This window comes from Sphingobacterium sp. Ag1, assembly GCF_000988325.1.
Classification (GTDB): domain Bacteria; phylum Bacteroidota; class Bacteroidia; order Sphingobacteriales; family Sphingobacteriaceae; genus Sphingobacterium.
Window position 1 is genome coordinate 57672 of record NZ_LBGU01000042.1, and the last position, 57671, is coordinate 115342.

Sequence of the window (57671 nt, forward strand, 5' to 3'; positions counted from 1 at the left end):
CACGAAGTGCAAGATTGTAGGCTTCTGCTCCATTTGTCGGTGGACCACTGTAATTTTGCAGATTGGCCACGGTGCGAACCATGGCGAATGTTGATTTGGTTAAGTTGATACCAATATTGCTCCGCAGGTTCATAACCTTAAAATTAACGTTATTGTTAAAGTTGTTCAACGCATCCATTTTAAGTAGACCATTGTCATTGGTAAAATTTCCACTCACGTTATACGTTGCAATTTGTCCACCGCCCGATACACTTAAATTGTAGTTTTGGGTTGTTGTAGTCTTCTTAGTAAGCGCATTGAGCCAATCGACTGCCGGGTAGGTGATCGGATCGTCTCCAGCAGCGGTGCGTTCAATTTTATATTGCCCATAGGGTTCTACCCCCAAAGGGTCTCGTGTTGTAACAGCCTCATTGTACATTTTCATCCAAGTGACGGGATCCGCAAATTTCAGCGTTTGGGTAGGTGTTGATATGCGTTGTTCGGCTCTAAAACTGATCGTTGCAGGTCCGTCACGTCCTATCTTTGTTGTCACTAAGACAACTCCGTTTGCTCCGCGAGAGCCATATACGGCTGATGCGGTGGCATCACGTAAGATCGAAAAGTTTTCGATGTCATCAACGGGGATACGTGCCAAATCATCTGCTGTCACCTCCATATTATCGACAAGAATCAATGGTTTATTATTTGTTCCAAAAGTACCTACACCTCTGATGAAAAAATCGGCATTGTCGCCTCCTGGCTCTCCACTGCGTTGAAATGAAACTACACCAGCAACTTTGCCTTGTAATGCTGCTGTAAGATTGCTTACTGGGGCACGTAATTCTTTGGGGCTAAGTGATGAAACGGAACCAATAAGGTCGCTCTTCTTGGAGCGTTGACCAAATGCTGTAACAACGACTTCGTCAATAGAACTTGATGCAGATTCTTTTAATACGATATCAAATTTTGATTTTCCGTTAATAGCAACTTCCTGTGGATCGTATCCAACCATTGTGAAAGTCAGGGTCGCGTTAGCGGGTACTTTTAGTACAAAAGCTCCATTGATATCTGTCGCTGTACCAAGGCCTGATTTTCCCTTGATACTGACGCTTACACCGGTAAGTTTTCTGCCCAAGGTGTCACTGACAGAGCCTGTTACTTGAGTTTCTTGCTGCAGGTCTAAACTCTTATTGATTATTGGCTTGCTAATAATCTTGTTAAAGGCATCTCGCCGTGGTTCATTTTTCTTCTTAATGACAATTGTTTTGTCAAAGAAATCATAAGTAAAATCTGCATTCTCCAGTACAATGTTTAAAACCTGCGAAAATGGCTGGTTTTTTACATCGATAGAGATGTCCTTACTGGCAGAGATTTCATTCTTCTTATAAAAGAAAGTATATCCACTTTGTTTCTCAAGATCCTTTAAAATAACTTGAAGACTTGCATTATGCTTTTTAAGCGTAATTTGCTGTGCATAGGTATGAGCATCCACTTGGGATAGTCCTAGGCCGATCAATAAAGTGATTAAGTTGATCCTCATAAGAGATCTAGGTAATGGTCGCGCAAAAAAAGGTTTTTGTTTTTCACTTTTAGGGCTTTTATTAGGCGTCGTGTTAACGCCAAACAACCCTTCATGAAAATCCCTCTCCCTCTTCATGAACGGAGTTATTGAAAATTTCATTAAATTCGTTTGGTTTTAATGTGTTAATAATTGAGATGTTATACGATGCTTTAATACCAATTACTACTACGGATTCTGCGCCAACAGGGTCCGTTTTTTATTGGTATTGGCAATAAGGATTTATGGTGGCAGTTTTGTACTTGTCATAATTTTAGTAATTGGTTATGTAATGATTAATTTAATTCGGTTATTGTCACCCACCAAAGCTTTTGTATTGAGATCCGCATAGTTGAGCAGCTGCACCAATTTATTTAAGCTTAGATTGCGGGGGATTGTACCTGTGTATTCTTCCTTGCTTTTACTTCGTTTGTAGATAATGTCAATATTATACCAGCGGGCAATTTGTTGCATGACCTCTTCGGTATTATTACCATTGAAATAAAACTGACCTTTTTTCCAACTCAATACTTCTTCAAGATTTATGTGGCGGGAATTTAGTGTGCCATGTTGCAAAGTAGCCTGCTCATTTGGTTTTAGGTAAATAGCGGATTGTGGTATATCCTGTGCTGATACTACCACAGACCCTTCCTCTAGGGTTGTTTGGGTTCTATCTGTTTCGGGATATGCATTGACATTGAAGCGGGTTCCCAAAACCTCAATTTTCTGACCACGTGTTTTAACAATAAATTTGCTTCTATTGATTGTTTTCTGTACGTGAAAATAGGCTTCACCCTGTAATTCAACTTCCCTGTCTCCATTGTCAAAGGAGGTTGGATAAGAGATTTTCGAATCAGCGTTTAGTGTCACCAATGTGCCATCTGATAAGGTTAGGTCATAAGTGGCACCTTTTGGCGTATACATGCTATTTTGCTGTATGCTTATTTTTCCTGTTTTAACATCATGATAGCTGATTTGTCCATTGCCATCCTTTTTTATAATAACATCGCCTGTTTGTATACTTTGATTGAGCGAAAGATGTTCGAGATCTATTCGTTTGCCATTTCCCAAGATAATGACCGCTCTTTCTTTACCGGGTGGGATTGATGCCAATTGTGCTGTGGTAGCTAAGATCTCGGGCTTTGGCCAAAACTGTATGACCGAAAAACCAATCAGCAGGATGCTGGCGGCGATAGCTATATACCGGGTTGTGCGGAGCCGTATAATTTTTCTTGCTGGATTTTGTATATCCTTGATAAGGCTCTTTTTTGCATTATTTTGAATAGCTGCGAATTCGGTCTCAGCAATGCCATTTTCGGACTGTTTTTCAAACCAGTCAAGTAGTTCTTTTCTCTCTTGAACAGTATCCTTCCTGTTCAAGAAGACGGAAATCAGCTTGTATATTTCGTTCATTTGATTCATAACAGGTTCCATTGGAATGGTCAGTTACTATACAAGTGTGTAAAATAAGGTGGAACCTCCAGTCGAAAATGAAAAAAAGTGTTTTTTTAAAATGGGTAAAAATATAGATGTAAATACTTGTCAAAAAGGTGCAGGCGTTGACTAGAAGAATAGTGTAAAATGAAATAAATGGCTTGTTGCTGCTCGAAGATGCTTGATTGCTTTATTAATGTGTTTTTCGACAGTAGACTCGCTGATATTAAGCTGCTGCGCAATAGCTTTGTTGCTCATGTAGAAGTCACGACTCAATTTAAATACTTGTCGGCATTTTTCAGGAAGGTTTTCGACTTCTTTGGCGACAATATCAATAATATAACGGTAATAGAGTTTGTCTTCTATTGCAACGGTTTCGTCTTCCAGTTCGAGCTCGTCAAAATAGAGCGATGATACCTTTAATTTTAAATTCTTGCGATAATGAGCAAGGATGAGGTATCTACAGGAGCTAAATAGGTAGGCTGGGAGAGATTCTATTTGTTCAATCATTTCCCGATTTTTCCATACAGACATAAAAAGGTCGTGCAGTATATCTTCAGCGGCTTCACTGCTAGCAATTTTTTTTGCGATAAAAGCGATTAAATCGGGCGTAAATAGATCATATAATACAACAAATGCTCGTTGGTCCCCTTGGCGTATAAGAGGGAGAAGCTGGTGATATTGATATGATTTTTGACTTTTCATGGGTGTACTCGGGCAGTAAACTTAGTGAAAAACATATGATTTCTTGTGACAGGAAAGATAATCTCTATTTTTAACGTGCTGACTACAGTTCTATATTTTCAAGGAATTTATTAGTTTTTTTAGGGAATAAACGCAGCTCGCTACTCCCCAAAATCGTTGCTTTATTTTTTATGACCGGTTACACTTGTCAATGGGAAAATACCACTTTCAACGTGCGCTTTTTCAATCAATAGACGTAATTCTTCTACTTTCTTTGGGTTTTCCTGAGCAATATTGTGTTGTTCTGTTGGATCTTGTTTGAGATTATATAGTTCGGCTGTAGGCTGACTACTTGTAACTTTTTGTAAGATAAGTTTCCAATCTCCCTGGCGCAAGGCTTGACGTCCTCCATCTTCATGAAATTCCCAATACAGATATTGGTGCTGTTTCTGTTGCTTGTTTTTACCTAGCAGCGTTGGCAAAAATGAAATACCGTCTGTATAATGCGGTTTATTTGCTCCGGTAAGTTCGACCATCGTAGGCATAATATCCCAAAAAGCGCCCAGATAGTTTGAAGTTTTTCCTTCGGCAACTTTACCATGCCAATACACAATGAAAGAAGTCTTGATACCACCCTCATAGAGGTCGCGTTTGTTGCCGCGTAACCCCCCAGAGCTATTGAAAAAATTGGGATCTGCTCCGCCTTCTTTGTGCGATCCGTTGTCGCTCGTAAAAATGATAATAGTGTTATCTAATAGTTTGTTTTCGCGTAATCGATCAACAATTTGGCCAACATAAGCATCCATACGGCTTACCATACTCGCATACATGGCATGCGGCTTTTCTACCGATGCATAACCTGGAACAGTGGCTTGCGGTCCATAGTCATTTCCTTTATATGGTTTTTCCTCAAACCTGTTTGCATATAATTGATAATATTTGTCATCCGGACCTGATAATTCGGCGTGAGGAAGAACTGTCGGTACATAAAGGAAAAAAGGTTTCTCTTTATTTTGATCAATAAATTCCAAGGTCTTTTCTTGGATTAATGCTGGTGCATACTGTCCTTGGACTATTAAACCGTTGCTATGGAGTTCTATCCTTTCGTTATTATGCCAGAGGTGAGTTGGGTAGTAGCGATGGGACTGTCGTTGACAGTTATAGCCATAGAATTCATCGAATCCTTTTTGATCAGGAGCACCTGTTGTATTGACCATTCCAAGTCCCCATTTTCCAAACGCACCGGTTGTATATCCTGCCTGTTGTAGAAGCATAGCAAAAGTTTGTACAGAGTCGGCTAGCGGTTGTTGTCCTTCGGGCTCAATTTCTTTATTCCCGCGTACATAGGTGTGGCCAGTATGCTGTCCTGTCATTAAAGATGATCGTGACGGAGCGCACACAGATGTACCGGCGTAGAAGTTGTCAAATTTCATTCCTTTGGCGGCCAATGAATCGATATGCTTCGTTTCAATTTTTTGCTGACCGTATACACCAAGGTCTCCATAACCAAGATCATCTGCCATAATAAGTACAATATTCGGTCTTTGGTCCTTCTTTTGAGCTATAGCAAGAGAGGCTAGGGTCAAAAGAAGAAATAATATAAAAGATGTTTTCATTTGCATTCGGTTATTTCTTCAAATTAATTTTTTTCTTAGCTAAGACTGTCTATTAGTTTATACTGTCCATCAGTTTATATAGCAGTGCCACTTAATCCATATAAAACAGTAAGATGGACCTATTTAGTTTATTTTGATAATGGTTCGTATACTTTTTAATACGTCTCTTTTAGAAAAGCATTATTCTAAAAAGAATGAGCGTTAAATTTACTCAAAATATCTTCTTGATCGCATGGGCTCGCATCCATGGAGGGCTAATAGCATTAATGAAAGAGCCTTAATTTGATAATCTGTTACTTTTTGCTGTCTACGCATACGATTGTGTAATAATTTATTGTGTGCTATCAATTGTAATCTCCGATATGTTCATATTTATTTTCTAATTTCACCCTAATTTTATGAAAATGCTCTTATGGCCAAATCAATTAAAGAAATAGCACAGGAACTCAATGTGTCTAAATCAACTGTTTCATTAGTCATTAATCACAAAGCCGAGCGAGCACGCATTAGCAAGGAATTGGAAAACCGCGTACTTGCATACGTTGAAAAAGTTGGCTATAAGCCCAATGCTCTCGCGAAGAGTTTAGCTACGGGGCGATCAAATACCATTGGTCTAATTGTAGAGAATATTGGGGATTCTTTTTTTGGTCCATTTGCATTGTATGTAGAGGAATTGTTCCGAAAGAAAAATTATCACGTCCTCTACAGTAGTACGCTTGGAGATTCGCAAAATGCACGCGATATTATCGATTCGATGTTGGAAAAGAAAGTAGAGGGTATTATCTTAGCCCCGACGATAGATTTAGAGGACTATCAGCGCAAAATATTGGAGCATAAGGTACCGTTGGTCGTTTTTGATAGAAATTCTCCAGCAGTTGAAACCCATTATGTGCATATTGACAATGAAGAGAGTGGGAAGACTGCATGTGACCATTTAAAATCTATTGGTTGTAGAAACTTTGGATTGGTAACCATCGATTCGGGTCAACCACAAATGCTGGCACGCAAACGCGCTTATTTGGAATTTTGTGAGGCTTATGGCATGGAGCCTCGCATACTGCAATTACCCTATCAGCATCTGAAACAGAAAGGCACACGTATGTTGAAAAATTGGGCAACTAAGCAGCCTGGATTAGATGGTCTTTTTTTTACCACAAATTATCTTTGTATTCTCGGATTAAAGGCCCTGCGGTCGGCGGATGAAAATAACTATGATTTTCCGATGTTTTCCTTTGATGACCATGAGTTGTTTGATCTTTTAAATCCTAAGATCTCCTGTATACAACAACCATTGGAACCTCTGGCCAAAACTTGTGTGAAAGTTTTGTTAAAGGAAATAGATCAAGGGATATCCACACCAAAAGAATATATCATCTCAACAAAATTGATCCGGCGCTAAAATGGGGCAACAATGGATATATAAAAAGTGAATTGTAAAAATCATAAGACGCGTTTGTCCAATTACAGGTCTTTATTTTGATTTAATATTCTTTTTTATATCTTTACTAATACGTTTTAGTAGAAATATTTTTATATATCCTAAATAATGAAAAAATCTATAAGTGTTTTTCTGGGTTCGTTATTGTCTTTTGGTTTGTTTTGCGCAAAACCGGTTTTGGCTCAGAAATTTAGAGGGCAGCAGTTAGAAGCTGTCGATCTTGTTAATCCATTAATGGGTACAGAATCCAAATTTGAGTTGTCCAATGGTAATACCTATCCCTCAATAGCGCGACCTTGGGGGATGAATATGTGGACACCTCAAACGGGGAAAAATGGCGACGGATGGCAGTATCAATATACTGCGGATAAGATTCGTGGTTTAAAACAGACTCACCAGCCATCACCCTGGATGAATGATTACGGTGTTTTTTCAATCATGCCTGTGACTGGAAAGCCCGTATTTGATCAAGAGGAGCGTGCGAGCTGGTTTTCGCACAAAGCGGAGATTGTAAAACCTTATTATTATTCGGTTTATCTAGCGGACCACGATGTGACTGCTGAGATGACTCCAACAGACCGCGCAGCAATGTTTAGGATCTCGTTTAATAAAACAGAAGATGCGTATATTGTTTTGGATGCTTATGAAAAGGGATCGGAAGTTCAGATTATTCCAGAAAAAAATATGATCATTGGCTATTCTTCGAAATATGCACGGGGCCCACTGCCTGCTAATTTCAAGAATTATTTTGTTTTGGTTTTTGATCAACCTTTTGCAAGTGTCGCTACTTGGGAAGGCAAAGAGAAGAAGGATGGGCAACTTCAGATCAAAGGTGATCACACTGGTGCAATCGTAGGGTTTAAGGTAAAAGACAAATCGAAACCAGTACAGGTGAAGGTAGCGTCTTCCTTTATCAGTGCCGAACAAGCCTTATTGAACTTAAATGAGTTGGGAAATAAATCTTTCGATCAAGTGAAAGAAGACGGACGTCAGATCTGGAATTCTACCTTAGGGAAAATTAAAGTAGAAGGTGATGACATCGACCAGTTGCGTACATTTTATTCGACTATGTATCGTACCTTATTTTTCCCGAACAAGTTATATGAAATTGATGCGCAAGGAAAGGTTGTACATTACAGTCCATATAATGGAAAAACACTTCCTGGCTATTTATTTGGAGGAACAGGTTTTTGGGATACTTTTAGAGCGTTGTATCCATTCTTAAACTTTATGTATCCTTCCATTAATAAGGAAATGCAGGAAGGTCTTCTCAATGCTTATTTGGAAGGAGGCTTTCTGCCTGAATGGAGTAGTCCTGGATATGCCGATATTATGGTGGGTAACAATTCTGCTTCGGTGGTTTCGGATGCTTATATGAAGGGATTACGCGGTTATGATATCAATAAGTTATACGAAGCTTTACAACACGGCGCTAATAACGAAGGACCAATGAGTGCTGTTGGAAGAAAAGGTGTTGAATACTACAATAGTTTGGGGTACGTGCCATATGATGTTAAAATCAATGAAAATGCAGCACGTACTTTAGAATATGCCTATGACGATTTCACGATCTACCAATTGGCAAAAGCGTTGAACCGTCCGAAGGCTGAAATTGATTTGTATGCTAAGCGTGCGCAGAACTATAAGAATTTATTTGATCCATCGACCAATCTTATGCGTGGAAAGAATAAAGATGGAAAATTCCAGGCTCCTTTTAATCCATTAAAATGGGGTGACGCATTCACCGAAGGAAATAGCTGGCATTATTCGTGGAGCGTATTTCACGATGTTCAGGGGCTGATCGACCTAATGGGAGGAGAAAAGACATTTGTGAGCATGTTGGATTCGGTGTTTGTCCAGTCTCCAGATTTCGACGATAGCTATTATGGCGGTATTATCCATGAAATACGCGAAATGCAAGTTGCGAATATGGGGCAATATGCACATGGTAATCAGCCAATTCAGCATATGCCATATTTGTACAATTACGCTGGCCAACCTTGGAAAACACAATATTGGGTGCGTCAAGTGATGGATCGCATGTATAAGCCTACACCTGATGGCTATTGTGGTGACGAAGATAATGGTCAAACTTCTGCATGGTATGTTTTTTCAGCACTGGGATTCTATCCTGTTTGTCCGGCAACGGATGAATATGTGCTCGGAGCGCCATTATTTAAAAAAGCGACCTTAACATTTGAAAATGGTAAGACGTTGACCATTGATGCTCCAAAGAATTCTACTGAAAATGTATATGTAAATACATTGCAAATGAACGGTAAGGACTATGGTAAGAACTGGTTAAGTCACAGAGCATTGCATGAAGGTGGGACACTTAATTTTGACATGGCGGCAAAGCCTAATTATACGAGGGGAGCGTCCAAAAATTCAGCGCCTTATTCAATGACAACAGATTTGCTAACAAATATCAAGTTGAAATCGAACAAAAAGAAATAATCATTAGGTTATGATAAACTTAAAAAACTTAAAAATCGTTGTTACTGTATTTGGCTTGGTATATTCTTGTTCCCTTTTTGCGCAGGACAACTGGAAACATACCGAAAATGACCGCAAGGTTGCTGTGGATATTGATAGTATCAGTAAAGGTGGTTATACCCTAATTTGGATTAATAAAGACAAAGATTTTAGTGCTTCTTTAAAAGAAAGGCTGGTAGCGGCATATTTTACCAACTATCCTAAACTAGCCAAGAAATATAATAAAAAGACTATAAAAAAGGTCTCTTTTGTTATAGATCCGGACTATAAAGGTGTGGCAGCGACAGCGGGTGGGATTGTCCGTTATAGTCCAGCCTGGTTTGCCAAAAATCCAGGGGATATTGACGTGGTTACCCATGAAGTCATGCATATTGTTCAAGCATACCCCGATGGGGCGGGCCCGTGGTGGATTACGGAAGGGATAGCCGATTTTGTCCGATTTGATGATGGCATAGACAATGCGGGGGCAAACTGGAAGCTGCCAGAATATAACGAAAAGCAGAAATACACCGATTCTTATCGTATTACAGCGCGCTTTTTGTACTGGATCAATCTACATGTAAAGAAGGATTTTGTCAAAAAATTGGATGCAGCGATGCGTAGCAAAAGCTATAGTGATGCTTTTTGGAAAGTGGAGACGGGTAAAACTATTGATGAGCTATGGGCCGATTATAGCCAAAATCCCACACTATAATTCATAAGCGATGAATATCAGAAGTTTAGTCTTTTTGGGATTAATTAGTGTCCCATATCTATTAAAGGCACAAGAAACTAAATTAGTTCAGTATGTCAAACCACTCATCGGAACGGCGAAAATGGGACATACTTTTCCGGGGGCGACAGTTCCATTCGGTGCTGTACAATTAAGTCCTGATACGGATACATTATCTTATGCTGTCAATGGACGGTACAACGGTGATGTTTATAAATATTGTGCTGGTTATCAGTATGATGATCCGACGATTGTCGGGTTTAGTCATACACATTTTAGTGGCACAGGTCACTCCGATCTTGGTGATATACAGATCATGCCGACACAAGGAAAAGTTCAATTAAACCCGGGAACAGCTGATCGACCACAAGATGGTTATCGATCGTCCTATTCGCATGCCAATGAACGAGCTGAGGCCAACTATTACAGTGTTTTACTGGATAAACATCAGATTAAGGCTGAATTAACGACTACAACACGTGTAGGGCTCCACCGTTATACATTCAAAGAGTCTGACGCTTCACATCTTATCGTAGATCTAACTGCTGGGATTTATAATTATGATGGCAAGAATGTTTGGACCGTTGTCAAGGTATTGAACGATTCAACACTGGTAGGCTACCGTCAAACAAACGGTTGGTCGAGAACGCGCACCGTATACTTTGCAATAAAGACCTCAAAAGCTTTTAAGAATTATGGCGCCAAGTATGAAGATGGAAAATCTGTCTATAATGGTTTCTGGCGTAAGTTTGATCAACAAAACAATTTCCCTGATCTTGCAGCGCACAATATTAAGCTACACTTGGATTTTGATACAAAAGCACAAGAATCCATCCTTCTGAAAGTAGCTTTAAGTCCAGTAAGCATGAAGAATGCATTGGCCAATATGGAGGCTGAGGCTCCGGACTGGAATTTTGATGGCTACGTTAAGAAAGGCCAAGAAGCCTGGGAAAAGGAGCTGCATAAGATAGAAGCTGAAATGTTGAACAAGGAAGACCTGGTTAATTTTTATACAGCCATGTACCATGCAAGCTTAATGCCGACAGTCTATATGGATACGAATGGTGAATATAAAGGCTTGGATCAGGAGGTGCACCGTGCCAAAGGTTTTACGAATTATACCTCATTTTCGCTGTGGGATACTTATCGGGCTTTTCATCCGCTGTTGAATTTAATTAACCCTTCCCGTAATGCTGATATTGTGGCATCCATGATGGCTCATTATGACCAGAGTGTATTGAAGATGTTGCCAATTTGGTCGCATTATGCGAATGATAATTGGTGCATGAGCGGCTATCATTCGGTGTCTGTTATTGTTGACGCAATACTTAAGGGCGTTTACAAAGGTGATGCGGAAACCGCTCTAGCGGCTTGCGTACAAACGGCAAATACACGTCAGTATGAGGGAATCGGCGCTTACATTGATAAGGGGTATGTTCCTGCAGATGTATCGGGAACATCAGTTTCTAATACATTGGAATATGCGTATGACGATTGGTGCATAGCGCAATTGGCGAAAAAATTGGGAAAAGAGGATATTTACACGACTTTTTCCAAAAGAGCTGAAAGCTGGAAATCACTCTATGATTCCTCCATTGGATTTATGCGTCCGAAGAATTCGGTGGGTAAATTTCAGGAGAAATTTGATGTTTTGGATACACATGGACAAGGATTTATTGAAGGGAATTCGTGGAATTACAGCCTGTATGTACCGCATCAACCTACTGAAATGATGGCATTAATGGGAGGCAAAAAACGTTTAGAGTCTTATTTGGATTCCCTGTTTACCATGGAATTACCGGATAAATATTTTGAACATACGGAGGATATTACCCGCGATGGCATTATCGGAAATTACGTGCATGGAAATGAGCCTTCACATCATGTGGCATACTTGTACAATATAACCAATAGTCCCTGGAAAACCCAGGCCCGCGTCAGACAGATCATACGGAATCAGTATCACAATGGCCATGCGGGTTTAGGGGGAAATGATGACTGTGGACAAATGTCGGCATGGTATTTATTTACTGCATTGGGTTTTTATCCAGTGGCACCTGGGGAAGATAGTTATTGGATTGGTAGTCCTTTGGTAAAATCGGCAAAGGTTAATCTTGAAAATGGACGCAGTCTTTCCATAGTTGCTCGTAACCAGTCTGAAAAGAATGTTTACGTTAAATCCGTTTCTTTAAATGGGCGGAAATTGGATAATTTTCTATTACCCTATAGTAGCATTATAAATGGTGGTGAATTAATCTTCGAGATGAGCAATAAACCAAACAAATAGGAGTAAAGAAAGATTACAATAAAGAAGACCCCTCGTTTACGAGGGGTTTTTATGTTCTCTTACAGTCTGAATGGTCGGTACTATCGAGCTGGTATTCATCTAATTGTTGAGTTTTCTGTTCGTTTTTTGGTTTGTTCGCGTCATGGCGTTACAATTAGAAAAAAAATTAATTGAATACGCCATTTTAGCAAAATCATATTTTTTTTACGTAAAAAACCAGTTTTTAGCTTATAAATTGCTTAATGCTACTAACTAAACCAGTTTAGCAAATTAGAAAAATAACACAAAAAATTTTTTTTTCTCGTTTTTCTATATATCTTCAATATAACCAAGAGAGATACGTGCTGACCAATTAGTAAACCGATCCGTTTTAACATTTCTGATGTTGTGTTATGCTAAAACGTTTTTATATTGTAGACTTAAAACCTTAAATTATGATATTAATTCTATTTGATACTGCATAATATCAATTTTAGATGGGAATCGACCAATTTTCCTATCTCGAAAAATCAGTAAAAATTCACCTCCCTTTTGAGGTGATTTTAACCAGTTATAGTGGAAAAGTAAAAATAACCTAATTATATATCATTCCTATGTACATGATAAAAAAAAGGTATTTGGATAGGCTTATTCTTTTAGGGTGGTCCTGTGCCTGTTATTCTTTTGCTTTTGGTCAAGATAAGGTGTTATCCGCGTCCGATAGTCTTAAGCTTCAGATTGGAACTTCGAAATTGGATTCTATATTCCAGATTAAAACGAGCCAAGTAAATCCAGTAGAGATAAAGAAACAAGCTTTATTACCTTATTCTTCCTTGCAGCAATACCTAAAAGGAAATAACACGGGGCTTTATGTAACGGAGTCGTCTGGCGAACCCGGAACCAAGCAGCCTATGTATATTCGAGGTATTTCGAGGGCACTGTTTTCTGATATGGACGTATTTCAGAACCAGCCACTGGTTGTTGTGGACGGAATTCCCTTGGTTGGAGAGCATCCCTTTGCTTATGCCGTTCAAACCTACAATCTAGAGCGCATTGGGCCTGCAACCAATTTATTAGCGAATATTAATATCGATATGGTTAAGTCTATTGAAGTATTAAAGGATGTTGCCGCGATTGCGATGTATGGTCCTAATGCTGCAAATGGAGCTATAGTTGTTCGTACGAAAGCGTATAAATCGGATAAGAGCAACCGGATATCGGTCAACATGTATACGGGTTTGGCCGAGCGCCCCCATGTCACAACAATCAATGGTGAATACGAAAACAAGTTCAGAAAGCAATTTTATGATTTATATACCTCCAACGGCAAATATAATGATGGAGATTCATACCCCGTGTATTTAAGCGACTCGCTTAATATGAATTATTTTGGAAAATCCGATTGGACGGATTCGTATTACAATAGTGGTTTGGTTTACAATTTGAATGCAAATTTATCCGGTGGTGGGCCACGTGCAAATTTTCAATTTGCGGCAGGCTCAACACAGGATAAAGGCGTGGCTGATCAGGTAAAATTGAATAAGTACTATGCTTTGTTTGGACTGAATATGCGGCCGATGACTTGGCTGACCTTCTCCATGCAGGCAAATATAGCTCGGCTCGATCGTAATCGCAACCTGAATCTGCGCGATAGATTTGCCCAGTTAGCTTATTTTCCGGACCTGTCAGCACCCTTGTCCCCCAATAAGGAGGTCTACAATGAGTACCTGAGTTATTATAAAAAAGGCTTTGATAACAATAAGACGAACGTTGTGCAGGGCTACGGAAAGCTTCAATTTGATTTTGGAAATTTTCATTTTCTTTCGACAGGAATGCTCGATTATAATGAGGGTTATCGTGACCAATTCTACCACAGTAAGCTGATGGAATCCAATAATTTTGCTTCAAACTATTATGGATATAATCAGCGGGCGGTATTTGACAATAAAGCTTTTTACGACTGGAATGTAAATAGCGAACATAAATTAAACCTGCTAGTCGGCAATAGTTTGCAATGGGATACGTATCGCTACAACTATGCATATGCTTACAAAGGAGTAAATGATTTTATTAAGGTCAATCTGCTGGAAGACGATGCGCTAAATTCAAATTATCTCGAAGCTACAGCATATCCTAAAGCACTTATATTTAAGTTTTTAGATCGCATCCGGCACAACTTGGTTTCCTTTTACGGAAAAGCGACTTATCATTATGGAAATAAGGTTGAAACATCGATTTTGCTGCGCTCTGACGGTTCATCGAATGCGCAGCCCGATGCCCGCTGGATTTTTACGCCATCCTTGTCGGTCAATTGGAATATTAAAAACAGCTGGTTTAATACCAATCCAAACCTGAAAGATCTTACTGCCCGTTTTAGTGTTGGACGTATCGGGCTGGCCAATGTGTTTGATGATTTTGCGCAAGGCCCCAATTACGTTGCTCAAATGGGATTTACGGGTAATCGGCTTATTGCTGGCTATAATGCGATTGCGGGATTGGTGCGACCTTATGAATCGGGTTGGGTTGGTTATAATATTCCCTGGGCCTATATAGACCAGGGCAATTTGGGGTTGGATTATGCCATTCAGAAGAAAAATTTCCATGTTTCGCTTGATGTGTATGTGAAACAGACAAAGAATCAGTTAATTAATATTCCATCCTATAGCGAGTATGGTTATAAATCGAGCTATGCAGCGGGAATGAATGTGCAGAATATCGGTACCGAATTAACCGTTGGCCTTGATCCCATTCAATCGGACAACTTTAAGTGGTCAACTGCGCTAAATGTATCCCATAACCAGAATAAACTGAAGGCATTGCCCAATGGGTTAGATCGACTCGTGATCGGTAATAACCTTTTGGAGGTTGGCAAACCCTTAGACCAATATTGGCTCCTTTCTAACGAAGGTATTTACAAAACCGATGCCGACGTCCCTCAGGGAATGACTTATAATGCGATCCAATTGCGTGCGGGTGATCCGATATGGAAGGATCAAAATGGCGATAATACGATCAATGATCAAGACCGGAAATTGCGAGGGCATCGTTTGCCTGCTGTATTTGGTAATTGGTACAACAATTTTGTGTTTGGGAAATGGGATATAGGGGTTAATATGTATTATAATATTGGTCGACAACTCATCAATCAGGAAATGGCCAATCGCTTTGATTTTATCAATAATGAAGGCGCGAAAAATCTAGAGGCTGTCAAAGAGATTACGTATTGGGAAAAAAGGGGTGATTACAGTAAATATCCTTTGTATAATCCCTGGAGTACTGTTATTGCCTATCAGGCCGATCAAGATCTTTTCCTAGAGAACGCTTCATTTGTTAAAATAAGAGCGATCACGTTGGGCTATAACTTAACTTCTCTTTTGGCGGGCCGGACTCAGGCCATTAGAAATGCGTATGCATATGTGTCTGCCAACAATGTTGCTACGATTACATCTTACAGTGGTGTGGATCCTGAGATCGTCGATTACACAGGTTATGACATTGGGTCAAAAATGAGGATACCACGAATTTATACGCTAGGAATAAAAGTTGACTTTTAAATGCAAAGAAATGAAAAGATATCATCTCATATTTAGTGTTTTGTTACTTTTCTTACTGCTTCTAGGGGGCTGTAAGAAAATGCTGGATATAGACTCTTCTCGTACGGTCAAGGAAGAGAATATGTGGAATGCTTTGGAAGACACACGTGCAGGCTTGATGGGAATTTATGGTTTAACCAAAGCGGCTCTGGACGACAATAATGCGTATTGGCTTTACGGCGAAGTTCGGTCGGGAGATTTTGAGAGTCCCAATCGGCAGGATCTCAAAGCAATTATTAAGAATGACCTCAAAGCGAATTATGAATCGCTAAATGCATTATCGAATTGGAGGCGTTGGTTTGCCGTGGTTAATGCTGCTAATATTTTTATGGAACGCGCACCGGGAGTAAGAGAAAAGGATATGCGGTACACTGAAAACAATTTGGTGGTGGATGTGGCTCAGGCTCGATTTCTACGTGCTTATGCTTATTTCAATATGGTCCGCATTTGGGGTGATGTACCCCTAATACTAAATTCTCATGATGGAAATTTTGAGAATAAACCCAGGGAGGATCGATTAAAACTGTATGCATGGATTGAAAAAGAAATGTATGATGCAGCCCAATTATTACCTTATTCCTATAGTACGGGTGATGAACAGCAAATTGGGAACTACTACAATGAAGCATCTTCCAGATGGAATGGGGCATTGGTCAGGAAACTTTCTGTCTATGCGATCCTAGCACATTTGGCTGCATGGCAAGCCAATTATGCGGATGCGGCTTCTTATTCACAATTTGTGATGGACAATTATAGTAAAGGGGGAGCCTATTACTTGTCTACTTCTTTTTTAACGGATGGCAATGGATTTTTCTTTGAGAAGCGTTCCGAGCAAATGTTCTCATTTCCTTATATATGGGCACATGTGGAGGCATCGTTTACAGGACATATCGAAGAGTTGACACTGGCTGCTCCTGTTGTCAATAAGACCGTGCCAGATATTTATATGCCAAAAGAAACGATCTTAAAAACATTCAACGAAAAGAAGGATCAACGGTTTAGTATCGATACACTGGGAAATCCTACGACAGAGGTATATTTCCGAAACTTCAACGGCAAGTATCCCATATTTAGCAAAATCAAATGTATTATGGGAGGTTCTTCGGATCCTACCTTCCGCATCTTTACCAGTGCTACAGTACTCACTCGTTTGGAAGACATTACGCTTTTGCGCGCCGAAGCGTTAGCGGTGTTGGGGGAAAAATCAACCGCCATTGAACTGCTCAATGAAATTAGAGAGCGGAGAGGGCTTAAAGTTTATAGTGAAACCACAAACGGAGATCTGGTTGATGCTATATTTTTAGAACGCAAGCGGGAATTGATGGGTGAAGGACAGCGATGGTATGATATGATTCGCCGGGAAAAGATAAAACATGACAATCCTCAATTAGCACAGTTGATCGCTAACGACGGAATTTATTGGCCAATTGCTCGAGAAATTCTCGCTCAAAATAAGTTGATTGAACAAAATACTTATTGGAAGTAAAGGAGTAACCAATTATGAGAAAGAACCTATTTTTTGTACACGGTGTATATACACTTTTAATGACGGCCCTGCTATTCGCTTGTGCTAAAGATAAAGGCTATTATTCGCCCATATCTCAAGAACCGACCTATAAGGGTAATTTATATAGTTATCTAAAAAGTAAACCTGGAGTATATGATTCTTTGGTGAAAGTGATCGATAGAGTCGGTCTGCAAAAAAAATTGGAAGACAGCACAGTGACGTTGTTTGCGTTGACCAATGCCAATTTTCAACTGGCTATTCAAAACCTGAACAATACCTTGAGTGTCTCTGATAAGCCTGCACAATATCTGAATTCAGTCAAGTATGAAATACTGGATTCACTGCTATGCCAGTATATTATCCAGGGCAGAATTGCGAGTGATTCTCTCAATAGTCAGGATGGCAAGGATGTTCGGGGCATTCGATACGGCTATCCAATGCATATTGGATTGAACAAACAATCTTCATCTGGATATATAAATGGCGGTCCTACGATTGTTGACTTTTCCGATACGAGAAGATCTGTTTTTAACCGCAACTGGGTAACGACCGAGACCAGCTCATTAAATATCCAAACAGACAATGCTGTTGTTCATGTGTTGAACCCTGACCACGTGTTTGGTTTCAATAAATTCGTTAGTCAGATCATCTATATCCCACCGCCAGAAAACCTTTTCATAAAATTCAAAGGGCAGGGTTCTGCGTCGAAGGAAACGTCGGGTGGACCAAATGCTGTCGAGGCGTCAAAATATGTATTTGATGGTAATCCAGAAACAAAGTTCTTTTTATCAAGTCCGGGACAGTTCTATTTGCAATGGGATTTTCCTGTCGAAGTACTTGCTAACAGTTATACACTCCGGTCAGCAAATGATATTCAAGACCGGGATCCAACGGATTGGACCTTACAGGGACTTGATGGAGAAAGTGGGAAATGGATCTTATTGGACTCTCGACAAGGGGAGGAATTTGACGAAAGGTTTCAATTGCGTGTGTTCTTTTTTACAAATACAAAGACCTACAAAGCTTATCGTTTGAATATTGCACGTATGCATGGTGGTAACGATTTCCAGTTGGCAGATTGGACAATGAACCGTAATCAATAACCAATTTAAGAATGTATGGACATGAAAATTGCTAGAAAATTTAATACAATAAATAAGACATGCAACTTGGGACTGCTCATCTTGATGTGCGTCGGTTTAAACGGATGTAAAAAGCTTTACAATTTACCGGATGAAAAGGAATTTTTAAGTGTCAATCTGACTTATGACGGGAAATCTTTTTACCCCATTCTGGGTAGAACCACGCTAATGGGTCATATTAATACCGATCATTCGACCACACCGCTGCGGTTTGAAATTGTTAACCCCCGTTATGGTGATGGGCGTCCTTATACTGATCTTTTCGAAGTAAAACCTGTCTATCGGTGGATATACCGGTATGACGGTACTGAAAAGAACTTGGAAGAAATCGAAGCCAAACGTCAGCTTGTGTATCGACCTCTTTTTGAGGTTGACTCTACGGGTAGCTTTATCTTGTGGAATTCCTCGACAAATGAGCTGATCGAACCGCGTTCGAAAGACAGTATAGATTTGGTGCAGAATATCCGGTATTTTGATTTAAAGGTCTCCAATTCAGGGGGCTCTACAGTGATCAAAGATTTTATGATTCTCCCTTGGCGCGTTCAGGATTATGAACCTTATTCGGATAAGAACCCATATAACGGTGAAACTGCTCCAGATCCAAATGATCCTAAGAACCCAAAGAAAAGAAGCTATATCTGGCCTTCCTATATGAATGGGATTTATGGAGAATCTTCCAATCAGTTATTACGCACGGATGATCAGTTTAAAGATCTGGTCGTTTATATCCGCAGATTTACCGGAGGAAATGGACATAATTTACGTTTTGTCTTTTTGAATAAAAATGGGGAGCCCATAAATCCGGATAGTTTTAATGAAACAAAATGGAATGAACTGGTTCATGGCTTTAACATGAAAAAAACGGCTACTTATGTGCAATATGATGTAGCTTATCCGATTCCCTTAACAAGTTTTCCAACGAAGTATACTAATGGAAACAGCGCAAAGGTCGATTTTTCCTACTCCAGAAAGGGGTTTGGCGGAGGGTTAATTACGGCCAATTTTGGGTTGAACTTTAAAATTTTTACCAAAGGAGATTGGGAAATTGTTTTCCATTTTCAACGGGAGAATCCACGATTTGATAATGAATAATTGAAATAGCTATGCAATTTAAGATATTTTATAACAGCTGCATGCTGTTGATATTGTGTGTTTTTCTTTCGACAAAGGTTTTTGCGCAGACAGTTATTATGTCTGGTAAGGTAACAGATAATAAAGGGCGGCCATTGGCGGGTGTCACAGTACGTTATGGCAAATCTGGAAAAGAAGCGACCTCGACAAATTCCTCGGGGGCATTTAGCTTGACAACAGCAACAGGGACTTCGGTTGCCTTTCGTTTAATTGGTTATGATGGAAGCACTATGACGGTGCGGGCCGACCGAAATGTCGTTGTTCAATTGAAGGAGATCGATAATCAAATGGATGAAGTTGTCGTCAGGGGCTATGTAAAACGCCCGAGAGAGACGACGACAGGATCCTCGACTAAGATCAGTGGAAAGGAAATTCAGGATATTCCATCAGCGAATGTAGAAAACTTGCTTCAGGGAAAGGTTGCGGGGCTTAACATACAGGTAAATACTGGAGCACCGGGATTTAGAGGATCGACGCAGATCCGGGGACTTTCGACAATCAGTGTAACCGGAAGTGGTGATCAGTCATTTCTTACCCCTACTTCACCATTGTATGTGATCGATGGTGTCCCAATGGATGCGGATCGAGCCAATGAACTTGGATTAAGCCAGCAGGGGCCGGGAATCAGCCCACTGTCCTTAATTCCACCTGAGGATATTGAAAGTATTGAAGTGCTTAAAGATGCACAAGCGACATCACTATATGGATCATTGGCTGCCTATGGTGTCATTATTATCAATACGAAACGCGGGAATTCTGAAGTTCCCAGGGTCAGGTATACCGGCAATTTCTTTCTAAAAACGCCTCCTCAGTTACGCCCAACTTTAGGCGGTAATCTAGAACGACGGCTAAAACTATTACAGATCTATGGGAATGCCCTGTCGCAGGACGACTTGGACCGAATTTCACAAACCCCCATGCTATCGGATAGTTTGAACCCTTACTATAACAATTCAACGAATTGGCAGGACCTATTTTATGCGACGACTTACAACCAGACGCATAATGTGGCAATTGATGGTGGGAATCAGAAATTAAACTATAAGGCGAACCTGAATTATTATAATGAAAACGGTATCATCAAAAATACGGGTTTTGATCGCTATATGACCAATATGCGATTTGAATATTATCCCAATGAGAAATTTAAGTTCACGGCGCAGGTAAGTGCTTCACTTGGCTCAAAAAGTAAAGGTAATGGCTTAGGTATTCTACAATCTGGTGTGGCAACAAACGGGATGACCTCAACGTTGTTGCCGGGTCCATCTTTTTATCTGGCATCTTCCGGCTATAACTCTGCATTGAAGACCCGAAACGATAATTCGTCGAAATCGATCAAGCCTTTCATTGAAGCTTCTTATGAAATTGTTCCAGGTTTGCGGGCGACCACAACCATGAGCTATGAATCTACTTCTGATAATGAAAATACGTTTACACCGGCAGCAGCAAATGGTCAATTTGCACAAGTGTATGCTTATTATGGCCGTTACAATTCCTTGTATAATAGGAACTCCATCAATTATAGCCATACTTTTAATGAAAAGCATACTGTATTTTTCAATCTATTCAATGAGATTCGGACCTTGGATAAACAGGCTAATGCCACTTTACAGGCCCGTACGCCAAATGATCAGTTTGAAGGGCCGCTTGGATTTGATGGCTATTTTTCCAAGGGTGGGGGATTGTTGCGTCGTGGTTTCGGAAAGGAAAGAGGATTATCTTTTGCCATCGCCGGGACGTATGATTATATGAAGAAATATGTGGTCGATCTTTCTTACAGAATGGACGGGTCTTCACAAAATGGATTTGGAAATCTTTATACTAAAAACCCTGCTGTTGGTTTTCGATGGAACGCCTATCATGAGAATTTCTTGAGAGATGTGGACTGGATTAATTTACTCTCCCTGCGGACCAGCTGGGGTGTAAATGTTATGCCGAATAGTACCTTGGAGCGTGTTTATGGAAAATATGATATTGCAGGAAGCTACAATGATAAGATCGGCATCGGAATCAATTATGAACAAATTCCCAATCCGGACCTTAAACCGACAACAACAAGTCAGTATAACCTGGGGTTGGACCTCGCTTTTTTTCAAAACAGGTTTGAATTGACCTATGATACATATTATAAGAAAGTAAACAATATTCTATTTGAAGAACGACTTTCTTCATCGTTGGGATTTGACAAAGTAAATAGTAACTCGGCTGCAATTGCCAATTATGGTCATGAGTTATCTGTTATGTTAAGACCTTTGACCGAAGGTCGTTTTACCATGTCAGTAGGGGTAAATGGAGCATATAATCGGGATGTTTTGTTAAAGCTACCCGAGCATTATGGTGGGCAATTTGTCCGTTGGGAAAATAATGACAAATATAAGCAACATGTTGTTTTCAGGGTAGGAACTTCAACAATGTCCAATTACATGTTATTAAATCGAGGTGTATACAGTACCGATGCAGATGTACCTGTTGACCCAGCGACCGGGCGACGTTATCGAATGGCCAATGGTACAGAATTTCAGGCTGGGGACCCAATTTTTGCAGATTTAGATGGCAACTATGTTTTAGATGAAAATGACTATGCCCGTACGGGAAATTCTCAACCGTTGATTACAGGTGGTATGCAATTGAATTTTAATTACAATCATGAGACCCTCGGATCTTTTGGTTTAAACTTATATGCATCCTATACAGCAAAACGTACCATCTTGAACAATGCCCTTGCCGAGCGGTTGCAATTGATGAGTGACCCCTATGGGGATAGGGCTGTAGTTCCCTTGGATGATATTAATATGTGGATGAAACCAGGTGATATTGCCAAATATCCTTATGCTTACGATTTCAGAAGATATTCAAGCGTTAATCCGTTTCGGATGGACCAGGATTTATGGGCTGAAGATGGATCTTACTTTAAGTTAAATAGTGTGACGCTCTCTTACATGTTTACGAAAAATGCGGTTAGAAGATATGGACTTGAGCGTCTACGGATATATATATCAGCCGACAATGTAACTACACTCTCAAAGTACAGTGGGCCTAATCCCGAAAATGTCAGCACGATGGGAAGGGACGCTTCTGGAGGATATCCAGTGCCTAGGCAATATAATGTTGGTGTTAATATTGATTTTTAATCGATCTTTAGGATGAAAACAAAAAGAAATATAGGAAGAATAGCGTTTGTCATATGTCTATGTACAAGCGTCTTGGTGGGCTGTAAGAAATTTTTGACCGTGGAGCCGATCGATAGACTTACGGGTAACAATTTCTATCAGTCGAAAGAGGATGTAGAGGCAAATATCGCGCGTATTTATAGTCAGTTTTTTGAAAAACTGAACGAGTCATGGGTAATCGGGGCGATTGGCGAAGCGAGGTCGGGAGAAATTTTTCCCTCCCCTACATCCGGATCGGATCGCATGATACTTCGCGATCTGGGAACCAATGATATGAATGCCGTGTATAACAATACATTGAGTGGTGGTCGGTCAAGTGGTTATGCTATGTATCGGGTTTCCATCTGGGATACCTATTACAAAGTAATTCAGAGCTGTAATATTCTCATTTCAAAATTGGATGAGGGAATTCCCGGGTTGTCTGCCGCAGATAAAGACCGCTATAAAGCCGAAGCTACTTTTATGCGTTGCCTGAGTTACTTCTGGATGGTACGTCTGTATGGCGATGTAGTTTATTATACCGATGCGTACTTTGCAAAGCAACTCCCACGTGAAGATATGGTTTCTGTCATTAGCAAAAGTATTGATGACTTAGAATCTGTTAAGGATCTAATGCCATGGACGTTTGGAGAGGCATCACAGCGTGGGGCCCGGGCGAGCCGCGGAAGCATTATTGCACTGTTGATGCATATGAAGATGTGGAATGCCAATTTTGACTCAGCTAATGCAGCGAAGTATTACGAAAGTGTGGCAAGCCTTGGAAAGGAGCTACGCGCGAGTGGTGTGCATCATTTGTATAAGCTAACCCCAGAGGAGTGGGCGAAAGTTTCAAAAGGACGCACGGAAGAATCGCTATTTGAATTCTACCGAACAATCAATTATAATGATCAGAACAATGCCTATGCACCTTTGTGGGATCATTTTTTACGCTGGCCATATAAGTTTCCCCGCTATAACCAACAATTCAGCATTGCCTATTATTCGTCTATTTTTATGTATCGGATTTATCCGCTGAATGGTCCTGCGGATAAGCGAAAAGAACTTTGGTATGAGGACATGTATGCGAATGATGGATTATTTGTTTTAAAGAAATTTGCAGCCAATGTCTTTGCTTCGGGTAATGAGGACTCAAATCCGGATAATACATTTATGATATTTCGTTATGCTGATGCGCTGTTATTAGAGGCTGAAGCATTGGCTAATTTAGGTGGTGCGCGAGAGGCTGAGGCAATCACAGTGCTCAATATTGTTCGGGATCGGGCTGAAGCTCCACGTTACGCCGGTGGCGGTACGGATCTTAAGAATTTTATTTTCGAAGAGCGTTGTCGTGAATTGATCGGAGAAGGGGTAAGATATTTTGATCTGATTCGGACGCGAAGAATACTCAATCCACAATGGACAATGAACCCCATGACGATCGATCAGTATAACCGTCGTGCATGGACCTGGCCTCTGGATGCTTCGGCCAAAAATTTTAATTCAAAAATAGTGTTGAACGATTATTGGACAGGAGGAAATTAAATCAGTTTATTATGAGACAAGTTAAGATAATAGGGTATGCCTTACTAACGATGGTACTGTTCGGCATAGTATCCTGTAAAAAGGATGCGTATTATAAAGATGGCGGATTGGCACAGGCAAAATTTGATGGCTCCATTATGGATTACCTGGATTCCAAACCCCGGGAATTTGATTCGATTGCCACAATTATTAGGTTGGCAGGTTTAGAAGAAGATTTTAAGACCAAGGAATTCACTTTTTTTGCCCCTAGGGATGAAAATATAAGGAAAATGATTGGTAGCGCTAAATCCAATGCGCCGGGCAATCAATCCAGTGTTAATTGGTTACTTTATGATTTAGGACGCGATACCATCAAAACATTGGCGGATGTCGACAGTGCAATTTGGCGTAAGTATTTATTGCGTTATATGTTTAACGGAAAACGAAAATTAATGGATTATCCCCAGATCGATTTTGATTTGCTAAATGTCTATAAAGGCCAAAATTATACCTCATTTGCAAATACAGTTTCCAATATTGGAGTTGTCTATAACGATGCAATAAACGATTCTGACAAAAACAATATTACCCGGTTGAAATACATGGGATACAGGCAATTGTATATTTCTTATATCCCGGATATCAGTAGGCCAAACGACTGGCGGTCATGCCCAGTCGCATCCTCAGATATTCAACCCGACAATGGGGTTGTCCATGTAATCGATTATACCAAGGCTCAGTTTGGATTCAATCAGAGCGATATTCTGTTGGATATATTAGAAAGTAAGCGTTAATAACAATAAGCAGTTGTAGTTTAAATTATGAAAGTTATGTACAATACGATTTGGAAGTATACAGCCCTGTTGTTTGTTATTGCTCTTTGTTTTGGGTGCAATAAGAATAACAAGATGTTTTCAGCTCCATACGAGGAAGGGCTACCGCCATTGGATATAGAAATCAATCCAACCGATAAAATGCAACCTGAATCGGGTAAAACGGGAGTAGAAACCGTTATGCGAATTAAAGGTCTGGATAAATATAAAGATAAAGCTGTCATTCGATTCAACGGTGAAAAAGCACAGATTGTCGAGCTAACGGCAGATTATGTAAAGCTGAAGGTTCCACCTTTTGCCAGTACAGGAGTGCTTTCTGTTACAATTGACGATATCGTCTTTTTCGGACCACAATTTACGGTTTTAGGCAACGTATCTATCGATCAGACTTTTCAAGTGGGGGTAGGAACAAATAATACCGTTTCTGATGTTCTTTTTTTGGAAGATGGAAAAATGATCTTTACGGGGGCCTTCACAAATTATAATAATAAAGGGTCGATACGGCCAATTAATCGTCTTGTAAGGACTTTTGCAGATGGCACCTATGATGCGAGCTTTCGTATCGGTACCGGAGCTAATAATTCGCTGAATAGCATTCTCAAACTAGGAAATTATTACTTTTTGGCAGGTTCTTTTTCAGGATATGGACAGCGAAATTCAGATATCAACAATCTGACGCGAATTTACACCACCGGAGCGATTGATACCATGGGCATTAAACCATTCCGACGCCCGGGGCAAAGTGATACGTTGAAGTATTATCCGACATTTAACGGTGGGTTTGATGGCAATATCGGCAATATATACGAGTCGGAGGGGAAAATTTTAGCAACGGGGAATTTTAGATATTACATCCATCGCACCTATGATAAGCCCAATCGGTTGGAAACAAGGGATACGATTATCCTAGATAGTACCGAAATCAGACATGTTGCCCGTTTGAATCTAGATGGATCGTTGGATAAGTCCTTCAGGTTTGGGGCAGACGGCAAAGCAATGGCTGGTGGAAATGGAGCGGTAGCCACTGTATATCATACCAGTGGGGCCTTAAAAGGCAAAATTGTAGTATATGGCTCCTTCAATAGGTTCGACGGCCAACCAAAAGGATATATAACACGGTTAAATGCGGATGGAACATTGGACGATACATTTAATCCTGGTGGAGTTGGAGCAGACTACAATGTCTCCTCGGTTACTTATAATAGTGTAACAAATAAATACATGGTCGTTGGAGACTTTAGTAAATATAACGGTGTATCGGCAATAAAAGTTATCATGCTGAACCAGAATGGAACAGTGGATCCAACGTTTCAGGCCAAAACCTTTGAGGGAGGCAATCCTTCCTATGCGATGCAATTAAATGATGGTTTAATTGTTGTTTCCGGAGATTTTGCGCGCTACAGTAATATCGCCCGAAATGGTTTTATGATCTTGAATTCTAATGGCGAATTAAATGGCGATTATAATACTTCTGGCTATTTCTCTGGCTATATCAATAAAGTTGTTGAGACAAAAACAGAAGATGGTAAACGCGCATTACTTTTGATGGGCTTTTTTGGTCGATTTAATAACGAAGAGGTACATAATCTGATTCGAATTAAATTGGAGCAGTAACTTAAATTTTAAACAGATGAGATCTCAAGCTAATTTTCGAAATATAAGCCTCCGGCTAATGTCTTTAATACTATTATTGACGTTCATTTCCTGCAAAGATGAATTCGGTCGATTGATACCGAATAATGAAGGAAAACAAGATACCGTAGATTTGGTGTATGGCAAACCTAAAGTGCTCATGCTCATTGTGGACGGAGCAAGGGGAGAATCTGTTCGGACAGCAAATATTCCAACGATGAATGGATTGCTTAACCATTCGATTTATTCCTGGGTTTCGTTAAGCGAGGAGCATGACGATGCAACAGCTACAGGCGCCGATTTAGCCAGTATTATGACTGGGGTGAACCAAAATAAACATTTGGTTGTGGGTGATAATTTTAAGAACAATAACTTTCAGACCTTCCCAACTGTTTATACAAGGGTTGCAGCAAATATGAAAAACCCCGAATTCAAAGTGTATAGCAGTTCTAAACTATTTGTTGAAAATATTGCTCCTGTTGCGGTAGCTAAGTTGGAGAATACAGACGACGAGGTTGTCAATGGTGTTAAGGAAGGCTTAAAGCAACCGGAATTAACCATGTTGACTGCACATTTTACAGCAGTTGATATGGCCGGAAAAGCTAGTGCCTATGACAATAGTAGTGCTGTTTACAAATCTGCGATAGAAAATTTCGATAAGCAGGTTGGAGAAGTTATGAAGGCTTTGGAGCAACGGCCAGCTTTTAAGAAAGAAAATTGGCTGGTTATCATCACATCGAGTAAAGGTGGCCCTTTTGAGATTCCACCGGCGCAAAATGACAATACAATCTTTAGTAACCCGAAGGTGAATACTTTCACTATTTTCTACTCACCGAAATATAATTCAAGGTATATCAATAAACCTTATTTGGGCAGCCGCTTTTCTGGAGATTTTCTACGATTTAAAGGCAGTGTTTACGCCGAGTTGACCGAAGGCGATAATCCTGTTTTTGATCTTGGCGATAAAGAAGAATTTACCATTGAATTGAAAGTTAAGAAGAATAAAGGGCCAAATAACACGTACAAATTTCCCAATTATCCTTCTTTTATAGGCAAACGTGAAAAATGGGAATCAGGCGCACCAACGAATGGATGGATTATGGCTTTCAAGGACGATTATTGGATGTTCAATGGTCGCGGACCAAATGGAAGTGGTGAAGTAAATGGTCCTAAATTGAACAACGCCACTTGGAATAACGTGACTATAGTTGGGGCCTTGACAAGCGATGGTAAACGCATCGTGAAAACCTATACAAATGGTCTCCCGGGCAATGAGATGGATATTAGTTCGTGGGGAGCAATCAGCAGCCCGGCAAAATTTAGGCTAGGATTGTTAAATGGAGGGAGCAATTGGAACGAAGGTGATTACTATCTGGCGGATGTTCGGTTTTGGAAAGTTGCCTTGCCTTTGGCCGTTATTACGCAGTATAATTGTCAAGTAGGAGTAAGTGAAGAACATCCTTATTATCCGAATCTTGCGGCCAATTGGCCTATTGTTGGAACGGTTACTGATGGTGTGCTTTATGACGATGGACCCTATGGAAATACCTTAAAGATGGGCAATGCCACCTATGAAATTTCTAAGCTGAATGATTTCCTCTGCGCTCCATCGGTTGAAACAATAAGTACATTAGTGCCAAAAAATACCGATATCACCGCCCAGATATTTAGCTGGCTGCAGATTGCTCGGCAGGAGAATTGGCAATTAGATGGACGAGTTTGGGTAGATAAATAATCTTAAAAAAGCGAATATGAAAAGACTATTTTATTATACAACGATTATTTTGTTCTTGAGTCAGTTTTTGGCTTGTTCAAAAAATAATCTAGAGGTGTTTAATCTACAAGAAGGGACTCCTGTTCAAGTTATCGCAGCAGGTGGAGGCAAGGATCTGATCAAAACAAACGATTATGTACAGGTTCCGATGCAAGTAAAATTGAGTAGTCCCGCGTCTAAGACATTTGATGTTGAACTTCAACTGAATACGGATACAGTGAACAAATTAATCGAATCGGGAATACTAAAAGATGTGGTTACACTTCCCAACGCGGCATTCTCTTTTCCCAATATCGTGAAGTTTCAATATGGTGCAGATACCACCTCTTTTTTGTTAACAATTTCGCGAACAGAAATTGAACGTGTTTACGGTAAGAAGTTTGCGCTGTCCTATAAATTATCGAATCCAGGAAAAGGTAATCAGCTCGGAAATCCCAGCAGTGTCATTGTAACGATGGACTCCAAGAATCTGCTAACAGCGACAGATATCCATTATCTTTCGATAACAAATTCACCTGGCAATATCATATTGGCAAGCGATCATAAGAATTATAATACAACGCCTTCAGGAATCGAAATCCCGATCGGCGTTTCGTTAGCATCGTTTCCAAGTAAATTTTTTTATGTTGAAGTGCGAGGTACAACTGATTCAATTTCAAATTGGATAACGCAGAAAAAGGTTCCCGCGAATACGATCGGTTTACAGGAAAATGAATACGCACTTCCTTCACGCGTGCAGGTGCTGGGGAATAAATCGGCGGCGGCCTTCAATATATCGATTCCTTGGGATGTTATTACCAAAAATAAAGATAAGTTTCTCGCTGTAACCGTCTATTTAAAGGATCCTACCCTGCATGTGATCAATCCGCTGAAAAATTATACGACAATTTTAATCGACTGTGCAAAGGTTGTCGAATTTGATGTAACGGGGGAGGCAACGCTAACCGTGAACCGGGATAATAATGGTGGAGCAAACGCGGGCGAAGGTAGCCTAAAATTCGTGGACGACCTGACCAGTACAAAATTTCTGCAAAGTGCATTTACGGGCGACCTGCAGTGTACACTGACATTCACGCGGACGCTGAAAATTGGCGCATATACACTTACGTCCGGAAATGATGCTATCGAACGTGATCCAAAAAGCTGGTTTCTTGAGGGATCGTTAGATGGTACAAATTGGGTTACGATTGACGCAAGAACCAATGAGAGCTTCCCGAATAGAATTCAGACACGAAGATTTAATGTCCAAAAACCGGGTAGTTATAAATTTTATCGTCTAAATGTTACAGAAAATGTTGGAAGTAGCTTATTCCAATGTTCTGAATGGAGGATGATTGAGTTTTTATAAATGGACGGCAACGTATGGTATTACAACGATGAATTTATGAAGATGAAATTAATAAAATATAGTGTTTATATCCTTTTACTGTTTGCCGTATTAGGCTGCAGTAAAGAAAAGGAAGTGGTTATTGATAAACCCCAGCTACCCAATCCAGTGTCAGCCTTTTCTATAAAGCAGGTTGCTAAGGATGACCCATTTACTTTTGAATTTACAAATCAGTCAAAAGATTATAGCGAGACTCGCTGGAGCTTTGGGGATGACAGTACCTCGTCGAAAGTTTCGCCGCAACATACCTTTTTGAATACCGGTAATTTTACCGTCAAACTTAAAGTGCTTAATGAAAATGGCGATTGGGCGCAACGTGAAGAGGTCATTAAAATTGATGCGGAGAAATTAATTCGATTCAATGCGACAAAGAACGGCACTGGAAAGCTGATTCTGGCGTATGACAGCGACATCGCGGTACAGGCTGTCACTTGGTCAAAAATGACGGACAAAGATAAGTATGAAGAGGTGTCCGACAAGGCAAAAGCCGATATATCCATTGAAGTGGGTAAATTTGAGACCTATCAACTTCGTGTTAAAACGCCTAAAGGATCCCAGATTGTTATTACCAAGATGCTAACGGACCTTGGAATTGTAAAAGATTGGACAAATATTGATAATACCTTTCGCATTTCACAGGACAACTCGAGTGGCCCCGACGCTGGCGAAGGTTCGAAAAAATTAATCGACAACAATATTACCACAAAACTTTTTATCGGTGGATATCAATCGGGTATGTATTGGCAGTTTGCGTTCTATCAACCGCAAACAATCAACGGTTATACCATAACAACTGGAAATGATTCCCCGGAAAGAGATCCTAAAGATTGGGAAATACAGGGATCCGACAATGGAGAGACCTGGGTGACATTACACACGATCACAGGTTATAGCTTTGGCACTACTTCAGCAGATAGAAGAAAGTCCATTAATTTCACCTTCGTGAATTCAAAACCTTATAGTTATTACAGGTATGTCGTAAAAGCAGTTTCCTCGGGGTCAAATTTCCAAATGAGTGAATTTAGACTTTTGGAACTGCCCCAGTAGACACAAAAAGACGACATCAGCAAACTAGTTGAGGTAGTGAGTAACAAGAGGGGGATTGGTAAAGAAAGTAGCCGTAGGATACTGCGCTTGAAAGAGTGGTATTCTATGGCTGTTTTTTGTTTGGAAGGGATATGATCTACCCTTTTTATTGTAACCATCTTGTGAAAAACAGCGGTTCAATCCCCTAGATTTGAATTTCTTACCTATATTTACTAATACGTTTTAGCTTTTCGCTTATAAAATACGTTCAACTCAAACGCATAAATATGTTAACTATCAAAAAACTAACAGGTAGCATTCTTTTTCTATTCGCTATACATGGAGGGATGGCGCAGCAGGCCTCACCAGTTGATTTTGTGAATCCTTTGATCGGTACCGAATCGAAGTATGAATTGTCTAACGGGAATACCTATCCTGCGATCGCAAGGCCCTGGGGAATGAATTTCTGGACACCGCAGACGGGCAATATGGGGGACGGCTGGGTATATACTTACACGGCGGATAAAATAAAGGGGTTTAAGCAAACGCATCAGCCAAGTCCCTGGAACAATGATTATGGACAGTTTTCAATCATGCCCGTTACAGGTACACCCCGATTTGATCAAGAAAAACGTGCGAGCTGGTTTTCACATAAGGCGGAAATTGCCAAACCTTATTATTATAGCGTTTATCTTGCGGATCATGATGTGACAACAGAACTGTCGCCTTCACAACGTGCAGCAATCTTTCAATTCACATTTCCCAAAACCGATAGCGCTTATGTTATTATTGATGCTTTTGATAAGGGGTCTTATATTAAAATAATTCCGCAGGAGAATAAGATTGTCGGGTATTCGACAAAAAATAGCGGTGGTGTTCCAGAGAATTTCAAGAATTATTTTGTCATTACTTTCGATAGACCATTCTCTTACAAAGCTGCCGTTAAAAGCGGTGCGATAAGCACCGATGAATTGGAAATTCAGGATAATCACGCCGGAGCAGTTGTGGGTTTTCCTTCCTTGAAGAGAGGCGAGAAAGTCATCGCCCGGATTGCTTCCTCTTTTATTAGTTTTGAACAGGCCGAAATTAATTTGAAAGAGGTGAATTCGAAGACATTTCAACAGGTTGTTGATGAAGGTAAAGCACAATGGAATGAGGTTCTTGGGCGTGTACAAGTTGAAGACCGCAATATGGATAGATTACGTACCTTTTATTCCTGTCTCTACCGCTCAACACTCTTCCCGAGAGATTTTTCTGAAATTGATGGAACAGGCAAACGTATTCACTACAGCCCCTACAATGGCCAGGTCTTGCCTGGAGAAATGTTTACAGACACAGGATTTTGGGACACATTCCGAAGTTTGTTTCCGCTGCTGAATTTATTGTACCCTTCAATGAACGATCGTATGCAGGAAGGTTTGGTAAATGCGTATAAAGAGAGTGGCTACCTTCCTGAGTGGGCTTCGCCAGGCCATCGGGCATCGATGATTGGAAACAATTCCGCATCTATCGTCGCAGATGCACTTATTACCGATAGAAAAGGTTATGATAAAGATCTACTCTGGGAAGCGCTCAAGCATGGAGCCAATAGTGCGTATCCGAAACATTCTTCGACGGGACGCTTCGGTTATGAATATTACAATAAATTGGGCTATATACCTGCGGATGTAAAAGTGGACCAAAATGTAGCACGCTCATTGGAGTATGCTTACAATGACTGGTGTATTTATGAATTTGGTAAGGCACTGGGCAAGCCAGAAGCTGAAACAGCTATTTATGCAACACGTGCGATGAACTATAAAAACCTGTTTGATCCAAGTACCAAACTGATGCGTGGCAAAAAAACAGATGGATCATTCGTCTCGAATTTTGATCCAAGCGCTTGGTCGCGGGAGTATACGGAGGGAAATGCCTGGCATTGGAGTTTCTGTGTATTCCATGATCCCCAAGGTTTAATTAATTTGATGGGGGGCAATAAATCATTTGTTTCGATGTTGGATACGGTATTTGTCATTCCGAGCTATGAGGGGATGAAAAGCCGGGGTATGATACACGAAATGCGCGAAATGCAAGTGATGAATATGGGACAATATGCACATGGAAATCAACCGATTCAACATATGCCCTATCTATATAACTATGCTGCAGAGCCCTGGAAAGCACAATATTGGGTACGCAAGATAATGGATAAACTCTATTTACCTATACCGGATGGCTATTGTGGCGATGAAGATAACGGGCAAACTTCAGCCTGGTATGTCTTTTCTTCATTGGGATTTTATCCAGTTTCACCAGGATCTGGCGAATATGTGATTGGCTCTCCTCAATTTGATAGAGTGACACTCCGTCTTGAAAACGGGAAGAAAGTCCTGATCCACGCGAAACAACAGGAGCCAAATCAGGTATACGTAGATCAGCTGTCTTGGAATGGAAAACCATATGGCAAAAATTATATCCGGTATAAAGATTTAGTGCAGGGTGCCAACCTTGAATTTAAAATGAGCGCTAGACCGAATCGAAATAGAGGCACTCAAAAAGAGGATGCTCCATATTCTTTTAGTAACGAAAAAATAAAAGGAAAATAAAGATTGGATTCGATACATAATAATGAATTCAATGATGGTACTTTAGTTGTAAGTAATTATATCGACTGTTTAATTGATGGACTTTTAAGTTTGATAACAGAAAGCTTACTTCCTTGTTGAAAACCATGACAGCTAATTTTAAGGCTGTCATGGTTTTTTTACATGAATACAATAATGTTGGCTATTTAAAGTCTTACCTTTGTGATTCGAAATTTCGATATGTTAGGTAAAATATTTCATTTTTTAACACTCTTTGCGTACCTCAATCTGTTGACTTATGAGTCTTTCTCTTCGGCAACGGGGCAGGTTTTACATGCAGGTGAGACTATTGTGGAGTATTTTTTGGATGACGTATTGGATTTGGAACCTATACATTCTTCCCAGGAAGAAAAAGTACTATTGCAAGATGACTATCGTATATTTTCGCTCAATAGTCAAGTCTTATCAATTTTTATTTTTGTTTTTGGGATCGTCTTTACAGCCTTATGTTTTATAAAGGATGACGAACATCCTTTTTACCGTTCCAAAACCCTCTGTCTACCGGGGTACTACCGATTCCTATACCGATTTCGACCATTCTAATTATTCTCCCTTTTCTTTTTCAGTGGAGCTATTTTTCATTAAAGCTGAGTTTGGCCGTTTTTAGTGCGTCATACAATGGAGGCTATTGGGCCCCCGCAAACTTGATGAGCTTTCATGGCTCCCTGCTCACATCATCTCCTCAGCCATTCAAATTTAATGGCTAGCAAGAGAATTTCACATTTTAAATTTTTTATCGTTTATGAAATACCAATGTTTGGCAAACACCAACGTGGATTAAAAACAACTGGGTATTCCATATGGCCTTTAAAAAAAAGATTATTCCCATATGAACAAATTACGAATACTGTGCCTTTTGCTTGGTGCGGTCGGGATGTTGGCCTCATGCCGCTCCACAAATGCTAATGCTGATCAAAAAGAAGAACTCAAAAATATACCCGTCGCCTCTTTGATGGTGATGGACACAACTGTTTATCAAGAATATATTGCGGATGTCCAAGCGTTGAAAAACGTCGAGATTCGCTCGAAATTAAATGGTTTTCTGGATAAAATTTATGTCGATGAAGGTGCTTGGGTAAAGAAAGGACAGATTTTATTTAAATATAATAATGAGGAATATCGTTCGGAATTAGCTAAGGCCAAAGCACAGTATGACAATGCCATTGCCGAAGCACAAAAGATCAAGCTGGAAATGGAACGGACTCAAAAATTAGTTGACAAGAATATTGTAAGCTCCTCTGAGTATAATTTATTGAAAATTCAGTTAAAAGCTGCCAATTCGAAAATTGAAGAAGCACGTGCTTTAGTCAATCAGGCGCAAACTAGATTGGATTATACCGTTATACAAGCGCCATTTGACGGACGTATAGATCGCATATTGTTGCGAGAAGGCTCCTTATTAACCGAGGGAAGTTTGATTACAACAATTTCCGACCTCAGCAAGGTGAATGTTTATTTTGATATTTCCGAACGGGAATATCTGGCACTTATGCGTGACAAGCTGAATGGTAAGGAAACGCAAAAGTCAGTTAAATTAATTTTAGCCAATGGCGAACTGTATCCACATGAGGGAATTGCTCATCTTGTGGAAAGTGAATTTGAAGCCAATACCGGGTCCATTGCACTACGGGTCCAGTTTCCCAACGCCGAACACATCTTAAAACATGGAGCAACGGGCAAGATTGCCGTGCCTATGGAGACTGGTGAACATACTTTTGTGCACCAGAAATCGGTATTTGAAATTCAGGATAAGACCTATGTGTATATATTACAGGCAGATAGTACGGTTAAAATGATGCCTTTTACTGCCGGCCCTCGTGTGGGACACTATTACATTGTCGATGGCGGGTTGGATCCCAATGCCAAAGTCGTCTATGAGGGAGTACAGGGACTGCGGAGTGGAATGAAGATTAATCCAAAAATGAGGAAACTGTAGGGGAGGATAAATTATGTTTGAAACATTTATAAAACGACCTATATTGTCGTTGGTTATTTCAGTGTTTATCACACTTCTGGGACTGTTGGCCTTATTTACACTGCCCATCACACAATTCCCGGATATTGTCCCACCGTCGGTAGTCGTCAATGCCAATTATACCGGAGCTAACGCCGAAGTGAGTACAAATGCCGTTGCTATTCCTTTGGAAAAAGCAATTAACGGTGTCGCCGGAATGACCTACATGAATTCAGTGTCTACCAACAACGGAAGCACTGTGATTCAGATCTTCTTTGAAGTGGGTACAGACCCCGATATCGCAGCTGTAAATGTGCAGAATAGGGTCACTACGGTATTGGATGAACTACCCGAAGAAGTTATTAAAGCTGGGGTAACCACCGAAAAGGAGGTTAACTCCATGTTGATGTATCTGAATGTTTTTACCGATGATGAAACTGCAGATGAAAGATTCATTTACAATTTCGCGGATATCAATATTCTGAAAGAGCTGAAACGTATAGAAGGGGTCGGGCTTGCGCAGATTATGGGTATGCGCGACTATGCAATGCGGGTTTGGGTTAAACCTGATCGTATGGCAGCCTATAATATTTCTGCAGAGGACGTGGTAGCTGCATTGCGAAAGCAAAATATCGAGGCCGCGCCAGGACAAACAGGTATCAGTTCGGATAAAATGCGCAACATGCAACAATATGTGTTACGTTATCCGGGTAAGTTCACTGAAATTGAAGAGTATGCGAATGTCCCCATCCGAGCGACTTCAAATGGTTCCATTATCCGTATAAAAGATGTTGCCGATGTTGAATTTGGCTCATTGGATTATGAAATGGTATCCAAGACGGATGGCCGACCATCTGCCTCCATCATGTTGAAGCAATTGCCAGGATCAAATGCACAGGAGGTAATTCAGCGTGTAAAAGATCGCATGGCCGAATTAAAACAGACCCAGTTCCCTACCGGCATGACTTATACCATGGGTTACGATGTGTCGCGGTTTTTGGATGCCTCGATTTCCTCGGTGATCAAAACCTTATTGGAGGCCTTCCTCTTGGTTTTTATTGTTGTGTTTATCTTTTTGCAGGACTTTAGGGCAACTGTTATACCGATTTTGGCCGTACCAGTATGTTTGATTGGAGCCTTATTTTTTATGCAGATGCTAGGTTTTTCCATCAACCTGCTGACCTTGTTTGCATTGGTACTGGCTATAGGTATTGTGGTGGATAATGGGATTGTAGTCGTCGAGGCTGTATATGCCAAAATGGAAGAGGAACATCTTCAGCCCATGGAAGCCACATTAGAAGCCATGAAAGAAGTTGGTGGTGCTGTGGTGGCCATTACCTTGGTAATGTCGGCCGTTTTCGTTCCAGTAGCCTTTCTCTCTGGACCGGTTGGCATATTTTATCGCCAATTCTCGTTGACACTCGCCGCCGCTATCGTTATTTCAGGAATCAACGCCTTGACATTGACCCCGGCGTTGTGTGCACTTTTTCTAAAATCACCACATGACCGTAAACCGTCGAATAATTGGCTCGATCGTTTTTTTAAAAAATTCAACGCAATTTATGATAAAACTGCCTTTGGTTACAAGGGAATTTTGGTAAAGACAAGTGCGCGACGTGGATTGACACTTCTCTTACTGGGCGGGTTCTTTGTCGCAACCTGGGGTAGTAGCGCTATTTTGCCCTCAGGTTTTATCCCGACCGAGGATCAGGGAATGATTTATGTTGCCGTAACAACGCCGCCGGGAGCAACCGTAGACCGTACTGAACGCGTTCTGGATAAAATTGACTCCGTATCGCGGAAACTCGATATCGTGGAAACCGTTTCCACCCTGTCGGGGTATAGTATTGTAACAGAAGTCTCTGGTGCTTCCTATGGAATGGGCATGATTAACCTAAAGCCTTGGAAGGAACGTGATCAGACTGTCGAAGATGTCATTAAGGAATTGCGTGAAAAAACCAAAGATTTTGCTGATGCACAGATTGATTTCTTTCCGCCGCCAACAGTGCCGGGCTTCGGTAATTCATCGGGTTTTGAGTTGCGGCTTTTAGATCGCAGCGGTAATGAGGACCTCAATAAGACCGCCGAAGTGCTGCAGAAGTTTATGGACGATATGGAGAAAAGTGAAGTTCTTCAGGATATCAGCTCCAGTTTTGATGTGAACTTCCCACAATATATGCTAAAAGTGGACTACGATATGGCCGCAAAAAAAGGAATATCGGTAGAAAATGCCATGAATACGCTACAGACCTTGATGGGAAGTCTCTATGCGACCAATTTTATTCGCTATGGACAAATGTATAAAGTTATGGTACAAGCTGGCCCCGAATATCGCCAGAGACCAGAAGATGTATTGCGTCTTTATGTGAAGAATGAGACGGGTGAGATGGTACCATACAATGCCTTTATTTCGATGGAAAGGATATATGGTCCTGAACAAATTACCCGTTACAATATGTTTAGTTCGGCCATGATTACAGGACAATCTTCCGCAGGCTTTAGTTCTGGACAAGCGATCGAAGAAGTGGAAAAAATAGCCTCATCTCTTCCCCAGGGTTACAGTATCGAATGGTCTGGAATGACGCGGGAACAAAAAATCTCGGGAAATCAGGCGCTGTATATTTTCGCGCTTTGTCTTCTCTTTGTTTATCTGTTGTTATGTGCACAGTACGAAAGTTTCTTATTGCCATTACCAGTTTTGCTCTGTCTTCCAGCGGGGATATTTGGGGCATTTATTTTCTTGAAGGTCTTTGGATTGGAAAACAATATCTATGCGCAGGTGGCATTGGTCATGCTGATTGGTTTGCTGGGCAAAAATGCGATTCTGATTGTGGAATATGCCAATTTGAAATATAAGCAAGGAATGGATATCGTGACAGCTTCAATCGAAGGCGCTGTTGCCCGGTTACGGCCCATATTAATGACTTCGTTTGCTTTTATTGCAGGTCTGATACCCTTGATGATGGCCAGCGGAGCCGGTGCATTGGGTAATCGAAGTATCGGTACGGCTGCAGTCGGCGGAATGCTTATCGGAACCATTCTGGGCGTTCTTGTCATCCCAGGGTTAGTGATTTTATTTTCGAAAAAGGATAAGAAACAGGGTGTTAAGCAGGCTTCTCTCGTGATTGCTGCGCTTATTTTATTTGGAAGTTGTTCAGTTCCCAAAAAGGCTCTCCAACCGGAGAAAGTTAACGTACCGGCTTCCTTTTCTAAACATCTTTCGCCCGATAGTTTAACGATAGGAAACCGATCCTGGAAAGAAATTTTTAGAGACTCGCAGCTGGTTTCCTTGATTGATTCGGCTTTACAGAACAATTTAGATATTCGTCAATCCATCTTGCGCCTGGAATCTGCACAAGCTTATTTCAAACAACGTAAGGCAGCATTAGGGCCAACTGTAGAGGCCGCAGTGGAGGGCGGGATACGGAAATATGGACATTATACCGAATCGGGCATTGGTAATTACGATTCAAATTTCTCGGAGAACTTGAAAAGTGATGAAAAATTGCCCGAACCCTTTATTCCTGACTATTTCATTGGACTCCGCTCATCCTGGGAAATCGATCTTTGGGGAAAGTTAAAGAGTCAAAAACAAGCTGCTTATTTTAGCTTCTTAGCAGAGCAGGAGGGAAAGCGTCTCTTGGAAACGGAATTAGTCTCTAATATTGCAACAGCCTATTATGAACTCATTGCTTTGGATCAAAAGATAAAGGTATATGATCGGAATATTGAATTACATAAAAATGCACTGGAAGTTGTTGAAGTAAAAAAAGATGCTGGTTATGCAACTGAACTTTCTGTCCAACAGTTTAAAGCGCTTTTGGCCAATTCTAAAGCTGCCAAAGAACAATTGATCCAAGAGATAGCACTTTGGGAACATCATATTAATGGTTTATTAGGCCGTTTTTATCAACCTGTTGTAAGAAGTACATATGCTGAAAACGCGGATTTATATCATGCAATGCATTTTGGTACACCCGATGATCTTGTCAACCATCGTCCCGATATCAAGGCCGCTTATTTGAAAGTGATTGCTTCTTCGAATAATCAGGAAGCATCACGTTTGGCTTTTCTGCCTTCTGTCGCAATAAGCCCATTTATCGGATTACAGAGCTTTAGCTTTAACAAGTTGTTTAATTTGGATAAATCTATTGCTTATAACTTATTTGGTGGCATTACGCTTCCGATATTTAACCAAAGACAACTGAAAACACAGTACGAGATTGCAAAGGCGGACTATGGAATTGCTTTTTTGGATTATGAGAAAGCGGTTCTGAACGCTTATAATGAGGTCTCTAATGTGATTATGACGCAAGAGGCAATAGGCAGACGACGTGGTTTTGTCGATGAACATGTTCAAGCATTAAAGCTTTCTATCGAGGCCGCACAGGAGCTATTTATTGCTGGACGGGTGACCTCTTTGGATGTTGTTACAGCACAGAAGGAATCGCTGGAAGCCCAAATCGGAAAAGTAGAACTGGAGAAAGAAAACACCTTAAATCAGATTCTACTTTACAAAGCATTGGGAGGAGGTTGGCAATAGGGGCCATACATTAAAAAGAAAACTATTTTTCATGCGATAAAGAATTAACTTGTTAATTCTTGGACCCCTCAACTGGGTCAGGGGAAGAGGCCGTCGTGAGACATCCTCTTTTTTGTTGTTATTTTTATGTAGTTTAGTCTACACGATGTTGAACCGAGTTTATTATGTTGCAGCGCTTTTTTCTATTTATTCTTTTCGCTCATTTTAGTCTTTACCTATCTGCGCAAGTGCCTTCCGATAGTGCCCGGGTCTTGCAACGACTGGAATATTTGATGGAAAACCAGAAAATTTACATCAAAAACCGTGAAGATAAATTGGAGAAATTAAAACTTGAGGCAAAAGCATTAGAAAGTAACCCCATTCAGTTTTTGAAGAAGAACTACGAAATCTTTGAAAATTATAAGAAGTTTGATTCTGACGCAGCGCTCACTTATATTTTACTGTGTCAAAAGCTCGCTCCGCCGCATAACGACTCCTTAAAGACAGTGATTCATCTCGATTTGGCATGGGTGTATTCCACCATCGGACGGTATATAGAAGCTGCACAACTGTTGAAGCAGGTCGAGCCGGCTCACCTTGGTAGGAATCTACTGGCAAAATATTACGATACCTACAGTTCCTTTTATAGCCATTACGGTCAGAGCAATAATCGATCAGAATATTACCAGGCAAGTGAAAAGTATCGGGATTCTTTGTTAATGGTACTACCGAAGTCTTCCTTGGAGTACCGTACTACCATTGCTATAAAAACACTTTTTAATGGTAATCGTGACGAAGCTAAAAAGCAATTGTTGGCCCTCTGGAATGAGAACAAAAAAGACACGGAGCAGCGCGCGCTGCTCGCCTATTTTATGGGACTCATTTATAAATATGAAAAAGATACGAAAAGTCAAATTTACTATCTTTCCATATCGGCCAGTGCAGATATTGAAATGGCTAATCGGGACAACGCATCTTTCCATGATCTAGCGCTAACGTTTTACGACCAACAGGATTTTGATCGTGCTTTTCAGTTTATTGAAAAAGCCATAGACGATGCGATGTTATGTAAAGTGCGGTATCGAATTATCGAAGGTACATCTTCTTACCCCATCATCAATGCAGCCTATCAGCAGAAAATCAGTAGCCAAAATAGGCAATTGGTTGGCTTGGTCATTATCGTCAGTATTTTATTGATTGGTGTAATCATTGGACTGGTTATTATATATAGACAGGTGCAACATTTGAGAAGGATTCGATCAGAATTATCGGCTACAAACCGACAACTTCGATCATTGAATGACGAAATAAACCAGACTAACCTTAAATTATCTGAATCAAATCATATTAAAGAAGAATATATTGCGCAATTTTTTGATATGTGCTCGAGTTATATCGATAAAATGGAAGATATCAGAAAAGCACTATTGAAAAAAGCGACGAATCAGCAATGGGATGCCTTGCGGGAACAGTTAAAGTCAACGCAAATGGAAGAAAGAGAGGTGCAGCAGCTTTATGTTAATTTTGATCGTATCTTTTTAAATCTTTACCCAACCTTTGTTGATGAATTTAATGCGCTGCTTCAGGAGGAGGAGAAAATCTATCCCAAGAAAACAGAACTGTTAAATACCGAACTTCGAATCTTCGCATTAATTCGGCTAGGCATCGACGATTCGGTAAAGATCGCAAGTTTCCTCAGGTATTCGCTTCGAACAGTGTATAATTACAGAACAAAAGTACGTAATAAGGCTGCGGGAAATCGTGATGCCTTTGAAGCTGCCGTTTGTCAGATTGCGGTGATTGACCGGGCGTAGACGCTCCTTTAATACGCAAAAACCATTTGATAATCCGATTTCCTTCGCTCATTTAGGTACTTTTTAACGCTATTTGTTTTTTGTATCATACTTATTTTTAGTAGTTTGTGTTTTTTGGCTGGTACTTTTTAAGTACTCGCCCTTTTTTCTCCATCAAGGTGATCTTAGTTTTGTTTTGAGCAATGCAGCAGGGGAAACTCATTGCCATTTTGGAATAACCAAAAGATGAAACAATAACCAATTTTTTTATTTCATATGATTTACTTTACACGAAAAGTTGCCTTTTCAATGGGGCTAGCTTTCTTGTTTACTTTGGTGAATTTGGTTTTTGCCCAAGACCGAGTTCAAGTCAGTGGACGTATCTTGGATGCCCAAGATCAGAAACCACTTTCAGGAGTAACCATTACACAAAAAGGAAGTAATAATGCAGTCTCGAGTAATGGAGATGGGCGCTTTGAAATTTCAGCTAGCACCGGCAGTATACTCCAATTTACCTTTGTTGGCTACGACAGTAAAGAACTACCTGCCAACAGTACCATGACTGTCCAATTAAATTCTTCAACCAATTTGCTGGAAGATGTCATTGTAATCGGTTATGGTAGCGTGAAAAGAAAAGATGTTACAACTGCAATCTCTTCTGTTTCCACCAAAGACCTTGAAAAGAGACCCGTTACTAATTTTGGCCAAGCCATTCAAGGTAAAGCTGCCGGGGTCACTGTTATTCAGCCGAGTGGTCAGCCAGGTGCAGCACCTCAGATTCAAATTCGGGGGATAACGTCTTTTAATAGTAATACCACTCCTTTGTATGTTGTTGATGGAGTTCCTGTGGAAGATATTAAGTTCTTGTCTCCCAATGATATCACGGATATTCAAATTCTAAAAGATGCGTCATCGGCAGCAATCTACGGCTCTCGGGGTTCGAATGGTGTCATCTTGGTTACGACAAAATCAGGAAAGGCCGGGGAGGCAAAAATTACACTTGGAACACAGTGGACAGCCAATGTTGTCAATAATACCGTTAAAGTTTTAAACACCAGCCAATACAAAGATTTACAGGACGAAATCGGTCTGGTAAATCTGCCAGAAGGATTGTTGGATAAGACCGACTGGTTTAAAGAGACCTATAAAACAGGTATACAACAAAACCATCAGTTATCCATATCGGATGGTAATGAAAAGCTTCGTTATTATTTGGGCGGTGGTTATCTGAACGAAAAAGGAACATTACAGGGATCTTTCTTCAGGCGATATAATTTTCGTGCTAATATTGATAATCAAGTCCGAAAATGGCTGAAGGTAAATGCAAATATCAATTATTCGGATAACAATGATAATGGAATTACTTCGGGCTTAGGCTCAAATCGCGGGGGGGTAGTCACATCCGTGATTACAACACCGACCTATGCACCTGTCTGGGATCCGACGAATCCGGATCGATTCTATAATAATTTTTATGGGATCAACAACATTACCAGTCCTTTGGAAAACTTAGCCCGGACAAGGAATAACAATAACCGCGAAAACCGTCTTGTTGCCACAGGAAGTGCATTGGTCTCCTTTATGCCTAACCTAACATGGAAAACTTCGTTTTCATTAGATCGAAGATCCGGTGTGATGACCACCTTTTTGGACCCCTGGACGACGGCTTGGGGAAGAAATCAATTCGGAGAGGCTTCAGATATTCGTAATACAAATACCGTATTGACGTGGGACAATTTCTTGACATACACGAAGACCTTCGGAAAGCATAATTTGGAGTTAATGGGCGGTTCGTCATGGACGGACTCGAAGTACTCCAGAAATTACATCTATGGTTCACATTATGCTAATGGAATAATTGAAACACTGAATGCTGCAAATAAGATCTCTTGGGATGGAACAGGATCTACAGCATCCAACTGGGGGATTATGTCCTATTTCGCACGCACAATGTACAATTATGATGGCAAGTATTTATTGACAGCAAATATGCGTACAGACGGTTCTTCGAAGCTGAGTCCAGAGCGCCGCTGGGGGTATTTTCCATCGGTGTCGGCTGCATGGAGAATCTCTGCTGAAGACTTTATGAAAGATGTAACCTGGATAAACGACTTTAAAATCCGCGGAGGATGGGGACAGACAGGTAATCAATACGGATTAGGCGATTATGCTTACCTGCAATTGAGCGGTATCCAACGCCAACAGTGGTTTGTTGAGGGAAAAGACAATTCATTGCCAAATATCAATAAACCAACAATCTTAAGAGCGAAAGATTTGACTTGGGAAACGACAAGTACAACCAGTATCGGTTTTGATATCACTATGTTAAGCAATAGATTGACGATCAGTGCAGATTATTATAACAAAGACACGAAGAATCTTCTAATGAACGCAAGTCTGCCCGCAGGACAACAAGCAAATACAATCCAAAGAAATGGTGGAAGATTGAACAATCACGGTTTTGAATTTGCGGTAAATTCGAAAAATCTGACCGGTAACTTGACTTGGAATACAGATTTTAATATCTCTTTCAACAGAAATAAGCTTCAGCAGCTCGACTTACAACAGGTGTATTATGATGTCAAAACGAACGATTATGTCAATGATTTTGTGGTGAAAAATGAGCCCGGAAGATCGCTTGCAGGATTCTTCGGTTATATTTCAGATGGCGTAAACCCTGAAACCGGTGAGCTCATGTATCGCGACCTGAACGGAGATGGAAAGATCTCGTCAAGCGACCGTACGTATATCGGCAATCCCCTGCCAAAGTTTGTGTATGGTATGACAAATAGTTTCTCTTGGAAAAATTTCGATCTAAGCATATTCATTCAGGGAACTTATGGAAACGACATCTTCAATGCCAGCCGTATGGAAACAGAAGGGATGTATGATGGTCGAAATCAAACGACCGTTGTATTGGATCGTTGGCGGGTACCGGGACAGATTACACATGTTCCTAAAGCTGGGTTTGACATGAAGAATTCAACCTATTTTGTTGAAGATGGTAGTTATTTGCGGATGAAAAATGTGTCCTTGGGCTATTCCATTTCTCCGGAGAGACTGAAGCGTATTGGTATCCATAAAATTCAGCCTTATCTATCTGTAAGCAATCTGTTTACCTTGACTAAGTATTCAGGTATGGATCCGGAAGTAAACCAATATTCGGGCGGATCCGATTCCAGAATCCAAGGTATAGATTGGGGTACCTATCCACAGAATCGTTCATTTGTTTTAGGTCTTAATATTGAGTTTTAATTGTCTGTATCATGAAAAAATATATAAGTAATGCTCTTTCTTTGCTAACCGGCTCTTTGTTTTTATTTTCTTGCTCTTTGAACCGTGATCCACTTTCAGATTATTCGGATGTGAGTCAAGGGAAGACCGAGACAGGAACGCAGATTGTTTTTAAGAATAGAGCTGAGGTTGAGACCTATTTGGCGGGGATTTATCAGCAAATGAAAGATCGGCAGGAACATTGGTATCTCGATCTGCTCCTAATCGGAGATTCCCATGCCGATAATTCCTATGCGGGAACGACGGGAGCTGAAGTCGTACCTTTCGAAAATAATTCTATTGAAGGGTCTAATTCGGTTGTTGACCGGGATTGGGGAAGATATCTGGAAGATGTTGGACGTGCAAATCGATTGATCATTTACGTTGATAGTGTTGCTGATAAATCGTTGAGCGATACGGATATTAGAACGTATAAGGCACAAGCTAAACTATTCAGAGCATTGGCGATGTTTGATATGGTCCGTATATTCGGATCTATCCCTGTCATTACCACAATTGCACCCGATATTACTGGTGACAATGTCAATGAAGTTTATCCGCAATATTTTCCAAAACAAGCCACAGAAGAAGAAGCCTATAAGCAGATCGAAAAAGACTTGATGGACGGATTGGCTGATGCACCAGCCAACAATAATGGGAATAAGACTTTATTTACCAAATCCGTCGCACGAGCGATGCTGGCAAAGATCTATGCCGAAAAACCAATTCGCGATTACGCTAAAGTTATCCAATATGTTGACGCATTGACTGCGGATGGATTTGATCTGAATACCAATTACTCAGATCTATATGCAATGAATGCAAGCAACACAGATCTTGCACAGCGGAATACGAAAGAATCGATTTTGGAAGCACAGTTTACTTCGGGTGGAGGTAATTGGGCGACTTGGATGTTTGGAAGGGATTTGTCCAATTATGATAATAACTTCACATGGGCCAAATGGATAACCCCATCTCGGGACTTGATTCAAGCGTATACGAATGAAGGGGACCAGATCCGTTTGGGACAATCTATCGTCTATTATTCCACAACCTGGAGTAATTATTATCCTTCCAATCATTACCCTTTTATGTTTAAACTGCGATCTGCATTTAATAGCATTGTTAAGCTTCGTTACGCAGATCTTTTGTTGTTAAAAGCAGAAGCTTTAATCCAGCAGGGAACAGATTTATCCGGTGCGGCAGACATTATTGACAAAATTCGCGCAAGGGCTAAATTGCCTAAAATATCCGCTGCCGTACGTTCAAATAAGGAAGCTCTATTAGACGCTTATTTGAAAGAACGTCGTCTTGAATTGGCCTTCGAAGGACAACGCTGGTTTGATCTCGTGCGCTTAGACAAGGTGGAATCTGTCATGAATGCTGTTTATGCAAAAGATGCTGGAAGAAAGGCACAGGTGTATCCCTTCACGAAGAACTCTTACCGTTTACCGATTCCGCAACCAAAAATTGATCAGAATCCTAATCTAGTTCAGAATCCGGGGTATTAACTGATTTAACAATGGAAATTCTCATTTGATGGATGGCGAAAATTTATTAACAGATGAAACGCAATAATAAAAAAACTATGATATATACATTCTTGTTGTCCTGTCTAGTGACGGCAACATCTTGTAACCGTGACAGCTATATACCTTCACAAGGTGATGAAATTAAAAAAAGTGGTGATGTTACCATTTATACGACGACAGGCAGTCGGTCTTTGGATTTTGGAAAACGCTTTGTTGATTTCAGTTCCAAATTTAATATGTCGCCCAATACAATTACGTTAGATCCAGCTAAGAAATTTCAGACAATGGACGGCTTCGGTGCAGCAGTTACAGGCTCTACCTGTTATAATCTGATGAAGATGAGTAAGGAAGATCGAACAAAATTTCTTACGGAGACTTTCTCAGATAAAGATGGAATGGGAATGAATTACATCCGTATTGCTATTGGATGTTCCGACTTCTCTTTGAGTGAATACACCTGCTGGGACAAGGAAGGAAAGGAAAATTTTGGACTACAGTCGGAAGAAACGCAATATATCGTTCCAGTGTTGAAAGAAATACTTGCCATCAATCCATCCATAAAGATCATGGGCTCCCCATGGACGCCACCGAAATGGATGAAAGTGAACAATCTCACTGATTTAAAGCCCTTTGATTCGTGGACCAGTGGCCAGTTAAATCCAAAGTATTATCAGGACTATGGTTGGTATTTCGTTCAATGGATCCAGGCAATGAAGAAAGAAGGCATTAATATTTATTCGATTACTGTTCAAAATGAACCATTGAACAGAAAAAATTCCGCTTCGCTTTATATGTCATGGCAAGAGCAACAAGCTTTTGTCAAACAAGCGCTAGGCCCACAGTTAAAAGCGGCTAACTTATCAACAAAGATCTATGCATTTGATCATAATTATAACTATGATAACATTGCTGATCAGGCTGATTACCCTGTAAAGATCTATAACGATGCCGGAGCGGCTTCATTCTTCGCCGGAGCGGCATACCATAACTATGGTGGGGATAAAGCGGAGTTAATTGATATTCATAATCAACGCCCGGATAAGGAACTGGTATTTACAGAAACATCCATTGGGGAATGGAATGATGGTCGGAATCTCGAAAAACGTTTGATGGAGGATATGCGTGAAGTGGCCCTCGGTACCGTAAACAATTGGAGTAAGGGGGTCATTGTATGGAATCTGATGCTAGATACCGACAAAGGACCGAATCGCGAGGGAGGCTGTCAGACATGTTATGGAGCCGTGGATATTAGTAAGGCAAATTATAAGAATATAACACGTAATTCGCACTATTATATTGTTGGTCATCTTTCCTCGGTGGTCAAATCAGGGGCTACACGGATTGGCGCTTCTGGATATACAGCGGAAGGATTGGTTTATACAGCATTTCAAAATACAGACGGAACCTACGCTGTTGTTCTGTTAAACGAATCGGGCGATAGTCGTAAAATTACGTTGGCAGATGGTAAACATCATTTTAGCTATGATGTGCCAGCTAAGTCGGTTGTTTCTTACCGCTGGACCTATTAACTGGAGGATGATAAACCCTAAGCGCTATCACATGGATAGCGCATAAATTATGAACAAATGAAAAGATATCTCATCAATATACTATTGGGAACTGCTGCAATTGCCGCAGTCAGTTCCTGTAAAAAGGATGAAAAATATACCTATCAAATAGGGGATCCTAAAATCGAATTGAAATCACCTATTTCAGCCGCAAATTTTGGGGATAGTCTCGAATTTCAGGTACACGTGTCGGACAGTGAAGTTGCGCTGTCAACTGTTAAAGCACAATTGTATTTTACAGACGACAAGGTAACAGAAACCGTCATCCGTACCAAACAAAATGGAGACTATGCTGGAAAGATTTATGTTCCGTTCCTGAAAGATATTCCCGATGGAAAAGCAACCCTTAAGTTTGTCTTACAGAATATTAGCCAAAAAATAACGGAACAATCTTTTGATATTAACCTGAGCAGACCCGACTTTCCATATTTAACTTTAGTCACAGCATCTAAATCGTATCGTATGGAAAAGGTAGGGCCTAATCAATATGCGGCAAAAGAGAATTTTCCATTTTCGGTAAAGGGCTATATTCAAGCACCAAAAGTGGGCGCACAAGGCAATCTGATGAATTTTGGTTGGGTCAATAATGTTATAAACCTCGGCTCTACGGCTGAAATCCCATTTTCAAATTCAACTTCTGGAATCTATAGCATCGCATTTAATACCTCAACTTATCAGGCTTCACCGTTTATTATTGCTTATGCCATTAATGGAACGGTATTCAGTCGCCTTGATGATGAGCACTTTAAGGCAGAGTTGAATATGGTAAAAGGCGAGAAGGTAATTCTTGACGGAATAGAAGATCTGAAGAATTGGTGGATTGATCCGGACTATTTTACACAAGCTCCTGACGGATCAATCGCTTTCAACGGAATGAACGGTAAGTATCGCGTTACTGCAGACTTTACCTTAAAATATTTTGTGGTTGAAGCGATGACAGGTAATGATTTAGCAAAATTACAAGATGACGGAAGTGGTGCGGTTTGGATTATTGGTGAAGGAATCGGAAAGCCTAAGGTATCCAGTAATCAAGTGGGCTGGAATACAGATAAAGCGCTTTGTTTGGTGCCGCTAGGCAACAAGAAATACCAGGTAACTGTTAAGGCTGGGGAGTCTATAATTTCCGATAACATCAATTTCAAATTTTTCCATCAAAAGGGGTGGGGCGGTGAATTTGGTGGCACAGACCTGACAACGACAAGTGATATCGTTTTTGTGGGAGATGGAAAGAATGGACGCGACTCAGGCAATCTTGGCATCAAAACCGGTAACGTGTTAGAGACCGGTAAAACCTATGTTTTTACATTGGATTTAACTGCAGGTAATAAGAAAGCTGTCTTGACGATTGCGACAAAATAATAAAGATTGATTTTTTCCAAGTCCCAGGTAGTTTGCTATCTGGGACTTTTTCTTTCGAATGGAAGTTGTTTATTCCAACTTTCATTTGTTATATTTGCCCAAACTCGAGACGAGTCATCATGTGCTTGATTTGGTCAGTTTACAAGATAAAGAGCAATCTTCCTGATGTAAGCTGCTATTGAGAATAAAATATTGGAATGAAAATCAGACTGTTTATATGGATTCTATTACCCTTGATGCTCCTGCAGAGCTTCTCAACGGTATGGCTATGGACAGTCTTCGAGTTGAATCGAGATTATATCGCACGTTACGAATGTATTAATCGCTTTAACGATAATGCGCTTGCCTGTCGAGGCCAGTGTATTTTGATGAAGAAAATGCGCGAGCATGAGGAAAAGGAACAAAAAAATCTTGAATTACGTATTATTGATGTTGTTTTTATAAATAATACGCAAGATTTTACGTTTAAAAACACGGCTCTTTATGAAGACACTGTGGAGCGCCTGCTTCCAGTATATAAAGAAGATTATTCCTATAATCCCATCTTTACAATATTTCACCCCCCTTTGGTTTAAATCCAGCTAGTAATTTATTTGAATAAGTAATCGATCGCTGATGATGGTTTACAGTGTAAGCTAGGGCTAGCATCGCTTTATAATTGCGTCGTGAAAATGCCTTTAGCGATCTCTTGTCAAAGTAGTCAATCTTCCGATTAAACTACTTATTCAGTATTTATTTCAATGAAACCATTATGGTTATTTGGACTACATTGCGATGTGGCTCTGAATCATTATAATGTTGATCGTGGTTAGTAATCTACTTAAAATCAACAGGATGATTTCATTTCGATAGAAAAATATATCCATTTGTCATATAGGATACCAGCATGATTTATTTAAACCGAGCTTGCGAGTTCACGAAGTAAATCGGATCGCTTCCTTATACATGAAATATTATAGATGAGAGATTTATTTATAAAAAAAGCGGGTTTTTATATCGCTATTATAGGTTTTTTTGTAGTCGCCTGTACCAAGGCGAAAACAGACTATGAGGCCGAAAGGGGAAATACCGTTGAAGAGAATATGGAGTTTAAAGAGGTTACAAGCCTTATTTCTTCCGGTTACAATATTCGTATTGAAGCTCCGGGTGGGGTATTGTACCGCGGTTATAATGATATCCGCGTGAAAATCAATAAGCAGCAAAATAATGAACCTGTAGCCGTTTCCGCAGTCAAATTGCTGCCCATCCAAACCAATATGCAAGGACTGAAAATTGTTTGTCCAAACCAGTCCGTAATGGACCATACGTTGGATGGGAGCTACTTTTCGGGTTACAGTGTGTTTACAGATGAAAGTTCTGCAGCAGCAAACTGGAGTTTGGAAATCGATTTTAAAATTGGCGATCAGACTTTCTCTGCTGCACAGCATGTAACTGTAATGCCGCAGACCAATAAAAATCGTAATATAACCACCTTTACCGGGAAAGATGGCGAACACTATTTAATCGCCTTGATTGCTCCTTGGAAACCAAATGTTGCTGAAAATAAACTGGTCGCAGGCATTTATAAATTAGACACTGCGCAATTGGCTTATACAATAGTCAACGGATACACCTTGCAGTTAGATCCGCGTATGCCAGAACCTTCGATGGGCAACCATTCTTCCCCCAATAATAAGGACTTGGTCCAACAGGCCAACGGATTGTACCAAGGTGTTGTCAATTACACCATGACAGGCAACTGGACGCTGAATTTTATTTTGGTCAACCAAAATGGAAGGGCAATAGCAGGGACTGAGGTGCCGAAGGATTTCACTCCGGGGGTAGAAGGGCGTAAAAGTGAGTTATACATCGACATTCTATTTTAGAGGCTATGAAGAAAATAAGTGTTATGCTCTTTATGTTGTCTTTGGGATGGAACGTACACGGACAAAACAATCCTATTACGCGCGATACCACGAGACGTCTAGCGGAGGTTACAGTCAATGCCGCTGCCAAAAAGAGGATCGAAAACGATCTAAAGATGACAGTCTCCGTGGATGAATATTTGGCTTCTGCAAGTAATATCAGCTTCATCAAACGTGGTGCTTACGCTTGGGAACCCCTACTCAATAATATGAGTAGCGAGCGTTCGACAATTACGATCGACGGGATGCATGTCTTTGGTGCATGTACGGATAAAATGGATCCGATAACCTCTTATGTAGAAAGTAATAATCTTGCTGCCATCGATATTAAATCGGGGCAGGAGGGTAATCTGCATGGCGCTACGGTCGCGGGCAGTATAGATCTAAAAAGAAGGAATACCTCGTTTGGGCTGCAGAAAAAAATTGGCGGAGCCTATCAGACAGGTTTTGAATTCAATAATAAGCAGACGTTCAATCTTGGAAATTTATATTACTCAAGCGACAAATTTGTGGCAGATGGAAGTATTGCCTTCCGGAAGGCTGGAAATTATTATGATGGAAATGACGATGAAGTACGGCATTCGCAATATAATAAATTCAATGCGTCTTTGGGCTTGGCCTATAAAACAAGTCCGCTCTCTGCCGTTAGGGTGGATGCTATTTTTGATCGGGCAAAAGATGTGGGATTTCCAGCTTTACCAATGGACCTATCCTTATCCAGAGCGATCATCACTTCCGCGACATACAAACAGTTGTTTGAAGAGGGCTTGGTAAAAGTATGGGACACTAAAGTTTATTTTAATGCTGTTGAGCACTATATGGATGATACAACCCGTCCGGAGAATTTGGTCCATATGGATATGCCAGGCTGGAGTACGACCTACGGTCTTTTATCTAAAATTAATCTGCAGAAAGACCGCTATTCTTCGGAAATACAGGTAAATGCTTACGATAATCTATCGATAGCTGAGATGCGCATGTACCCGCAGGATCGATCCAAACAGACCATGTTTGCCTATAGCTGGCCATGGGTGACCACACGATTCGCGAGTGTAGCCATTAATAACTCGTTAGATCTTTCTGATATCAGTAGACTTGTCTTTGGGGGTTCATTGGGTTTGAACTATAACTATTCGAAATATGTTGAATTCAACTGGATCTTCCATCCGGGTTCTCCACAGAAGAAAAATAGAATTCTGCCGAGCCTACATGCTAGCTATCAGTTAAATATTGGTCAGTTTGACTTTTCTCTAGGAACAGGGTTTGGGCATCGTGCTCCTTCTGTTTCGGAAGCGTATGGTTACTACATCTATAACAGTTTCGATCGTTATGACTATATCGGAAATCCAGATTTAAAAAATGAAGTTTCTTATGAAGCCAATGCCAGTGCCGGATTTAAGACTGGAAAGCTAAGCATTGGGGCCAAGGCCAATTATTTCTTTATACAAGACTACATTATTGGCCGGATTTTGAGTTTGGGTAGCCCCATGAACTATCAATCGGTAGGCGTAAAAGGCTATACCTCTTTAGATCATGCGACGCTGTTTAATCTGGCACTCAATGCGCAATATCAAATTTTGCCAGGTCTAGATTGGAAAGCTGTACTTACCTATGCCAGAGGGCAAGACAATATGGGCGGAAATCTACCTTTTATACGTCCCTTAAGTTATCAAACATCACTGCATTACCGATACAAAATGATCGGCGTGCAGACTTCAATGAACGGGGACTTTAGTCAAGTCAATTTTAGTCCTGAATATGGAGAGGACCAAACTGCATCCTATAAGATTTGGAATGTCTCGGCAGATTATAACTTCAATATTGGGAAATTAAATGCCGCGTTTCAGGTCGGTGCGGAGAACCTTTTCAATGAATACTATAGTACCTATGCGGATTGGGGAAATATACCACGCATGGGTAGGAATATTTTTACATCCTTAAAAATCAATTTTTAAATACCTTAAAACTTAAAAATAAAATGAAAAACAATGCAATTAAACTCCTGATGATCTCTTTGGTTATGGTTTCTTGTAGCAAAAGTGAAGACGTCGCTCACAGTGTTAACTTACATTTCAACAATACATTTAAAAATACAACAATTGTGCTGGGTAGTGCAGATTCCCCAGCTGCTACGACAAATACATCCGCCAGCGGACAACTGTATCAGTTTTCTGAGCTAAAGTATGTAATTAGCAATATCAGACTTATTAAAGCCGATGGGTCTGAGATCCCTTATAATGTAAATGACCTGGATAAAGGGGCTACAGTAATTGATCAGGCGAAAGCAGCAACGTTAAATTATGTACTGACTAATATACCTGTTGGCGAGTATAAACAGATCAAATTCGGTTTGGGGGTAAAACAGGAAATAAATACTCTGGATCAACTGAGATTTCCCGTGTTCTATGCAACAGCAGGAGCAAATGATACTAAAATGCATTGGGAATGGGGGACAGGTTACCGATTTACGAAATTGGAGGGCTTTTATGGTGTTGATCATAAAGAGTTGTCTATTCACACAGGGAGTACGGTCAACGGTACAAACGGTGATGAGTCCACCTATAAACAGGGCGTAGATGCTTACCGGGACATTACCTTGAATTTACCTTCCCTGGTTACTGTTGGAAAAAGTATACCACAGATTAACATCAGGGCGGATTTCGATAAACTCCTAAGCGGTAAAACGAATACCATCACATTGGGGGCCAACAATGCTACACCTAGTATTCATTCGGCAGTGGAAATGGTGAAGTTTGTTGATAATCTTGGCGGTAACGGTAGCAGCGATACAGCAGGGATGTTCACTGTTGAAGGTGTTTCTAACTAAATATGATGTAAATGGCTATGATCTGGAATGCGATTGTAGCCATTTATGGAAAACACATTAGGCATAAAAGCGAACGGATGCTTTCTGCATCAGACTATTGTGTACATTTTGAATATTCATCAACCCTTGATAAAATTAATAGGATGAAAAAAGTCATCTTAATCCTGACCATTATAGTGATTGCTTTATCCTGTAGTAGGGATGATATTGTTGATTCTAAGCTGGAAGATAACCCTATAGTCACTTTCAACATTCCTGCGGATTTTCCGAGTCTAAATAATGCGTTTAAGAGCAATAAGCCAACAAAATATGGTGTTGAATTGGGGGAAAAGCTGTTTCATGAGAAAAGATTCAGTGGAAACAATACGATATCATGTGCCAGTTGCCATAACCCCGCATTGGCTTTTTCCGATGGAAAAATGCAGGCGGTAGGGATAGATGATCGTGTTGGATTTCGGAATACGCCGCCTTTGCAGAATTTGGCTTTTATGAAATTTTATAATTGGGATGGCAATATACTCGAACTGGAAAAGCAACCTTTAGTTCCAATTATCACGCATGAAGAGATGAACTCTTCTATCTTGGAGGTTATCGGTAAAATTAATGGGGATTTTGACTACAAAGTATTGTTCAAGAAGGCTTTTGGCGATGAGAATATTACACCTGAACGAATTTATAAAAGCATTGGACAATATGAGTATACCCTAATTTCAGCCGACAGTAAATATGACAAGGTAAAACGAGGTGAAGGGGAGCAATTCACTATTGAGGAAGAACGGGGGTATCAGCTGTTTAAATTGAAATGTGAAAGCTGCCATGCATCAGAATTATTTACCGATCAGAGTTTTAGAAATGTCGGGTTTCCTTTAAACAAACATCCAGATGAGGCTGGGCGAGCACGTATCACAGGTATCGAAACAGATTATATGGCTTTTCGGGTACCGTCTTTACGAAATGCCGAATACACAGCGCCCTATGGAAGTTTTGGGCAGTTTCCAACGTTGAAATCTGTGCTGGATTATTTCGACAAGGGTGTTTTGGATGCAGCTAACCTTGATCCGATTCTGAAAGAAAATGGCAAAAGAATTCCTATGACAGAAGAAGAAAAGGAAGCTATCATCGCTTTTATTAAAACATTAAGTGATCCGAAATTTGTAGGCAAATAATGCTGATTTACGAATAGAAGAGATCAACCAATTGCTTCGCTTCCTTTACATCATGTACGCGGAGAATTTGTACACCTCTTTCGAGAAGTAGCGTATTTAAAGCAGTGGTGCCGTTTAAAGCTTCCTGGGCGGTGATTCCGATTTTTTTATAAATCATGGATTTACGGGATATTCCGCCCAAAATTGGTAATTCAAAGTAATGAAGTTCATTGACACGATAGAGTAACTCATAGTTTTGTTCCACTGTCTTTGCAAAACCAAATCCCGGATCAAGAATAATGTCTTTTACCCCCATACTTTTTAGCGTGGCAATGCGGTCACCTAAAAAGGTGGCGACGTCAGTTACAATATCGTTGTAATCGGTTTTTTCCTGCATATTTTCGGGAATACCGCGCATATGCATGAGAATATACGGAACTTGATATTTTGCTACCGTGGCGAACATGTTATCGTCGAGTGTACCTCCCGAAACATCATTTATGATGTGCACTCCCGCATCGATTGCCGCAGCGGCAACGTCTGCCCTAAAGGTATCTATTGATAAAATTGCGTCAGGAAATGCAGTTTTAATCGCCCGAATAGCAGGAAGAGCTCGATCCATTTCCTCCTGTGATGAAATCAATGGAGCACCTGGACGTGAGGAATAGGCGCCAATATCAAGGATTTGAGCGCCTTCAAATAATAGTTTCTTTGCTTTGGCTATTGCAAGTTCGACAGTTGTATTGTCCCCGCCATCATAAAAAGAATCCGGAGTCACATTGAGTATCCCCATAATAATGGGCTTTTCGAAGCTCATCAAGGTACCATCGACCAATATGGAATGGCAGGGTGAAGTGTGGAATCTTTTCATCGGAACAAAGCTAGGCGTGGTGTAATAGCGTCTTATTTGACAACTAAAACACCTTCGGCAATAATGCTAATATCTTTTTTAGGTTGTGTAATCTGGTCTATTTCAGCCTGTGATTTACCCAGATCCTTTGCCGCATGTTGTAACGATGCGACAGAAACTTCTTTTTTCTTCGCAATACCCTCGACAACAACCGTTTTACCGACAATGTCTGCTGGCATGAAGAAACCATAGTCTTTAAAACGAACGGTAATAGGCTCTTCACCTTCCCGTTGCAACGTCATGAAACAGCCTTTTTTCTTACATACCTCAACGACCTTACCGGCTACTTTTCCGTTGAATGCGTTCTTTTGCGTAAGTTCTTTTTCAAGCTTTGCTACTGAAATCGCATTGGACGCAGAGATTTCTTTCCCATATTTTACACCAGGTTTGGCGGCGGGAATATCCTTTTGCTGTGCCAAAGATATATTGGTAACAGCAAAGGCTAATGCAAAAAATAAAACGATCTTTTTCATGCTATTTTCTAATAAATTCAAATTTACCACTAGGGTCCAGCTTCATGACAGTAGATGATTTGCCATCTGTTGCAACATCTCTTTCGTAAGCGACGATATAGTCTACCCCATCTTTGATGACATCCGATATTTCGTCGAAATCTTTCGCCGTTGGTTCACCACTGATATTTGCCGAAGTTGAAATGATCGGTTTGCGAAACCGTTGTAAAAGCTGTTCACAAAAAGGGTGTTTGACAATTCGAATGCCAATTGAACCGTCCTCAGCAATTGCATTGGGCGCAAGATTTTTGGCATTCGAATAGACAATTGTCAAGGGTTTTTCTGTATATTCAATAAGTTGATAAGCCACATCCGGGATTTCATTGACATAACTCGCTAATTGATTGTCGTTGTGTAAAAGGACGATCAGACTTTTGGATTTATCTCTTCCTTTTAGTTGGAAAACTTTCTCCACGGCTTCTGGATTGGTGGCATCACAGCCTATCCCCCAAATGGTGTCGGTGGGGTATAGAATTAATCCGCCGTTTTTTAACGTCTCCAAGGCCTTATTCAAATCCTCACGATCTACGAATGCACTCATCTTATCTTTATACTAATTTTAACTTTATACAGCTACATTATGATCACGTAGTGCATCATTTAATGAAGTCTTTTTGTCTGTAGACTCTTTACGTTGACCAATGATCAAGGCGCAAGGAACTTGATATTCCCCTGCCGCAAATTTCTTGGTGTAAGAACCCGGAATAACAACAGAGCGGGCAGGTACATAACCTTTATATTCTACAGGTTCAGGTCCCGTAACGTCGATAATTTTTGTTGAGGCTGTCAATACAACATTAGCACCTAATACAGCTTCTTTTTCTACACGAATACCTTCTACTACAATCGCTCTTGAACCGATAAAAACGT

General features: G+C 40.4%; 37 protein-coding genes (2 of these 37 cut by a window edge). 29 read left to right on the plus strand and 8 right to left on the minus strand.

Going from position 1 to position 57671, the window contains the following annotated elements; genetic code table 11:
- The 4 genes from AAW12_RS16325 to AAW12_RS16340 form a co-directional block, all read right to left on the minus strand.
- Positions 1-1519, minus strand: partial view of a TonB-dependent receptor gene (locus AAW12_RS16325; protein ID WP_046674729.1) — the 5' end (the start) only. It extends 1940 nt beyond the left edge of the window; the window shows 1519 of its 3459 coding nt (coding positions 1-1519); it begins with the start codon at positions 1517-1519; its stop codon lies beyond the left edge, outside the window.
- Between the two features lie 303 nt (positions 1520-1822).
- Positions 1823-2950 carry a FecR family protein gene (locus AAW12_RS16330; protein WP_197084068.1) on the minus strand — a complete coding sequence of 376 codons (1128 nt, stop codon included), beginning with the start codon at positions 2948-2950 and terminating at the stop codon, positions 1823-1825.
- 150 nt (positions 2951-3100) lie between these two features.
- The gene (locus AAW12_RS16335) at positions 3101-3676 is read right to left on the minus strand and encodes an RNA polymerase sigma factor (protein WP_046674730.1); all 576 of its coding nucleotides are present in this window, start codon (positions 3674-3676) and stop codon (positions 3101-3103) included.
- A 161-nt stretch (positions 3677-3837) separates the two neighbouring features.
- Complete coding sequence (locus AAW12_RS16340) at positions 3838-5271, minus strand: arylsulfatase (protein ID WP_046674731.1); 1434 nt, start codon at positions 5269-5271, stop codon at positions 3838-3840.
- A gap of 412 nt (positions 5272-5683) precedes the next feature.
- Between AAW12_RS16340 and AAW12_RS16345 the strand changes: the two genes are divergently transcribed.
- From AAW12_RS16345 to AAW12_RS16485, 29 genes are all read left to right on the plus strand, one after another.
- Complete coding sequence (locus AAW12_RS16345) at positions 5684-6670, plus strand: LacI family DNA-binding transcriptional regulator (protein ID WP_046674732.1); 987 nt, start codon at positions 5684-5686, stop codon at positions 6668-6670.
- Positions 6671-6817: 147 nt separating this feature from the next.
- Entirely contained in the window at positions 6818-9166 is a 2349-nt protein-coding gene (locus tag AAW12_RS16350; protein ID WP_084823213.1) for a GH92 family glycosyl hydrolase, read from the plus strand.
- A gap of 10 nt (positions 9167-9176) precedes the next feature.
- Positions 9177-9899, plus strand: a complete 723-nt coding sequence (locus tag AAW12_RS16355) for a basic secretory protein-like protein (protein WP_046674733.1) — start codon at positions 9177-9179, stop codon at positions 9897-9899.
- Between the two features lie 10 nt (positions 9900-9909).
- On the plus strand, positions 9910-12204 hold the full coding sequence (locus AAW12_RS16360) for a GH92 family glycosyl hydrolase (protein WP_046674734.1): 2295 nt from the start codon (positions 9910-9912) through the stop codon (positions 12202-12204).
- A gap of 599 nt (positions 12205-12803) precedes the next feature.
- Positions 12804-15737: a SusC/RagA family TonB-linked outer membrane protein gene (locus AAW12_RS16365; protein WP_053003762.1), complete on the plus strand. Its 2934-nt coding sequence runs from the start codon at positions 12804-12806 to the stop codon at positions 15735-15737.
- Between the two features lie 10 nt (positions 15738-15747).
- Positions 15748-17262 carry a RagB/SusD family nutrient uptake outer membrane protein gene (locus tag AAW12_RS16370; protein ID WP_046674735.1) on the plus strand — a complete coding sequence of 505 codons (1515 nt, stop codon included), beginning with the start codon at positions 15748-15750 and terminating at the stop codon, positions 17260-17262.
- A gap of 14 nt (positions 17263-17276) precedes the next feature.
- Positions 17277-18386, plus strand: coding sequence for a fasciclin domain-containing protein (locus tag AAW12_RS16375; RefSeq protein ID WP_046674736.1), 1110 nt, complete (start codon positions 17277-17279; stop codon positions 18384-18386).
- A 21-nt stretch (positions 18387-18407) separates the two neighbouring features.
- The gene (locus AAW12_RS16380; RefSeq protein WP_231585287.1) at positions 18408-19517 is read left to right on the plus strand and encodes a DUF5007 domain-containing protein; all 1110 of its coding nucleotides are present in this window, start codon (positions 18408-18410) and stop codon (positions 19515-19517) included.
- An 11-nt stretch (positions 19518-19528) separates the two neighbouring features.
- Complete coding sequence (locus tag AAW12_RS16385) at positions 19529-22687, plus strand: SusC/RagA family TonB-linked outer membrane protein (RefSeq protein ID WP_084823215.1); 3159 nt, start codon at positions 19529-19531, stop codon at positions 22685-22687.
- 12 nt (positions 22688-22699) lie between these two features.
- A complete protein-coding gene (locus AAW12_RS16390; protein WP_046674739.1) occupies positions 22700-24247 on the plus strand; it encodes a RagB/SusD family nutrient uptake outer membrane protein in 1548 nt (515 codons plus the stop codon).
- A gap of 11 nt (positions 24248-24258) precedes the next feature.
- The gene (locus AAW12_RS16395) at positions 24259-25020 is read left to right on the plus strand and encodes a fasciclin domain-containing protein (protein ID WP_084823216.1); all 762 of its coding nucleotides are present in this window, start codon (positions 24259-24261) and stop codon (positions 25018-25020) included.
- 36 nt (positions 25021-25056) lie between these two features.
- Entirely contained in the window at positions 25057-26673 is a 1617-nt protein-coding gene (locus tag AAW12_RS16400) for a DUF5008 domain-containing protein (protein WP_046674958.1), read from the plus strand.
- A gap of 58 nt (positions 26674-26731) precedes the next feature.
- Complete coding sequence (locus AAW12_RS16405; RefSeq protein ID WP_046674741.1) at positions 26732-28426, plus strand: alkaline phosphatase family protein; 1695 nt, start codon at positions 26732-26734, stop codon at positions 28424-28426.
- Positions 28427-28442: 16 nt separating this feature from the next.
- Positions 28443-29813: a DUF1735 domain-containing protein gene (locus tag AAW12_RS25660; RefSeq protein WP_053003764.1), complete on the plus strand. Its 1371-nt coding sequence runs from the start codon at positions 28443-28445 to the stop codon at positions 29811-29813.
- A 42-nt stretch (positions 29814-29855) separates the two neighbouring features.
- Positions 29856-30899, plus strand: coding sequence for a PKD domain-containing protein (locus AAW12_RS25665; protein ID WP_197084069.1), 1044 nt, complete (start codon positions 29856-29858; stop codon positions 30897-30899).
- 266 nt (positions 30900-31165) lie between these two features.
- On the plus strand, positions 31166-33463 hold the full coding sequence (locus AAW12_RS16420) for a GH92 family glycosyl hydrolase (RefSeq protein ID WP_046674742.1): 2298 nt from the start codon (positions 31166-31168) through the stop codon (positions 33461-33463).
- Positions 33464-33682: 219 nt separating this feature from the next.
- A complete protein-coding gene (locus tag AAW12_RS16425) occupies positions 33683-34045 on the plus strand; it encodes a hypothetical protein (RefSeq protein WP_046674743.1) in 363 nt (120 codons plus the stop codon).
- A gap of 286 nt (positions 34046-34331) precedes the next feature.
- Positions 34332-35438, plus strand: coding sequence for an efflux RND transporter periplasmic adaptor subunit (locus tag AAW12_RS16430; protein ID WP_046674744.1), 1107 nt, complete (start codon positions 34332-34334; stop codon positions 35436-35438).
- Positions 35439-35451: 13 nt separating this feature from the next.
- Positions 35452-39999 carry an efflux RND transporter permease subunit gene (locus AAW12_RS16435; protein ID WP_046674745.1) on the plus strand — a complete coding sequence of 1516 codons (4548 nt, stop codon included), beginning with the start codon at positions 35452-35454 and terminating at the stop codon, positions 39997-39999.
- A 164-nt stretch (positions 40000-40163) separates the two neighbouring features.
- The gene (locus AAW12_RS16440; protein ID WP_053003766.1) at positions 40164-41792 is read left to right on the plus strand and encodes a DUF6377 domain-containing protein; all 1629 of its coding nucleotides are present in this window, start codon (positions 40164-40166) and stop codon (positions 41790-41792) included.
- A gap of 255 nt (positions 41793-42047) precedes the next feature.
- On the plus strand, positions 42048-45026 hold the full coding sequence (locus tag AAW12_RS16445) for a SusC/RagA family TonB-linked outer membrane protein (RefSeq protein WP_046674746.1): 2979 nt from the start codon (positions 42048-42050) through the stop codon (positions 45024-45026).
- 11 nt (positions 45027-45037) lie between these two features.
- Positions 45038-46555, plus strand: coding sequence for a RagB/SusD family nutrient uptake outer membrane protein (locus AAW12_RS16450; RefSeq protein WP_046674747.1), 1518 nt, complete (start codon positions 45038-45040; stop codon positions 46553-46555).
- A gap of 77 nt (positions 46556-46632) precedes the next feature.
- Positions 46633-48105 carry a glycoside hydrolase family 30 protein gene (locus tag AAW12_RS16455; protein WP_084823223.1) on the plus strand — a complete coding sequence of 491 codons (1473 nt, stop codon included), beginning with the start codon at positions 46633-46635 and terminating at the stop codon, positions 48103-48105.
- A 57-nt stretch (positions 48106-48162) separates the two neighbouring features.
- Complete coding sequence (locus tag AAW12_RS16460; protein ID WP_046674748.1) at positions 48163-49503, plus strand: DUF5125 domain-containing protein; 1341 nt, start codon at positions 48163-48165, stop codon at positions 49501-49503.
- A 197-nt stretch (positions 49504-49700) separates the two neighbouring features.
- On the plus strand, positions 49701-50078 hold the full coding sequence (locus AAW12_RS16465) for a hypothetical protein (RefSeq protein WP_075990767.1): 378 nt from the start codon (positions 49701-49703) through the stop codon (positions 50076-50078).
- Between the two features lie 384 nt (positions 50079-50462).
- Positions 50463-51368, plus strand: a complete 906-nt coding sequence (locus AAW12_RS16470) for a hypothetical protein (protein WP_046674750.1) — start codon at positions 50463-50465, stop codon at positions 51366-51368.
- A 5-nt stretch (positions 51369-51373) separates the two neighbouring features.
- A complete protein-coding gene (locus tag AAW12_RS16475; protein ID WP_046674751.1) occupies positions 51374-53362 on the plus strand; it encodes a TonB-dependent receptor plug domain-containing protein in 1989 nt (662 codons plus the stop codon).
- 23 nt (positions 53363-53385) lie between these two features.
- On the plus strand, positions 53386-54234 hold the full coding sequence (locus tag AAW12_RS16480; protein ID WP_046674752.1) for an MbnP family protein: 849 nt from the start codon (positions 53386-53388) through the stop codon (positions 54232-54234).
- Positions 54235-54377: 143 nt separating this feature from the next.
- Positions 54378-55400, plus strand: a complete 1023-nt coding sequence (locus AAW12_RS16485; protein ID WP_046674963.1) for a cytochrome-c peroxidase — start codon at positions 54378-54380, stop codon at positions 55398-55400.
- A gap of 7 nt (positions 55401-55407) precedes the next feature.
- Here AAW12_RS16485 and folP read toward each other — a convergent pair whose 3' ends face one another.
- The 4 genes in view from folP to AAW12_RS16505 are tightly spaced (at most 32 nt apart) and all read right to left on the minus strand, a layout consistent with a single transcriptional unit that may run on beyond the window.
- Entirely contained in the window at positions 55408-56250 is an 843-nt protein-coding gene (folP, locus tag AAW12_RS16490; protein ID WP_046674753.1) for a dihydropteroate synthase, read from the minus strand.
- 32 nt (positions 56251-56282) lie between these two features.
- Positions 56283-56762 (minus strand): DUF4920 domain-containing protein, encoded by a 480-nt coding sequence (locus tag AAW12_RS16495; RefSeq protein ID WP_046674754.1) that lies wholly within the window; start codon positions 56760-56762, stop codon positions 56283-56285.
- Position 56763: 1 nt separating this feature from the next.
- On the minus strand, positions 56764-57342 hold the full coding sequence (locus tag AAW12_RS16500) for an L-threonylcarbamoyladenylate synthase (protein WP_046674755.1): 579 nt from the start codon (positions 57340-57342) through the stop codon (positions 56764-56766).
- A 24-nt stretch (positions 57343-57366) separates the two neighbouring features.
- Positions 57367-57671, minus strand: the end of a protein-coding gene (locus AAW12_RS16505; RefSeq protein WP_046674756.1) for a 2,3,4,5-tetrahydropyridine-2,6-dicarboxylate N-succinyltransferase. Its footprint extends 514 nt past the window's final position; only the last 305 of its 819 coding nucleotides appear in the window; its start codon lies off the right edge, out of view; its stop codon occupies positions 57367-57369.

Bases quoted from the DNA above. Each gene is read 5' to 3' on its own strand.
- AAW12_RS16400 (WP_046674958.1), top strand. From the start codon at position 25,057: ATGTACAATACGATTTGGAAGTATACAGCCCTGTTGTTTGTTATTGCT.
- AAW12_RS16500 (WP_046674755.1), bottom strand. From the start codon at position 57,342: ATGAGTGCATTCGTAGATCGTGAGGATTTGAATAAGGCCTTGGAGACG.
- AAW12_RS16435 (WP_046674745.1), top strand. From the start codon at position 35,452: ATGTTTGAAACATTTATAAAACGACCTATATTGTCGTTGGTTATTTCA.
- AAW12_RS16460 (WP_046674748.1), top strand. From the start codon at position 48,163: ATGAAAAGATATCTCATCAATATACTATTGGGAACTGCTGCAATTGCC.
- AAW12_RS16420 (WP_046674742.1), top strand. From the start codon at position 31,166: ATGTTAACTATCAAAAAACTAACAGGTAGCATTCTTTTTCTATTCGCT.
- AAW12_RS25665 (WP_197084069.1), top strand. From the start codon at position 29,856: ATGAAATTAATAAAATATAGTGTTTATATCCTTTTACTGTTTGCCGTA.
- AAW12_RS16350 (WP_084823213.1), top strand. From the start codon at position 6,818: ATGAAAAAATCTATAAGTGTTTTTCTGGGTTCGTTATTGTCTTTTGGT.
- AAW12_RS16390 (WP_046674739.1), top strand. From the start codon at position 22,700: ATGAAAACAAAAAGAAATATAGGAAGAATAGCGTTTGTCATATGTCTA.
- AAW12_RS16450 (WP_046674747.1), top strand. From the start codon at position 45,038: ATGAAAAAATATATAAGTAATGCTCTTTCTTTGCTAACCGGCTCTTTG.
- AAW12_RS16380 (WP_231585287.1), top strand. From the start codon at position 18,408: ATGAAAATTGCTAGAAAATTTAATACAATAAATAAGACATGCAACTTG.
- AAW12_RS16395 (WP_084823216.1), top strand. From the start codon at position 24,259: ATGAGACAAGTTAAGATAATAGGGTATGCCTTACTAACGATGGTACTG.
- AAW12_RS16430 (WP_046674744.1), top strand. From the start codon at position 34,332: ATGAACAAATTACGAATACTGTGCCTTTTGCTTGGTGCGGTCGGGATG.
- AAW12_RS16495 (WP_046674754.1), bottom strand. From the start codon at position 56,762: ATGAAAAAGATCGTTTTATTTTTTGCATTAGCCTTTGCTGTTACCAAT.
- AAW12_RS16365 (WP_053003762.1), top strand. From the start codon at position 12,804: ATGATAAAAAAAAGGTATTTGGATAGGCTTATTCTTTTAGGGTGGTCC.
- AAW12_RS16440 (WP_053003766.1), top strand. From the start codon at position 40,164: ATGTTGCAGCGCTTTTTTCTATTTATTCTTTTCGCTCATTTTAGTCTT.
- AAW12_RS16335 (WP_046674730.1), bottom strand. From the start codon at position 3,676: ATGAAAAGTCAAAAATCATATCAATATCACCAGCTTCTCCCTCTTATA.
- AAW12_RS16470 (WP_046674750.1), top strand. From the start codon at position 50,463: ATGAGAGATTTATTTATAAAAAAAGCGGGTTTTTATATCGCTATTATA.
- AAW12_RS16370 (WP_046674735.1), top strand. From the start codon at position 15,748: ATGAAAAGATATCATCTCATATTTAGTGTTTTGTTACTTTTCTTACTG.
- AAW12_RS16345 (WP_046674732.1), top strand. From the start codon at position 5,684: ATGGCCAAATCAATTAAAGAAATAGCACAGGAACTCAATGTGTCTAAA.
- AAW12_RS25660 (WP_053003764.1), top strand. From the start codon at position 28,443: ATGAAAAGACTATTTTATTATACAACGATTATTTTGTTCTTGAGTCAG.
- AAW12_RS16455 (WP_084823223.1), top strand. From the start codon at position 46,633: ATGATATATACATTCTTGTTGTCCTGTCTAGTGACGGCAACATCTTGT.
- AAW12_RS16360 (WP_046674734.1), top strand. From the start codon at position 9,910: ATGAATATCAGAAGTTTAGTCTTTTTGGGATTAATTAGTGTCCCATAT.
- AAW12_RS16355 (WP_046674733.1), top strand. From the start codon at position 9,177: ATGATAAACTTAAAAAACTTAAAAATCGTTGTTACTGTATTTGGCTTG.
- AAW12_RS16480 (WP_046674752.1), top strand. From the start codon at position 53,386: ATGAAAAACAATGCAATTAAACTCCTGATGATCTCTTTGGTTATGGTT.
- AAW12_RS16485 (WP_046674963.1), top strand. From the start codon at position 54,378: ATGAAAAAAGTCATCTTAATCCTGACCATTATAGTGATTGCTTTATCC.
- AAW12_RS16385 (WP_084823215.1), top strand. From the start codon at position 19,529: ATGCAATTTAAGATATTTTATAACAGCTGCATGCTGTTGATATTGTGT.
- folP (WP_046674753.1), bottom strand. From the start codon at position 56,250: ATGAAAAGATTCCACACTTCACCCTGCCATTCCATATTGGTCGATGGT.
- AAW12_RS16405 (WP_046674741.1), top strand. From the start codon at position 26,732: ATGTCTTTAATACTATTATTGACGTTCATTTCCTGCAAAGATGAATTC.
- AAW12_RS16340 (WP_046674731.1), bottom strand. From the start codon at position 5,271: ATGAAAACATCTTTTATATTATTTCTTCTTTTGACCCTAGCCTCTCTT.
- AAW12_RS16445 (WP_046674746.1), top strand. From the start codon at position 42,048: ATGATTTACTTTACACGAAAAGTTGCCTTTTCAATGGGGCTAGCTTTC.
- AAW12_RS16330 (WP_197084068.1), bottom strand. From the start codon at position 2,950: ATGAACGAAATATACAAGCTGATTTCCGTCTTCTTGAACAGGAAGGAT.
- AAW12_RS16375 (WP_046674736.1), top strand. From the start codon at position 17,277: ATGAGAAAGAACCTATTTTTTGTACACGGTGTATATACACTTTTAATG.
- AAW12_RS16465 (WP_075990767.1), top strand. From the start codon at position 49,701: ATGAAAATCAGACTGTTTATATGGATTCTATTACCCTTGATGCTCCTG.
- AAW12_RS16425 (WP_046674743.1), top strand. From the start codon at position 33,683: ATGTTAGGTAAAATATTTCATTTTTTAACACTCTTTGCGTACCTCAAT.
- AAW12_RS16475 (WP_046674751.1), top strand. From the start codon at position 51,374: ATGAAGAAAATAAGTGTTATGCTCTTTATGTTGTCTTTGGGATGGAAC.